The organism is Salmonella sp. SA14318 (assembly GCF_029866905.1).
Lineage (GTDB): Bacteria > Pseudomonadota > Gammaproteobacteria > Enterobacterales > Enterobacteriaceae > Salmonella > Salmonella enterica.
The window spans coordinates 230,686-288,356 of sequence record NZ_CP123282.1 but is presented as its reverse complement, the minus strand read 5'-3'; the positions used below and the strand labels follow the sequence as shown (position 1 = coordinate 288,356).

Sequence of the window (57,671 nt, the reverse complement as noted above, 5' to 3'; positions counted from 1 at the left end):
CGAAATTCATGCAGATTTTGTCTATGACGAAAAATGCTATACGCCGGTCATGAAAGCTGCGGAAAATTTAAATGGCATTATCGTTTTTTCATCCGGAGGAAAGCTGTTTAACATTGGCGGTATTTTTAGTTCCTATGTCTTCACGGCCGATCCTGTATTTAAAAAACAGATGGCAGTTGTCCTGAAAGAATTACATTTTCAGCCCACTGCGTTCGCGCATGAAGCCGCATATGCCGGATATAAATATTGCCATGACTATCGTGAAGAGGTGGTGAATCATATCCGTAAAATGCAGATTAAACTGGTTAACGGGCTCAATAACATGCCATATCCGGTAAAAGCCAATCTGCCGGAAGCCACTTATCTTGTATGGGCCGACTTTAATGATACGGGCTGGTCAGGTGATCGCATTCAGGAATTTTTAGTGCAGGATGCGGGACTCGGGTTTAACCGGGGAGATCAGTTTGGTGTTGCCGGTACCGGATTTGCCCGAATTAACTGTGGTGTTCCGGAGTCGCGTATTGATGAAGCACTGAGTCGTCTGGAAAAGGCATTCAGTAAGTATTTTTAAGGAACAGAAGTGAAAGAGATTATTTTTACAGAAAAAGCGCCGGCAGCAATTGGCTCATACCGCCAGGGTAATACGTTGGGTAACTTTATTTTTACCTCCGGACAATTGCCCATTAACGCTAACAGTGGCAAAATTGAAACCGATGATATTCAGGAACAGACTCGTCAGTCACTGCTTAATCTTCTGGCTGTGGTTAAGGCGGCAGGCGGTGACACCGATACGGTACTGAAAACGACCTGTTTTTTGAGTGATATGGCTGATTTTTCCGCGTTCAACGATGTCTATGCCAGCTTTTTTAAGGTAAATCCGCCAGCACGCAGCTGTTTTGCTGTAAAAACACTTCCTATGGGTGCCAGAGTTGAGATTGAAGCTGTGGCATTTCGTCGATAACAAAGGTGGTTGCCACTGAGGTGGCAACCAGATTAACCATGAAAAACACTTGTCTTGAACCTTATGAATTTTTGATCGATTTCCTGGCCGATTATTTTGGTGAAAATACGGAAGTTGTTCTGCACAATCTGTCTGATCTTGAGTCTTCCATACACAAAATCAGAAATGGACATATCAGCGGCCGCTCTGTCGGAGATCCCATCACCGATCTGGTAGCCCGTGCCATGAAGAACAATGACAGTGAGGTACATTACCAGTGTAATTATCTCAGCAAGACACGTGATGGCAGACGACTTAAGTGTGCCACTTTTTTTATCCGGAATAAGCAGGGAGAAATTGTTGGCGCACTGTGTCTGAATACCGTCGTTGAAGATTTAATTGCCCTGAATGATAAACTTAGTCATTTTTTAAGTATTTTTGTCGGGCAGACTGATAATAATAACGGCACTCAGCTTGATGAACATATTGGACTGACCATTCCTGAAATGGTTGATCTCAAAATTAATAATGTAATCAATATTGAAAATATTAATCCAGAGTCACTGAATGCTGAAAATAAAAGCCATATTATTTCATTACTAAATGATGAAGGCGTATTTCTGCTTAAAGGGGCAGTAACGAAAGTAGCCAAAAAGCTTAACATATCAGAACCCACTGTTTATAAATACATACAAAAATTAAAATAACACAAGAGACTAACGGATCAATCTACAGTAACGTCTAATTATACAGGCGGACATATGGAACATGCAGAAGACAAATCGATTAAAAGGCATAACCTGATTTTTTTTATTCTTCTGGCAGTTGGTGGGGGAACAATATTCAAGGCTATGTATTTGCGTGAAGTATTTTACTATCCGTGGAATGAATACTTTTCACTGACAAATACACAATCGGGTATGTTAATGAGCTGGCTCGGGTTTGTGGGCATTATATCAGGTGCTGTTTCAGGCATCATCGTTGACCGTTTCAAAAATCCTAAAAACATTCTTACCATTGCCTATCTCACAATGGCGGCCCTTGCCATCTGGCAGTCCTTCCGGCCTTCCTATCAGGCCATGTTTATTATCGTCGGATTTATGTCCTTTGTCGGTAACGGGCTGTTCCTGGTTTCCATGACAAAAATTGCCAGACTCCTCGCATCAGACAATGAACAGGGGCGGTATTTTGGATTTCTGGAGTCCGGTCGTGGAATTGCCGGCACCGTTCTGACATTATGTGCCGTGGCCATTGTTGGCCTGCATGGCTCCAGTGCTGTCAGCATTGGTTTTATTTTACGGTTTGACGCAGCCATTTACATTATTCTGGGATTCACCTCTTATTATTTATTTCCGAAAGATGTTAGTGCTATTGAAAATGCGGCACCTAAAAAAATGTCGGATCTTATTTCACTACTCAAAAGTGTAAAACTTTGGTTGGCAGCATTCATTATCAGCTGTGTTATTTTTGTTTACCAGGGCGGAGCTTATCTGGTACCATACCTCTCCGATGCCTATGGAATGACTCCCGACCAAACTGCCGTTATCGGTATGATTAGGGCATATTTTCTCGCTTTTATTATTTCGCCTTTTGCTGGCCTGCTTGCAGATAAGATTGGTTCTTCCCTGAAAGTTATGGCCAGCTTCTTTATTCTCGGCGCATTGATAACTGCATCTTTTATATTTATTCCTCATGACTCACGATTTCTGATCCTGCTTATTACTCTGGTTTTATTACTGGGAGCACTTACGTTTGGCATGCGCGGTATAATGTATGCGCAGGTAAATGAAATTCGCATACCGAAAGTGTTTACCGGGACCGCCATGGGGATATTAATCTGCATCGGATTCAGCCCGGAAGCTTATGTCCATCTTATCTTCGGATACCTTCTTGATACGTATAAAGAATTCGCATATACGCTGATGTTTGCCACTATTGCAGTTGTTCTTTTTGCTGGCGCACTGTGCAGTGGTTTGCTTTACAGGATTAATAAGAAAGTATGATTCCCCGTTGTAAACAGTGTAAATATCGACTACATACTACCAGAAGGCCCTGTCAGGGGCCTTATTCTGTATCCGATGTTGTTGGCCAGTATCCGACCTGAATGCGGTCTGCTTCAAAACCCAGCTGAGATTAATACATTCATAATGAAAATAGTTAAACATATTTCATTCTGATTATAGATATCGTCTAACAAATTTTTATCTCTAAACTTGGTTCTGTTTTGAGCCAACGCAAATCGGGAAATCACCTCAAAGTAACATCCAGAACAAGTGTTCAATCTAAAGTTATTCAGGCTCCCGAGCTGAAACCAATTTATCTGGTTTTACTGCCACGACCTTATAGCGAAAACCACCGTCCACATTCCCCATTGTTAAAACGAAATCGGTGGTCATGACATGTAAAGTGAGTGCCCCTTGTCCGGAATACTTCTGACTAAAAGATGCTATAGGCAAGATATACGGCAATCAGTCGAATGAGACCAAAAAACACATAATATCAATTAGTTAATTTTTAACGCTATCAAATCCTGCGCGCAGGCCCAGGCGCTCGACCACGCCCACTGGAAGTTATAGCCGCCCAACCAGCCGGTGACGTCCATCACTTCGCCGATAAAATAGAGACCCGGCACGCGGCGCGCTTCCATAGTCCGCGATGATAGTTCGTTTGTATCCACACCGCCCAGCGTCACTTCCGCTGTCCGATAGCCTTCGGTGCCGTTAGGCTGCACTTGCCAGGCCGTAAGCGTGTCAACCAACGCCTGCTGGTCACGAACGTTCAACTGTCTGAGCGATACATCCGGGATGTGCCCCAACTGTTGTAAACACTCCACCAGCCGTTTCGGCAGATGCATCGCCAGCGTGTTCTTCAGACTCTGGTTCGGGTGAGCGTTACGCTGTTCATTGAGAACGTCTTCCAGCGAGAGGTCCGGCAATAAATTAATGCTCACTAACTCTCCCGGTTGCCAGTAGCTGGAAATCTGTAAAACGGCGGGGCCGGACAGCCCACGATGGGTAAAAAGTAGGTTTTCCCGAAATACCGTGCCATTGCAGGCGGTAATTACGCAGGGCACAGAGACGCCAGACAGCGTCTGGAGCTGTTCTAACAGCGGCTTATGTAGCGTAAAGGGCACCAGCCCGGCGCGCGTCGGCAACACCTTGAGACCAAACTGTTCGGCGATTTTATAGCCAAACGGTGATGCGCCAAGCCCCGGCATCGACAGGCCGCCGCTGGCAATCACCAGCTTTTGCGTAGTCACCGTCTCGCCGTTCAACGCCAGTACGAAACCCGACTCATCACGCTCGACGCTCAATACCTCGCTACGCAGGCGCATCGTTACGCCGCCTTTGTCGCACTCGGCAACCAGCATATCGACAATGCGTTGGGCGGAATCATCGCAAAAAAGCTGTCCCAGCGTTTTCTCATGCCAGGCTATCCCATACCTGCCGACCAGATCGATAAAATCCCACTGGGTATAGCGGGCTAACGCTGATTTACAAAAATGGGGGTTCTGGCTCAAATACGCAGCAGGCTCAACATAAAGATTAGTAAAGTTGCAGCGCCCACCGCCGGACATGAGGATTTTACGTCCTGGCTTCTTGCCATTATCAATGAGCAGCACGCGGCTACCCGCCTGTCCTGCCTGCGCGGCGCAAAACATGCCCGCTGCGCCAGCGCCTATAATAACGGCATCAAACCTTTCCACGTCGCCTTCCTCTCTCAAATTCGGGCGGGAATTGTAAAGTTTCCTCAGTGGTCGCACCAGCGCGAAAAGCGCCTGAAAATGGTATTTATCTGAAATATATAAGATAATTCTTTAGTGATATCAAACAAAGCACGAAGTACATCAAAAAAAGTCTATATTTCACTTTGCCCGCGCCGCCAAAGTCACTGATAATGCGCCGCGTTCATGTCCTCAAAATGGCGTAACGTCCTATGCTACATTTGTTTGCTGGCCTGGATTTACATACCGGGCTTTTATTATTGCTTGCTCTGGCTTTTGTGCTGTTCTACGAAGCGATTAACGGCTTCCATGACACAGCCAATGCAGTCGCAACCGTGATTTACACCCGTGCGATGCGTTCGCAGCTGGCGGTTGTCATGGCGGCGGTGTTTAACTTTTTTGGCGTTTTGCTGGGGGGTCTCAGCGTGGCGTATGCCATTGTGCATATGCTACCGACGGATCTCCTGCTCAACATGGGTTCCGCGCACGGCCTCGCTATGGTCTTTTCCATGTTGCTGGCGGCGATTATCTGGAACCTCGGTACCTGGTATTTCGGGTTGCCGGCGTCCAGTTCCCACACGCTGATTGGCGCCATTATCGGCATCGGTTTAACCAATGCGATGATGACCGGCACGTCAGTGGTGGATGCGCTTAACATCCCGAAAGTTATCAATATTTTCGGTTCACTCATTATCTCCCCTATTGTCGGTCTGGTATTCGCCGGCGGTCTGATTTTCTTGCTGCGCCGCTACTGGAGCGGTACTAAGAAACGCGCCCGTATCCACCTGACGCCAGCCGAACGTGAAAAGAAAGACGGCAAGAAAAAGCCGCCGTTCTGGACGCGTATCGCGCTAATCCTCTCAGCTATCGGCGTGGCGTTTTCGCATGGCGCGAACGATGGTCAGAAAGGCATTGGCCTGGTCATGCTGGTGCTGATTGGCGTCGCGCCTGCGGGTTTCGTGGTCAATATGAATGCCTCCAGCTACGAAATCACCCGTACGCGCGATGCTATCAACAATGTCGAAACGTACTTTGAGCAGCGTCCTGACCTGCTGAAAGCCGTCACCGGCGTTGACCAACTGATTCCCTCTCCGGAGCCGGGCGCGACTGAACCGACTGAATTCCACTGCCATCCGGCTAACACCATTAACGCGCTTAACCGTGCGAAAGGGATGCTGGCAAACGTGGAAAGCTACGACAAGTTAAGCGTTGAACAGCGTAGTCAGTTGCGTCGCATTATGCTGTGCATTTCCGACACGACCGACAAAGTCGTGAAATTGCCTGGCGTAAGCAGCGATGACCAGCGCCTGCTGAAAAAGCTGAAGACCGATATGTTAAGCACCATTGAGTATGCGCCAGTGTGGATCATTATGGCAGTGGCGTTGGCGCTGGGTATTGGTACGATGATCGGCTGGCGTCGCGTGGCGACCACTATCGGCGAGAAAATTGGTAAAAAAGGCATGACGTATGCGCAGGGAATGTCGGCGCAGATGACGGCGGCAGTCTCTATCGGTCTTGCCAGCTACACCGGTATGCCAGTTTCTACCACCCACGTACTCTCCTCTTCAGTGGCGGGAACCATGGTCGTTGATGGCGGCGGGTTGCAGCGTAAAACCGTGACCAGCATTCTGATGGCCTGGGTATTTACGTTACCGGCGGCGATTATTCTTTCCGGCGTGCTGTACTGGCTTTCCCTGAAGATTATTTAAGCCAAATGGGCCGGATAGCGCTGTCGCTAATCCGGCCTGTCAGGATGAAACGACACAGGCCTGACAGGCCGCTACAAGCGGCGTCATCCGGAGGCTTATCTAATACGAGCGGGTCAGGAAACTGGCCCGCTTTTTTTATTCAGTGCCAAATCATGAGCGCAATCAAGCTCACCACCACCAAACCGCATAACGCGCTGGTCAGCAGAAACTGGCGGCGCACGCGTTCACAACGGCGAATAAATTCTTCATCATGATGATCGCGATAGCGCTGAGCGTAGATATACCATACCAGGCGCACCTGTTTGTTGGGCTGACCATGCGTGGTAAAGAAGCCGCCGCCATCGACATATTGATAGAGCAAAGGATCGCAACCACGAAGTACCACTAACAGTGCGCGTAGCGATGAGAAATAGCGCGCCATATTAACAATGCAAACGACACATAAAGCCCAGAATAGTGAGACGGTGCTTATCATATCTCCTCCCCGGCGACCCGCCCACGGAGTTCCTCTCCGGGACTACCGCTCCCCGATACCCTGCCAGACAATCAGTGAAAGAGTACTACGAAAGCCGTCCATATTAGCGCTCCGCATTCGAACGGCTCTTATACACATTGTAGGAGATCAGTTAATTTTTTTACCAGAAGGTTAATCACTATCAATGCAATTCCCTGAAAATTTTGTTTAACTAACTGGCAAGCAAGGCAGATTGACGGATTATCCTGGTCGCTATAATGTAAGGATAGTTATGGTAAACGGCTGAGCTAGCCCCGCGCATAGAGTTCGCAGGACGCGGGTGACGCGGCGGCATAAGAAACGCCAGTAGCTCAATGGTCATCGACAACTTATGGAAGGAGTAACACTATGGCTTATAAACACATTCTTATCGCAGTTGATCTCTCCCCGGAAAGTAAAGTTCTGGTTGAAAAAGCGGTCTCTATGGCGCGCCCCTACAACGCGAAAATCTCCCTCATCCACGTTGATGTGAACTATTCTGACCTGTACACCGGTCTGATTGACGTCAATCTGGGCGATATGCAGAAACGTATCTCCGAAGAAACCCACCACGCGCTGACCGAGCTGTCTACCAACGCTGGCTACCCTATCACTGAAACCCTGAGCGGTAGCGGCGATTTGGGCCAGGTGCTGGTTGACGCCATCAAGAAATACGATATGGATCTGGTCGTTTGCGGTCATCACCAGGACTTCTGGAGCAAACTGATGTCTTCTGCGCGCCAGCTGATCAACACCGTTCACGTTGACATGCTGATTGTGCCACTGCGCGACGAAGAAGAGTAATACTTGCCGTGCCGGCTGGCGGCTAAGACCGCATCTGGTCTATAGTCAATCAGGTTGGCCTGAACCATCAGGCAAATTCCGGCTATCAACAACAACGCCCGCTTATGTGGGCGTTTTGTTTATCCCCCCTTCTTCGCAGTACTCAGTACATCATTCCATCACACCAAACATAATTAGTGTGATCCACTAATTAGTTTGCGTATCATTTGTATAATAACCTATTGATCAGGCTAATAACCGCAGTCTATATCAGGGTAAGTCTTTTCGGCGCGTTTTGATATACGCGCTCATACGTTTCGGGATGGCATTAAAAGGCGAAGGAATATGAATACAACTGCACCTACGGGCTTGCTGCAGCAACCTCGTCCATTTTTCATGATCTTTTTTGTAGAATTATGGGAACGATTTGGCTATTACGGCGTCCAGGGCATCCTGGCGGTCTTTTTCGTTAAACAATTGGGTTTTTCTCAGGAACAGGCCTTTATTACCTTTGGCGCTTTTGCAGCGCTGGTTTATGGCCTGATCTCTATCGGCGGCTATGTTGGCGACCATCTGTTAGGGACTAAACGCACCCTGGTCCTGGGCGCGATTGTGCTGGCAATTGGCTATTTTATGACCGGCATGTCGCTATTAAATCCCGATCTGATTTTTATCGCACTGGGTACGATTGCCGTGGGCAACGGGTTATTTAAAGCCAATCCCGCCAGCCTGCTCTCTAAATGCTATCAGCCTAAAGATCCCCGGCTGGATGGCGCTTTCACCCTGTTTTATATGTCGATTAACATCGGTTCTTTGTTATCGCTATCGCTGGCGCCGGTGATTGCCGATAAATTTGGCTATGCGGTGACCTATAATCTGTGCGGCGCTGGTTTAATTGTTGCGCTTCTGGTGTACTTCGCCTGCCGTGGCATGGTGAAAAATATCGGTTCTGAACCGGATCATAAACCGCTACGTTTTCGCAATTTGCTGCTGGTACTGCTCGGCACCGTCGTCATGATTTTCCTCTGCGCCTGGCTGATGCACAACGTTAAGATTGCCAATCTGGTGCTCATCGTCCTTTCTATCGTCGTCACTATTTTCTTCTTTCGCGAAGCGTTTCGTCTGGATAAAACCGGCCGCAATAAAATGTTCGTGGCGTTTATTCTGATGATTGAAGCCGTGCTGTTTTACATTCTGTATGCGCAGATGCCTACCTCGCTGAACTTCTTTGCGATTAATAACGTGCATCATGAAATTCTTGGATTCGCCATTAACCCGGTGAGTTTTCAGGCGCTGAACCCATTCTGGGTGGTCGTCGCCAGTCCGGTACTGGCAGCGATTTACACCCGACTGGGTAGCAAAGGCAAAGATCTGACTATGCCGATGAAGTTTACGCTCGGCATGTTCCTCTGCGCGCTGGGTTTTCTGACCGCCGCCGCCGCCGGGATGTGGTTTGCCGATGCGCAAGGACTGACGTCGCCGTGGTTTATCGTGCTGGTGTATCTGTTCCAGAGTCTGGGCGAGTTGCTGATTAGCGCGCTGGGACTGGCAATGGTCGCCGCTCTGGTGCCGCAGCATCTGATGGGCTTTATTCTGGGAATGTGGTTCCTGACCCAGGCCGCCGCCTTCCTGCTCGGCGGTTATGTGGCGACCTTCACTGCCGTACCGGAAAACATCACCGATCCGTTGCAGACGCTGCCCATTTATACCGGCGTCTTTAGCAAAATTGGTCTGGTAACGCTGGCGGTCACCGTGGTGATGGCCATTATGGTGCCGTGGTTAAACCGAATGATTAATACGCCAGGTACCGAACAGTAATACTCAGTGCCGGATGCGGCTTACGCCTTATCCGGCCTACAAATAATTGAGAATCGTAGGCCCGATAAGCGCAACGCCATCGGGCAATCCGTTACTCCGTCAGAGGGGTTCCGGCATAAATATCAAACCGATGCCCTTTGGTAACGATGGCGTTGGGCGTCGCGACATCCGCCAGCGGCGGCGCATAATCGGGACGTTTGACCACCACGCGTTTGGTCGCCAACTGACGCGCCGGTTCCAGCAGTCCGTCGGCGTCGAGATCCGGCCCCACCAGCGACTGAAACACCCGCATCTCTTTCTTCACCAGCGCGCTTTTCTGCCGGTGAGGAAACATCGGATCGAGGTAGACCACCTGCGGGCGCGGCGTGATATCGGTCAACGCCGTCAGGCTGGAAGCATGAATCAACTGCAAACGCTCCTGAAGCCAGCCGCCAATATCCGCATCGGCGTAGCCGCGCGTCAGACCGTCATCGAGCAGCGCGGCGACCACCGGATTACGCTCCAGCATCCGCACACGGCAACCGACGGACGCCAGCACAAACGCATCGCGCCCCAGTCCGGCCGTGGCATCAACCACATCCGGCAGATAATCGCCTTTGATACCGACAGCTTTCGCCACCGCTTCGCCGCGCCCGCCGCCGAACTTACGTCGATGGGCCATCGCGCCGCCAACAAAATCGACGAAAATGCCGCCGAGCTTCGGTTCGTCGCGCTTGCGCAGCTCCAGATGTTGCGGCGTCATCACCAGCGCCATCGGGTTGTCTTCGTCATGCTCCAGTCCCCAGCGGGCAGCCAGAACAGATAAGGCGCCGTCTGTGGCGCCCGTTTCATCCATTAAGCAGATTTGCACGTAAAATCAGCCTTTAATCCCGTAATGCTCCAGCATCGCGTCCAGTTGTGGTTCACGGCCACGGAAGCGTTTAAAGAGTTCCATCGGCTCTTCAGAACCACCGCGAGTCAGGATGTTATCAAGGAACGACTGACCGGTCTCACGGTTGAAAATGCCTTCCTCCTCAAAGCGGGAATACGCGTCCGCCGCCAGGACGTCGGCCCACAGATAGCTGTAGTAGCCTGCCGCATAGCCGCCAGCAAAGATATGGCTGAATGCATGTGGGAAGCGGCCCCATGTCGGAGACGGCACCACGGCGACCTGTTTTTTAATTTCAAAGAGCGTCTCAAGAATTTTCGCTCCTTGCTGCGGATTAAATTCCGCATGCAGACGGAAATCAAACAGACCGAACTCCAGTTGACGCAGAATAAACAGCGCCGCCTGATAGTTTTTCGCCGCCAGCATTTTATCCAGCAGTTCCTTCGGCAACGGCTCGCCGGTTTCATAGTGGCCGGAGATAAACGCCAGCGCTTCCGGCTCCCAGCACCAGTTTTCCATAAACTGACTTGGCAGTTCGACCGCGTCCCACGGCACCCCGCTGATACCGGAGACCCCGGCGGTCTCAATGCGGGTCAGCATATGATGCAGGCCATGACCAAACTCGTGGAACAGGGTGATCACTTCGTCATGGGTAAACAGAGCGGGTTTACCGTTCACCGGACGGTTGAAATTACAGGTCAGATAAGCGACCGGCTTTTGCAATGTGCCGTCCGCTTTACGCATCTGGCCGACACAGTCGTCCATCCACGCCCCGCCGCGTTTGTGTTCACGCGCGTACAGGTCAAGGTAGAAGCTGCCGCGCAGCTCGTTATTTTCGTCATACAGTTCAAAGAAACGCACTTCCGGGTGCCAGACATCAACGTCAGTACGCTCTTTGGCAGTGATGCCGTAAATACGTTTCACCACTTCAAACAGGCCATTCACGGCTTTGTTTTCCGGGAAGTACGGACGTAGCTGCTCATCGCTGATGCTGTACAGGTGCTGTTTTTGCTTTTCACTGTAGTACGCGATATCCCACGGTTGCAGCTCCTCAACGCCAAATTCGGCTTTGGCGAAGGCGCGCAGCTGGGCCAGCTCTTTTTCCCCCTGCGGACGGGCGCGTTTCGCCAGATCGGTTAAGAAATCGAGCACCTGCTGCGGATTTTCCGCCATCTTGGTGGCCAGCGATTCATGGGCATAATTTTCGAAGCCCAGCAGTTGCGCCAGTTCATGGCGCAGCGCAAGAATTTCTTCCATCACCGGGCTGTTATCCCACTTACCGGCGTTCGGCCCCTGGTCGGAGGCGCGAGTGGAATAGGCGCGATACATCTCTTCACGCAACGCCTGGTTGTCGCAGTAGGTCATCACCGGCAGATAGCTCGGGATATCCAGAGTCAGCAGGTAACCTTCCTGCTCTTTGGCTTCCGCCTGGGCTTTAGCGGCGGCGAGCGCGCTTTCCGGCATTCCCGCCAGCTCGGCTTCGTCGGTGATGAGCTTCGTCCAGCCCATAGTGGCATCGAGCACATTATTGCTGTACTGGTTGCCCAGCTCAGACAGGCGAGTGGCGATTTCGCCGTAACGCTGCTGTTTCTCTTTCGGCAGGCCGATGCCGGACAGTTCAAAATCACGTAGCGCGTTATCAACCGCTTTCTTCTGCGCGGTATTCAGAGTGGCGTAATGATCGCCGTCGCGCAGGTCGCGGTACGCGTTGTACAGTCCTTCATGTTGCCCAACCCAGGTGCTGTATTCAGACAGCAGCGGCAGCGTCTGTTCGTAGGCTTCACGCAGCTCCGGACTATTTTTCACCGAGTTTAAGTGGCTAATTGGCGAGAAAATACGCCCCAGAACATCGTCGGCTTCCGCCAACGGCTGGCAGAGGTTTTCCCAGCTATACGGCGCGCCATGCGCCACAACGCCTTCTACCGCCGCCCGGCAATCGGCCAACGCTTTGGTGACCGCAGGCACCACATGCTCCGGTTTAATTGCAGAAAAAGGCGGCAGTGAAAAAGACGTTAGTAATGGATTGGTCATATGCGCAGTCCTGGTCTAAAAAAGAAATGAAGCGCTCTATCGCGCTTTCGCTATGGATCTAGAATGGGGGATAGTTGGGGGAATTTCAATGATGGTGGGCGCTCATTTCACCCGTGCAGCAACGCCAGCATCCGAACGTAGGCATTGCTGCTGAATCCAATTTTAACGACTGAAGATCAGTAGCTGTAGCGGCATAGTGACAATATCCAGCGCCAAAGTTACCGGCAGCAACACTCTGCCAAATTTTGCCCCGGACATACTGCGCTGATACTGATAGAACTCAACGGTGAAAGGATGGTAAAACGCTAGCTGCTGCGTAACGCTCTGATCTTTATTTTTCTGATGGATAGTCCCCTTCAGGTCCATGACGGATAGCGTGCAATTTACCGCGCCGTCTGCACAAATAAACCCATAGCCTACCGCTGTCAGTTTATCTTTCTCGTCCACCCAGGCGTAAGTCACATTGACTTCACCCGTAAACTCCTTCTTATCTGTATCAATCAGGAATTTAACACCATCCTTTACTCGCATTTTATCCCGGCGAATAGTCGCATCTTTTAACAGCGCCACCACATTATCGCCGCCCTGAGTCAACAGGTAGTCAAAATGTTCGCCAACAAACACCCAGCCCGTTTTCCCGTTGCTATCTTTACCTAAGGAAAGCGCGGTAACGGTATCCGATTTCCAGGTAGACTGATGACGATTGCCATCTTTATCGGTGGCAAGTATCAGCCCAAATGAAAGACAGCCCGACAGTGAACAGCAAACCAGTAATAAAAACAGCGTGCGAACGACACATTTTCCATAATGGAACATCAATGAATCCTTTCTTTTCTATTATTAGCGCTATCGTTTTAATCAAATAAACAAGGTAAAACCAGCACTATCATCATAATAAAAACGATTTCAGAATAAGACCCGACAGGGGTAAGTCAGTGGACGCGTCGCGGCATGATTAGCGTTAAATTCAGATAGGCTTTTCATGGGTGTTTTTCTGAAAACAGGGCCGTGGCATCAATCGCTGTCATTTTTGCGCAAACTGCCCATGTATAATATTCTCAACTTTTTCGTTTCTGGAATACAAGGATTGTATATGACCACGTTATTACAGGTTATTGTACTGATATTTATTGTTTTCTTTATTTTCCCTGGGCGAAAAATTTTCCGTCGGAGTAAGCATCTGCAAGATGGCCGTAAATTAATTTCATCTTCTTCGCTGATGCTGCGAAAATTTGGCAGTTCTCGCGGCTATAACGCGGATTACTACTTTGACATGCAGTACCTCTATGAAGTCGCGGACGGTATCACCACCGCGATACCACTCACCAGCATTATTGAGGCGAAACCGGGAACAACGAGAGTCAGTGGTCGTTCAGTCTGGTCAGTCGACTGGATAACAGCGGAAGGGCAAAGAAAACAGACGCGCTTCCTTCATAACTACACCCTATTCAATCAAAGTTTTGCCACCTTCCTTAAGACCGTGAAACAGGCCAATCCAGACGCCTGCATCACTTCGTTGACGTTATTTACGCTCTGACGCCACAGCCTACTTGTTTTTCCTCCTGACCAACGGCGATAAAAGCGCAAGAGCGGTAATCTCTACGGATCTGCGGTAAACTATCGGCTAACTTGTTTACTTCCCGGAATATCTGCATCCATGCTCAGTTATCGTCACAGCTTTCACGCTGGCAACCACGCCGACGTCCTTAAACATACCGTTCAGAGCCTGATCATCGAGTCGCTAAAAGAGAAAGAAAAACCGTTTCTCTATCTGGACACGCACGCGGGCGCAGGGCGTTATCAGTTGGGCAGCGAACATGCTGAACGTACCGGAGAGTATCTGGAAGGCATCGCCCGTATCTGGCAGCAGGACGATCTGCCCGCCGAACTGGAACCGTATATTAGCGTCGTAAAACATTTCAACCGCAGCGGGCAGTTACGCTACTATCCGGGCTCCCCGTTAATCGCCCGCCAGTTGCTGCGTGAGCAGGACAGTCTGCAACTCACGGAATTGCATCCCAGCGACTTCCCACTGTTGCGCGCGGAGTTTCAAAAAGACAACCGCGCCCGCGTGGAACGCGCTGACGGCTATCAGCAACTGAAAGCCAAATTGCCGCCGGTTTCCCGCCGCGGTCTGATCCTCATTGACCCACCTTATGAAATGAAAACCGATTACCAGGCGGTAGTCAGCGGCATCAGCGAGGGTTATAAACGTTTCGCCACCGGTACATACGCGCTATGGTATCCGGTGGTGCTCCGCCAGCAAATTAAGCGCATGATTCATGATCTGGAGGCCACCGGCATCCGTAAAATCCTGCAAATTGAGCTGGCGATCCGCCCGGACAGCGATCAGCGCGGGATGACGGCGTCCGGTATGATCGTGGTTAACCCGCCGTGGAAACTGGAGCAGCAGATGAACAACGTGCTACCGTGGCTGCACAGCAGGTTGGCGCCAAACGGTCACGGACACACTTCGGTAAGCTGGATCGTGCCGGAGTAATCACAGCCATCGGTGGAACCTTTCACCTTCAGGTATACAATCGCGAATATTTTGGCGGGTAGCGCAGAATCTATCCGTCCGACAACGAACATAAAGGAGCGGTCATGACCAAACACTATGATTACATCGCTATCGGCGGCGGCAGCGGCGGTATCGCCTCGATTAACCGCGCCGCTATGTACGGCCAGAAATGTGCGCTCATCGAAGCCAAAGAGCTGGGCGGCACCTGTGTTAACGTGGGCTGCGTGCCGAAGAAAGTGATGTGGCATGCCGCGCAGATTCGTGAAGCGATTCATCTGTATGGCCCGGACTACGGTTTTGACGCCACGATTAATCAGTTCGACTGGAGCAAGCTGATTGCCAGCCGTACCGCGTATATTGACCGCATCCATACTTCATACGACAACGTGCTGGGCAAAAATAACGTGGATGTGATTAAAGGCTTTGCCCGCTTTGTCGATGCCAAAACCATTGAAGTGAACGGCGAAACCATCACCGCCGACCATATTTTGATCGCTACCGGCGGCCGTCCGAGCCATCCGAGCATTCCAGGCGTGGAATACGGCATTGATTCCGACGGTTTCTTTGCGCTGTCTGCCTTGCCGGAGCGCGTCGCAGTGGTAGGCGCAGGTTATATCGCCGTTGAACTGGCTGGCGTTATCAACGCGCTGGGGGCGAAAACGCATCTGTTTGTCCGTAAACATGCGCCGCTGCGCAGTTTTGACCCGATGATTAGCGAAACGCTGGTTGAGGTGATGAACGCCGAAGGCCCGCAACTGCATACTCACGCCGTGCCGAAAGCGGTGGTGAAAAACGCCGACGGCAGTCTGACTCTGGAACTGGAAGATGGCCGCAGTGAAACCGTTGATTGCCTGATCTGGGCCATTGGTCGCGAACCGTCGACCGACAATATTAATCTGGCGGCAGCGGGCGTGAAAACCAATGAAAAAGGTTACATCATTGTCGATAAATTCCAGAATACCAACATTGAAGGCATTTACGCCGTTGGCGACAACACTGGCGCGGTAGAGCTAACGCCAGTCGCCGTCGCCGCCGGTCGCCGTCTCTCCGAGCGCCTGTTTAACAACAAGCCGGACGAGCATCTGGACTACAGCAACATCCCGACCGTGGTCTTTAGCCATCCGCCTATCGGCACCGTCGGGTTAAGCGAGCCGCAGGCGCGCGAGCAGTACGGCGACGAGCAGGTGAAAGTCTATAAATCATCGTTTACCGCTATGTATACCGCGGTGACGACGCATCGCCAGCCGTGCCGTATGAAGCTGGTCTGCGTCGGGCCGGAAGAAAAAATTGTGGGTATCCACGGTATCGGCTTCGGCATGGATGAAATGTTGCAGGGCTTCGCAGTGGCGCTGAAGATGGGCGCTACCAAGAAAGACTTCGATAATACCGTCGCCATCCACCCGACCGCATCGGAAGAGTTTGTGACCATGCGTTAAGATCTTGTGCGCCCATCTTCGAGGGTGGGCGCACAAGCCTGCATGATTAATACGTACTGAAATAACTCTGGATCAGTTCCGGATTACGCGTCTGAGTTAATGCCGTCATCAGCAACACTCGCGCCTTCGCCGGGTTGAGCGAGTCAGACAGCAGCCCTGGCTGCCCTTGCGCCATCGGCGCTGATTGCCGACGCGGGCCGCATTGCAGCGGTAAACACCACCGGTTTGTCGCTTTTCACGGTCAAATTAAGAGCCTATCCCAGTAGGCGTTATTGGCGCAGCCAGTTTGGACACGGACAGCGCGCAAAAACCGGAGCGTACACGTAGTACGTGAGGATTTTGAGCACTGCCCAGGACCAAAATGGCAAGTAAAATAGCCCTAATGGGATAGGCTCTAAGAAAGTAGGCGGTTTCATCGAGCGTGTCAGTGCCATGAGTAATGACCACACCGTCAACATCATCCCGCGCCAATAACGCATTCACCTTCTGTGAAAGTTTCAGGATAATATCGCTGGTCATATTTTCGCTACCAATATTCGCCACCTGCTCGCCGTCAACGCGAGCGATATTATTCATTTCCGGCACGGCATTTATTAATGTTTGCACGCCAAGTTCACCGGATTTATATCCGGCGGTTTGCGTATTATTGGCTGCCGTCCCGGCGATAGTACCGCCTGTCGCGAGAATAACAATATGCGGTAGTGACGTTGTGCTAAATACACAGTGGCTGATGAGCAGCAACACGGTGGCCATGAAAACTCTGATTTTCATTTTCTTCCTCTGAATTAAAAATAATAAGTGACGTGTGCTATAAAAAATTTAATAACAATCAGGCCAGAACCATTTTTCCTATTAACAGCCCGACAATGACCGAGACAATCACGTTAACTAATCCGGGACGCATAAAACTATGGTTAAGCACATATTTGCCGATACGCGTCGTACCGGTATCGTCAAACGCCAGCGCCGCCAGACACTGCCCCGCCACCGGAATAAAGAAATAGCCGTTAACGGCAGGCCAGGAACCGATTAATGCATAAGCGGGCAACCCTAACGCCAGCCCCAGCGGCAACAGAATTAACGTCGTTGCCGCCTGGCTGCTGACCATAGCGGACACGAAAAACATCATAATGGCGATAAGCCAGGTATGCTGTTGCAATAGAGTTTGCACTTCTGCCTTAATCAACGCGATATGACCATTCACGAACGTCTCACTCATCCAGGCCAGGCCGAAGGCGCAGACAATCGCCAGCGCGCCCGCCCGAAATACCGTACCGCTGATAATTTGATCGACCTGCGGTCGGCATAACAACACAATCAGGCAGGCAAAAGAGAGCATCGTAATCTGGATAGCGGCGGACATCGAAAGCGGTTGTAGCCCTTTCGCTGTTTCCACCATGGGCCGCAGCGCCGGAATCAGTCCTAACAGAACGATAACGATCGCGCTGGTCAGAAATAACGCCACCGACAATTTGGCGCGCGAAGTGACCACCGTATTTTTACTTTCTTTCTGCACAGGTTTAATTAACCCTTCAGCAAGCCGACGTTGATATTCCGGATCGTCTTTTAACTCTTTTCCTTTATTAAAGGTCGCTATTGCCCCCATCGCTACGCCGATTAACGTGGCGGGCACGCAAATCATCATAATGGTTGAAATAGAGACGCCCAACGGCGCCATTAAACCAATCATCGCCGCCATGGCGGCAGATATAGGACTGGCGGTGATCGCCTGTTGCGATGCGATAACGGAAATAGATAAAGGACGTTCCGGTCGAATACCAGAATCCCGTGCGACTTCAGAAATAACCGGTAACAAGCTATAAACGACATGCCCCGTTCCTGACATAAAAGTGAATATATAACAGATAAACGGCGCTAATAACGTAATGTAACGAGGGTGGCGACGCAGAATTTTTTCCGCCAGTTTGACCAGTAAATCCAGCCCGCCGGAGGCCTGTAAAGAAGCGGCCGCCAGGACAACAGAAAGAATAATCAGAATAACATCAATCGGTGGCGTAGAAGGCGTCAGGCCAAAAATAAAAACCATCACGCCGACGCCTAACCCGCCGACCATCCCTAAAAATACGCCGCCGATCCTGGCGCCTATCATCAGGGCCACAAGGATAAAACATAATTCCGTCCAAAACATACTTCCTCCTGGGTTATCTGGAGTGAGTGTCGCTTTACATTAAGGGACGTAACCTATTGTGCAAACGGTTTACCAAAACCAAATGCGCCGTAATGAGATAATACCTGCGCCGCCGATTTCCCGTCCTGCCGCATGGCGCGTAGCACGCTTTCTTTATCGGGTTCCGCCATACCCGATTGCAAAATGGAAAGCAAAAAACCGGTTAAGAAGGCGTCGCCTGCGCCCAGCGTATCGACAGGTTCGATATAAGCAGGTTGCCACTCCAGATAATCCGCGCCGGAAAAATAATAAACTTTTTCATGCCCGCAGGTGGCAATAATATGCCGACAGCCATAACGATAAAGTTTATTGAGTTTTATTTTGATTTCATCTGGCGATAACCCGCTACAGGAGACAAATCCATAATCTACCCACGGGCATACCTTTTCAAAATAGTCGTCTGTACCGCGCCCGGAAAAATCAAAAGAGAGTAAGACGGTTTGTTGTTTAATTTTCTCCAGTTCCGATTCCAGGTGGCCGTTAATACTGGAATGGACTAAGGTAAATTGTGATATATAGCGAAGATCGTCGTCAGACAGACTAAAAGGATGTTCCCGCAATACGCCGTTTTTGTTGCTGGCGACAAATTGTCGATCGCCATGCGAGAGACGGATACAGGCATACCCATTTTCGCCGGTATAATGGCGGCTGTGAGAGATGTCTATCTGTAGCTGGTGTAATACATCCTGTACGTGCTGCGCGGCGTCGTCATTGCCAAACGCCCCCATAAACGCGCTGGAGATGTCTGCTAATTTCGCATAGACAGCAAAATTTAATGCATTACCGCCGGGGTACATGATGCCGGAATGCAGGTATTTATCGACAACGTTGTCGCCAATACCCAATACGCTGATGCTCATCATTATTCCTTGTTTGTCTTTACAATAAAAAGCGTCCCTGCTTTTTTATCCATCCTGATGTAATTAATATTCCACTTTCCACATATAGCGGCGTGTCGTTAACGGATGCTGGCGCGCCTCAGCTAACGCCCGATTGTAAACGGGATAAACGTTATTAAAGAGAGAGTGGTTAAAGTAATCAATAACCGTGGTTTTAATGGTCGATAGCCCCAGCTCTTTCGCATCGACAACTTCAATCCGGCGGCCATATTTTTTCAGGAAGTTTAACGCGCGTTCATCCACCGCCCGCGTATTGCCCTCGGAAAACTGGAAGAAGAAAGGCGTATTCGCATCGGTAATTTCAAACGGCCCGTGGAAAAACTCACCGCTATGAATACAGGCGGAATGTATCCATTGCATTTCCATAAAGATACAGATGCTCTGCAGGTAGGCTGCGCCATAGCCCGCGCCGCTGGCGACGGTGTAAATGACTTTATCGTCTTTATATTCCTGCGCGAACGCCTGCGCGCGTTCCGCAACCTGCTCGCAAGCGCGCCAGACGATACGGTTGATTTTGCTGACGCCATCCTGAAAATCGTCGTAGTGCGCATACCCTTCCGTCTGCTGGAGCAGTTCGACCGCACTCAGCAGGCCTTTCATCGTTTTCTCTCCGGCAATATCTTTACCGTCGCCAAACGTGTACGTTTCCACATAGTCGCAATGCGCCACCAACGGTGAATCCATTATCCAGGTTAAACCAATGACCGGCGCGCCGTGCTGACGGGCGATTTCAGCCGCTTTAATTGTCTCTGGCGTATTACCTTTGTGGGAGGCGACAACCACAACGGCATTTTCTCCCAGCGCTACCGGCGGGTTGTTAATAAATTCTCCGCTGTTATACAGACCGACAGTCAACGCTTTCGCTTCTTTTTCTAAGAATGCTTTCGCCGGATAGAACGCCGCATAAGAACCGCCGCACGCCACGTAATAGACGTGTTTAACGCCTCCTTTCTCTGCCTGGCTGGTCACAATATTGCTAACTGTCTCTTTCATACCCATCATGCTTTCCTCTGGTTCCATCAATGATACAGGCGAGGATTCGCCATAAATGACTCATAATGTATTATTATTTTTATATGACATTTAAAGACATTTGATCAAGATGAAAACCAAAAAAAATCGGGATCCGCGATCTGGATCCCGATTCAGCCTGCTCTTCGTTAGCGTAATGCTGACATCATACGGTAAACCGTATTTTATCGCCGACAATCAACTGTTGCGAAACGCAGGAGAGTTCTCCTTTGTTATCAATCATTTCACTTTTTATCAGGATCAGCGGATAACCCTCGTTGACGCTAAGATAATGGGCGACTTCAAAGCTGGCATAAACCAGTTCGATCATCTTACGGGAGTGGGTAAACCATAAGTGGTGTTTCTCGCGTAAGCATTCATACAAAGAGTGATTATTAAGATCTTCGTCCAGCAAAAACGCAAAACGTGGGGGAAGATGTACGGTTTCCAGCGATACCGCCACATCGTCGGCATAGCGGATACGTTCAATGACGACCGCTTTTTCGCCATCGTTCATATTCAGTAACGCTTTTGTCTCATCGTCTACCGATTCAAAAACGGATTTGATGGTGCGTGACCCCGGGCGACGTCCCTGGGACTGGCATAACTCGCTGAAACTCATGATGCCGGTCATACTGCGCTGAAATTTCTCACCAGAGACAAAGGTGCCTTTGCCGGAGACACGGGTCAGCAAATTTTCACGCGTCAGCGCATCCAACGCCTTACGGACCGTGACCCTGCTCACCTGCCAGCGCGCGCTCAGTTCATTTTCCGTCGGGATCTGCTGGCCTGGTTTATACTCTCCACGCGCAATGGCCTCTTTTAAGGCGGCTTCAAGCTGCTTATAAAGCGGTTTGGCGCTTTTACTGTCGGGTTGCTCGATCATTTGTATCCATTTGTATTATCATGGTGCCATAGCTTGTATTATAACTATTTACGTTACCTTTGCTTGTGAATCCACGCCATGCGGTGACGTAGTGATACCGCTATGAAACGAATGTTCTGATTTTAGGTCTGGGGCGGGCGTCATGAAAATAGGATTTTCGCAATACTATTCAGTAAGTTATAGATTGTTTTTCTTGAGAGACAAATTGCAAAATGTGATCTATCGCACACTTTGCCACTCAGGTATCGAAGCGAATGTCTACGCTTAATAGACAGCCGGGCAACACCCGTATCTTTTACGACGCAAGCCGGAGGTCCTTGTCATTATGCTCAACCAGAAATTAAACCCCACGCCTTCTGAAGATCTGACTATTGATGTCGATCTGCTTTATGAAACAGACCCGTGCGAGTTAAAGCTGGATGAAATGATCGAGGCGGAACCGGAGCCGGAGATGATCGAGGGGCTTCCCGCCTCTGACGCCCTGACCCCTGCCGATCGGTATCTCGAACTGTTCGAGCATGTACAGTCAACAAAACTGTTTCCAGACAGTAAAACGTTCCCGGACTGCGCGCCGAAGATGGACCCGCTTGATATCCTGATCCGCTACCGTAAGGTCAGACGCCACCGTGATTTTGACTTACGCCGCTTCGTCGAGAACCATTTCTGGCTACCGGAAACCTTATCCAGCGAGTATGTCTCTAACCCCGAAAACTCGCTCAAAGAACATATTGACCAGCTTTGGCCGATACTGACGCGCGAACCGCAGGATCATATTCCGTGGTCTTCGCTGCTGGCGCTACCGCAATCCTATATCGTGCCGGGAGGCCGCTTTAGCGAAACCTATTATTGGGACTCTTATTTTACCATGCTGGGTCTGGCGGAAAGCGGGCGCGAAGATTTACTTAAATGTATGGCGGATAATTTCGCCTGGATGATTGAAAACTATGGCCATATTCCCAACGGCAACCGGACCTATTATCTGAGCCGTTCGCAGCCGCCGGTTTTCGCCCTGATGGTTGAACTGTTCGAAGAAGATGGCGTACGCGGCGCGCGGCGTTATCTCGACCATCTCAAAATGGAATACGCCTTCTGGATGGACGGCGCCGAATCGCTGGCGCTCAACCAGGCTTATCGCCACGTTGTGCGGATGCCGGACGGTTCCCTGCTGAACCGCTACTGGGACGATCGCGACACGCCGCGCGACGAGTCCTGGCTGGAAGATGTCGAAACCGCAAAACACTCCGGTCGTCCGCCCAATGAAGTCTACCGGGATTTGCGCGCCGGGGCGGCGTCCGGCTGGGACTATTCTTCACGCTGGCTACGCGATGCGGGCCGGCTTGCCAGCATACGTACGACCCAGTTTATCCCTATCGATTTGAACGCTTTTCTGTATAAACTGGAGAGCGCTATCGCCAATATTTCAGCGCTGAAAGGCGAACGTGACACCGAGGCGCTATTTCGCCAGAAAGCCAGCGATCGACGCGCCGCCGTGAACCATTATCTGTGGGATGATGAAAACGGCTGTTATCGGGACTATGACTGGCGACGCGAAGAAATGGCGCTCTTTTCCGCTGCCAGTATCGTGCCGCTGTATGTCGGTATGGCGAACCATGAGCAGGCCGACCGTCTGGCAAATGTGGTACGCAGCCGTCTGCTAACGCCCGGCGGGATTATGGCGACCGAATACGAAACCGGCGAACAGTGGGATAAACCGAACGGCTGGGCACCGCTGCAATGGATGGCGATCCAGGGCTTCAAACGGTATGGCGACGATATGCTGGGCGATGAAATCGCCCATAACTGGTTAAAAACGGTGAACCATTTTTATCAGGAGCACCATAAACTGATCGAGAAATACCATATTTCCGGCGGTACGCCCCGCGAAGGCGGCGGGGGCGAGTATCCGCTACAGGACGGGTTCGGCTGGACCAATGGCGTGGTGCGCCGCCTGATTGGCCTTTACGGAGAGCCTTAACCTGCTCCGGCCTCAGTGAATCGCATCATAAATGGCTGACTGAATTTTCAGCCATTTTTTATTGTCTGCGCTGGGCCGGGCCTGAGCGCGCAGTCGGGCCTGCTCCGTATCGTGCTGCTGGCGCGTCACAACAGCCGGAACGGTGCAAAACGTTTGCAAATAGGTTTTATGCATCGCGGTCAGCGGCGCGCCGCTCGACATGTCATGACTTAACGTTGTGATAAATCGTCGGCAGGGTTTGACCTCATCCATCAGCGCGGGATAACGCAACAACAATTGCAGCACCTCGGTATGTCCTGCCGCAAACGCCTGCTCCGTCCACGCGAGCTGCCAGTTCATTCCGCCCTGGAGGAATAGCGCCGTCACCCGCGTATCATTGCGCTCTATCGCCGCCCGCATGGTAAACGCATCCCAGGTAATCCCCATATGATTGAGCGTTTCCCGCGCGGAAGGCGCCTCGCGCGGCGGTTCATCCTGCTCCATTGCGGGAGTTTGCCCGTTATCGGAGCCTGGCGACGGCGAACTAAATAGCCAGAACGCGCCCGCCAGTATCGCCAGCGTCATGACGCCAACCGCGCCCCACAAAGCGCCGGAAATAAGTTGCTCACGCTCTTCAGGCGTACGCGGAGGCCGCTTACGCGGTGGTTCTATGCTCTCGCTAATCTCATGCTTATCTCCCCCGGCCTGCCGATCTTTAAGCCGCGCGGTTTCCCAGAACTGGCGCAATTCACGTTCATCCGCCAGCAGAAACGAAGCGGGATTCACGCGAGTACGTTTTTCGGCATAGGCGCGCTGGATGGGCCGAACGATTTGCTGATACTGAACGTTTAGCAGCATAAGCTGCGCTGAGGTGAGCGGCTGCCTGGCGATAACCTCGTTTCGCGCGAGGCGACAATCATCCAGAAACATACGCAGAGTGGTGCGCGACTCGGCGAACAGCGTTAACGCTGAGGCATCATTAAAAATTCTGACGTAATGACGGGCAAACAATTTTTTATCGACCACCATAAGCGCCAGTTCGCTGAACAACATGCCCTCCAGCGCATGTTGATCTTCTCCCTGTTTTAACCACTGGCGCAAACGGTCCGGGCCAAAATGTTGCTTGAGGTAGTGATTCAGCGACGCCCGATCCGGCCATGCGCGCGCAATAAGCGCTTTTAACGTCAGTTCTATCGCCCGAAGCTGACGCTGCGCCTCAAGATGCGCCTCCTGGTCGGGGTCTTCCAGCTCAGTTTGATACGTCAGTAGCGGCTGCTGCTGACGTAGATGTTCCAGCGAGGTGACAAAACGCAACGCGGCAAGGAGTTGATTTTCGCTCACCTCTTGCCCGCTGTCATACTGGGGAACATGCTGCTGAAGGTGACGCAGTTGCAGCATAAACTGGCTCAACTGCGCGTCATTTATCCGCAATTTTTTCGCCACCGCGCCCCAACCGCCCAGGTTAAGACGCGCCTGCTCAAGTTGTTCCATGAACCACCGGGGCTCTTTTCCCTCTGTGGTATGAATACCCAGCAGCAGCAGGATTTCTATTGATGCCTGGCGGATAATCCCCAGGCTATGTTCAAAAGGCGCGCGTGTCGCCTGCGAAGCGCTATTCGTCATTATCTTCCCTAAAAAGACGATCCCGCGACGAGATCTTCGTTTTCTTTTAATTATGTTTTTTCATAGATATAACAGATTTAGCCACATTTCAGTGACTTAATCTTAATGATTGCAAATTTATAAGAAGATCGGTTACTAACCAAAAACATCAGTTTTTCATTCTGTCAACGCGGCGTGACGCTGAACGGCATAGACCTTTTCCCTGCCTGCGTTTGGCCGTCTGACCGCTAGCCACGCGTGCAGCACACTTTATAATCGCGCTTTTTATGAGAAAGATGCCATGCCGCACATTTCATCTCGCTTTAGCTCCGCCTGCGTCGCGTTTATTAAACAGTGGCAGGGTCTGTCGCTGGAAAAGTATCGCGATCGGCAGGGTAACTGGGTGATTGGTTACGGGCATATGTTGACGCCGGATGAGACGCTGACGTTCATTACGCCCGACCAGGCGGAGGCATTCTTGCTGGATGACCTCAATAGCTGCGATATGCTGCTACAGAATTGTTTGCCGGAACTTAATGATCGGTTTCAACGCGAAACGCTTATTGCGCTGATGTTCAGCATCGGACATCAGCGTTTTTTATCATTAATCAATACGGGTGATATTTCACAGCCAGAAATAAGCGGACTGCGAATTTAACGTCGTTAATTCGATTCATTTAACATCATGGCGGCCTGGGTACGATTTTTTACATCCAGCCGCCGGTAAAGCGACTCCAGATGCGCTTTAACCGTCCCGGTACTAATATTTAACGCCCGCCCAATTTGTTTATTTGATTCTCCTGCGGCAAGCATCTGTAAAATTTCCCGCTGGCGGGCGCTTAACGCTTTTATATCACGGGACTCCAGCTCCGTTGAATTTAACCAATCCCCCGGTAAAAACATCATCCCGCGAGCGACAGCATTGAGCGCAAGGACAAAGGTTTCGGCATCAGAATCGCGTGGCACCACGGCCTGAACGTTAAATTGCATGACTTCATGCAGCCACTTTTGACTGCCATCCATCGCCGTGATAATAATCTTCACCTCCGGAAATTGCTGCGCGATTCTTTGTAACACCTCGCGGCAAAATTCAGCATCCAGGCCGCTATCCAGCATGACCAGCGCATCCGGCGCGCTTTCTATTTTTTGCCAGAGTTCTTCTGCCTGACCGACACTCTGGATACTTATTCCTGGAATGTGCTGCTGCAAACTGATTTTCATTCCATGAATAAATATTGACTGCCTGTCAAACATGATTACCTGCATTACTTTTCTCCACCTGGGTAAGATAATAGTCTCAAGATGAGGAAGGGTATTACCCGTAGGGTAAAATAAGAAGTCGCCATTTGGTATAGGCCATTTTACCGATAGTCATTGGTTGAGGAAGGGAAAGGTTATGAATATTTACAGCTTCAACATCGGGATTACAGAATTCGCTAAAATTAGCCTTTTAAAGTAAGGAATATCTTATTAGCGCGAACAGCCAAGGCTAATTTGAATATTAATTTAATGAAGAGTACGCCTGGCGCGTCACAAAGGAAATATCTGCTTTTCACCTGATGTGTTACAAAAAATAAAGTAGCACATTTTGTTAAAAAATAGCCAATCCGCCTGAAAACCGCGACGATGGGTCAATGACAATACCGTGTATGTACATACATTTCTCTCTCCCACTACACCCGCGGCTATCAGCGTGTTTTACCGCTCTCGTCCCGTTTATCGGCTTTTTGGCGCTAAAATGCCTGGCCGGAAGGCGATAAATCCGCCGCGCAACGCGATCAGACGTATTCGTCACGCGAGCAATGATTGCGAAAGGGCTTATTAGATGCTAGAAAATCAATAAAACCAGCCGCTTCAGCGTCACTGTTTCAATAAGAACAATAATAGAGCCTGATGATGGATAAAATATATGCAATGAAATTGTTTGTACGCGTGGCGGAACGGGAAAGTTTTTCCCGCGCAGCAGAGGATATCGGCCTTCCCAAAGGCAGCGTCTCACGGCAAATACAAGCGTTAGAACATCAACTGGGCATCCGCCTGCTCCACCGCACCACCCGGCGGGTACAGCTTACTCAGGACGGAATGGTTTACTACGAACGGGCAAAAGATCTGTTGAGTAACCTGGATGAACTGGAGGGTCTTTTCCAGCCTGATCCCGCCAGTATCAGTGGCAAAATACGGGTAGATATACCGCCATGTCTCGCAAACAGCCTCATCATGCCGCGCCTGTCCACTTTTTTGCATCAGTATCCCGGCATTGCGCTGGAACTTTGTAGTAGCGATCGACAGGTCGATTTACTACGGGAAGATTTCGACTGCGTGGTGCGCACAGAACCGCTACATGCGCCAGGGATACTGACGCGCCCGCTTGGCAAACTGAGAAGAGTGAACTGCGCCAGCCCACAATACCTGGCGCGCTTTGGGTATCCAGAAAACCTTGACGATCTCGCCTCACATGCGATGGTGCATTATTCATTGACCCCGGGAGTCTCTTCACCGGGTTTTGCCTTTGAAACTCCCCACGGTATGCAGTGGGTAAAAACCGGCGGAATGCTAACGGTAAACAGTACAGAGACCTGGCATACGGCCTGTCTGGCAGGATTAGGAATCATTCAGACGCCGCGCATTGCTGTACGGGAGGCGTTACGCGCCGGAACGCTCATTGAAATTTTACCGCAATATCGCGCCGCTCCACTGCCGGTGACGCTGCATTATCCCCATCGCCGTAATCTTTCCCGCCGGGTACACCTGTTTATGGTATGGCTGACGGAAACCATTAAAGAGGCCGCAGAGTAGCCGCATTTTCAGCATCCACCGGGGAGAAGCTATACTGACATATTCTATTAATGATGAAGGACTACCGACCTGATGACGCAGGAAAATGACGTAAAACGCCCTATTCAGGAACTGGAGCACGACCCGATACAAAAAATAGAAACGCAGCCGCATGACGCCCCGGAAAAAAACGAAAAGGCAAATCAGGCGTTGCATTCCGTCACCTCCCTGGTGCAAAAAATTCAGCGTCAACCGATGGTGGCCCACCTCATTCGCGCGACCGAACGTTTTAACGATCGACTGGGTAATCAGTTTGGCGCGGCTATCACCTACTTTTCGTTTCTGTCGATGATCCCGATAATGATGGTGTCCTTTGCCGCGGCAGGTTTTATCCTCGCCTCGCACCCTAATCTACTGGAAGATATTTTCAGCAAGATATTGATGAATGTGAGCGATCCTACGCTGGCGTCCACGCTTAAAAATACGATTAATACGGCGGTTCAACAGCGTACCACGGTAGGGCTGGTCGGACTGGGTATCGCGCTCTATTCCGGCGTTAACTGGATGGGCAACCTGCGGGAAGCGATTCGCGCCCAGTCACGGGACGTCTGGGAGCGCAAGCCACAGGATCAGGAGAAAATCTGGCTCAAATATCTGCGCGATTTTATCTCGCTGATTGGATTATTAATCGCTTTAATCATTACGCTGTCCATTACTTCCATCGCCGGTTCCGCCCAGCAGATGATCATCTCCGCCTTGTATCTCGACAGCATCGAATGGTTAAAACCGGCCTGGCATTTGATCGGTCTGGCCATCTCTATTTTTGCCAACTATCTGCTTTTCTTCTGGATTTTCTGGCGACTGCCTCGCCATCGTCCCCGTAAAAAAGCGTTGATTCGCGGGACATTTATCGCCGCTATCGGTTTTGAGGTGATTAAAATCATTATGACCTATACGCTGCCGTCACTGGTGAAATCGCCTTCCGGCGCGGCGTTTGGCTCCGTACTCGGTCTGATGGCCTTCTTCTACTTTTTTGCCCGTCTGACGTTATTCTGCGCGGCCTGGATAGCCACCGCCGAATACAAGGACGACCCGCGAATGCCGGGTAAAACGCAGCGCTAGTCTGCGGCTTGCTGCCGAATGGCGCGCACGGCGTCGTCATTCGGCCTACTGATGTGTAGACCCAGGCCGGGCATGTAAAGCGTACCCGGCGGTACAATCAGGCACGTCCTTCCGCCTCATCTCATTGTTTCAGCATATAAATCCAGTAATTAACTTTTATTTAACCAGAAACCAGTTTTATCCACCAATTCTAAAATTATGTGAAGCATTTCATAGACGCAAAATGGCTGGCTTAAACATTATCCCCTTTTTGCGCTTTTTTTGACCATTTTTAGCTTTTGTTACACATTGAAATATAACTTTTGCTGTGCGTAATATGGCTATTCGTTCGCTAAAAATAAGAAAATAGTATGCAAGCAACCGCCACAACACTCGACCATGAGCAGGAACATGTTCCGGTAAACTCACGCAATAAAGTCGTTATTGCCTCGCTTATCGGCACCGCGATTGAGTTCTTCGACTTCTATATTTACGCCACCGCAGCGGTGATCGTGTTCCCCCTTATCTTCTTCCCCCAGGGCGATCCCACTGCGGCAACGCTACAATCGCTCGCCACCTTCGCTATCGCGTTTGTGGCGCGTCCGATTGGCTCTGCGCTATTCGGTCACTTCGGCGACCGGGTAGGCCGCAAAGTCACGCTGGTGGCTTCGCTGCTGACGATGGGGATCTCCACGGTCATTATCGGTCTGTTACCGGGCTACGCGACGATAGGTATTTTCGCGCCGCTGCTGCTGGCGCTGGCGCGTTTCGGTCAGGGACTGGGGCTGGGCGGCGAATGGGGCGGCGCAGCGTTATTAGCGACGGAGAATGCGCCGCCGCGCAAACGCGCGCTGTATGGCTCCTTCCCGCAGTTGGGCGCGCCGATCGGCTTCTTTTTTGCCAATGGCACCTTCCTGTTGCTCTCCTGGCTGCTGACCGACGAGCAGTTTATGAGCTGGGGCTGGCGCGTGCCGTTTATCTTCTCGGCGGTGCTGGTGATTATCGGCCTGTATGTGCGCGTGTCGCTGCATGAAACGCCGGTGTTTGCGAAAGTCGCCGCAGCGAAAAAACAGGTAAAAATACCGCTGGGCACGTTGCTGACGAAGCATGTCCGCGTAACCATTCTCGGCACGTTTATCATGCTGGCGACCTACACGCTGTTCTATATCATGACCGTCTATTCCATGACTTACAGCACTGCCGCCGCGCCGGTGGGGCTTGGCTTGCCGCGCAATGAAATACTGTGGATGCTGATGATGGCGGTGATTGGTTTTGGCGTGATGGTGCCCGTCGCCGGCCTGCTGGCGGACGCATTTGGCCGTCGGAAAAGCATGGTCATCATTACCACGCTCATCATTCTCTTCGCGTTGTTCGCCTTTACCCCGCTGCTGGGTTCAGGCAATCCAGCGCTGGTATTCGTGTTCCTGTTGTTAGGCCTGAGCCTGATGGGGCTGACCTTCGGCCCAATGGGAGCGCTGCTGCCGGAGCTATTTCCGACGGAAGTGCGCTATACCGGCGCATCGTTTTCCTACAATGTGTCATCGATTCTGGGCGCTTCCGTCGCGCCGTATATTGCCGCATGGCTGCAAAGCCACTACGGGCTGGCGGCGGTAGGGGTTTACCTGGCGTCAATGGCGGCGCTGACGCTGATTGCACTGCTGTTAACCCATGAGACGCGTCATCAGGCGTTGTAATAGGGCGCCGGATGGCATCATCCGGCGCTACGTTTCACGTTACTGCTTCATCTGCGTTAAAATCGTCCGGCACTGATTGGCTTCGCCTTCAGAGGGCGAAATGAGCGCCAATAGCGCGGCGGCGGGCGTTACCAACGTCGCCAGCGCTGCCGCAACCGCGCCGCGCGCAATCAGCGGGCCGGGCTTGACGCCCGCCTGCGGATTTTTAAATGTCCCACGCACGTACAGCGGCGATCGCAGCGTAATAATACGAATCCCCTTACTTTCCGGATCAATGGTTAAATCGAGCTGTTCAGAGGCGAAGCTCGCCGTACCGGTCACGTTAATCAACGCATTTTCTGTATCAAAAGCAAAAATTTGCGGTCGCGCCACACCGTTCGTAATATTGAGATTCGCCGCCGCGCAGTTAACCCGCACTTCGTCATCGCCAAAAATCTGCCCGACAATATAGTTGCCGACGTTCAGCCCCACGATTTCCATCAGGTTGCGGCTAATCAATCCATCATTCATCAATAACTTCAGATTGCCGTTACTGTTGCCAAGCAGCGCGGCGACCGAGTTGCCCGTCCCGCGAATATCCGCATCGCCGTTCAGCTCGCCCAGCGTTTTCTGCATCAGCTCCACATCCGGCATCAGTTCTTTAAGCTTCAGCCGACGCGCCTGTATATCCGCCCGCCCCTGCATTGGCTTTTTATCCCCTTCCAGATGGATGTTGGAGACAATACTGCCGCCTGCCAGACCAAACTTCAGCGGCTGTAGACGTAAGTCGGCGTTTTTCAGGATGATATGGGTCGAAAGATCGCTAATCGGTAGACTGCCGCCATGCTCAATACGTCGGCCTTTAAACCGGACATCGGCGTCCATGACGTCCCATTTGTCGGTTTCAAAGCGATCGTAAGGCAACACTTTATCCGCCGGCTGAACATTCTTCTCGCCTTTGCGCTGTTCAGACCGTTTCGACTGCTCAGCGTCTTTCCCGGAATCCACGCCAATCAGCGGCCCAAGATCGGCCAGTCGTAACTGGCGCGATTCGACATCGCCTTCCAGTTTAGGGCGCGGTTTACCGGTGGTATAAGTGAGGGAGCCGTGGATATCACTGTCGCCAATGCGCCCGTTAAAACCGCGATAATCAAATACTGATGACTTTTCGGCGTCAATTTTCGCCACCAGTCGCCCATCGGTCTCAAACGGCGGCGTATCCGGCAGCAGCACGCCGGTTAAATCATATAAATCGCCCAGTGAATCGCCAGAGAATTTAAGCCGCAGATCGACGCCGCCCATTTTCATCGGCTCGTTCACCACGCCGCTAAAAGCCACCCGCGTATTGCCAGAGCGGAAATCGGCCTGCACAGGAAAAGGCGTACTTTCGCTGCGTAGCGCCAGCATACCGCCTATTTTGCCCGTACCGGTCAACGGTTCCCCGTTATAACGCCCCTGCGCCTTCAGGCCGAAGACATAGTCGCCCACGGTGGATTTGTCTGCTTTGCCTTTCGTTCCCGTCACTTCGCTGAACGGCAACGGTTTGCCTAACGGATCGACCAGAATAGTGATATCCGCTTTACTGACCTTATCATCGATCGCGATTCGCCCCTGGTCGAAGAGAATATTATCCAGCCGGAAGGACCAGGCGGAAGGTTTAGCATTGGGGTCCGTATTCTTGTCTTGCGCGAGGTTAAAGGTCCAGTTATTGGTTTTCTCAGACAGGCGAATAAGACGCGCGTCGGGTTTCACCAGTTTGATCCACGGCAGCCAGACGGTTTTGGTCAGGAGCGCCAGCGGAGCAAGCGTCGCCTCAACGCGTGGCAGATGCACCATCGTGACTTCCGGAATATCCGGCGGATTGCCGAGAATGACGTCTTCCGCGTGAACATGCGGCCACGGTACCCAGCTCCGCCAGCCGGTCTCCTGTTTTTGGCGTTCCCACACCACGCCTAAATCGCCGCGAATAGCGAAAGGCCGGTTCAATTCGGTAGAGACTTTCTGGTTGATGGTCGGTTTGAGGCGGTTCCAGTCAAATGTTGCGATCAACAAAATCACTATGGCGATCAACAACAAGAAAGTCCCTGTGATGGCGGCGGTTATTTTGCCTGCTTTAGTCATGTGTTATTTCCTCACTTCTTCCCTTGCCTGTCCTAAAGATAGTTCAGCCAGACGAAAAAGGAGGATGACCGCGCCTCGTAATACCACGTATTACGGGAACAGTCTGGCGTTACAGGGTCAGAATCACCTCTTCGAGCGATATCAGCGGCACGGGTCGAGAAAGAAAATAGCCCTGGGCGGCAAAGGCGGGCGAACGCTGCACATCACGCCACTCTTCCAGCGTCTCCACGCCCTCGACAATAACGCCGCGGCAGTAGCGGTTCATCAGTTGCAGCAGCAGAATGAACAGGTTGCGCCCCTCCGCGGACTGACGCAGCATGACGAATAGCTCGCGCGCCACTTTAATGTAGTCATAACGCACTTCGCTCAGCGCTGAAAAATTGGCCATGCCTGTACCAAAATCATCCAGCCACAGCGGGCCGAACTCACACATCGAGGCGAAAGAGGAGTCTTTCGGCAAACGAATATGTTCCACCAGTTCGAAACGCAGCCAGGGTAAGCGCTCCATCGCTGCCAGAATGTCCGGCTGTCGTCGCATGGCAATCAGCGTAGGGCCGTCAACATTGACCGATGCCAATAAGTGATGGCGAGTGAAAAAATCCGCTTTTTGTTCAAGCTGATGAAGTTGTTCTTTCACTACGTCAATGCGGTGTCGAACCGCTAACTCCGCGAAATAACGATCCGGGGCAATACGTCTGGAAGGGTTATCAGGATGGGTGACGACAGTGAGAAGTTCAACCGCCATCAGACGGCCATCCGTCTGGTATATCGGCTGGTAAGTATAGGCACGCTCGCATTGCAGCCAATAGCGCCGTTCCTGCAAATTCTCTATACCTGCATCAGGAACGCGTAGCTGCTGGATAACCTGCTTTATCATCTCAGTTGTCCTGTTAATGGGAGTGTGACTGTCCGGACTCGTCAAAGGTTATCGGCGTTCAGGCAGAGAACTTTACCCTCGGTCCCTGGCAAAATAAAAACAGACCCCGAAACTTGTCAAAAATACGCACTTGCTCAAAAAAATAATGGACCGATGTTTTAATATTATTGACCACTAAACATCCACAGCGCACACTAACGCTAATTTTTACAGATCAGGTTCACGACTATGTCTAAAAAGATTGCCGTGATTGGCGAATGCATGATTGAGCTGTCGCAGAAAGGCGCTGATGTTCAGCGCGGCTTCGGCGGCGACACGCTGAATACCTCCGTTTATATTGCCCGTCAGGTCGATTCTGCCGCTCTGGCCGTTCACTATGTGACGGCGCTGGGTACCGACAGTTTCAGCCAACAGATGCTGGAGGCGTGGCAGCATGAAAATGTGGATACCTCGCTAACGCAGCGGATGGAAAATCGCCTGCCAGGCCTCTATTACATCGAAACCGATGACACTGGCGAGCGTACCTTCTACTACTGGCGTAACGAAGCGGCAGCGAAATTCTGGCTGGAGAGCGAGCAGTCAGTGGCTATCTGCAAGGCGCTGGCGACCTTCGATTATCTCTACCTGAGCGGCATTAGCCTCGCGATTTTAAGCCCGACCAGCCGTGATAAGCTGCTGTCTTTATTGCGTGAATGTCGGGCCAACGGCGGGAAAGTCATTTTTGATAATAACTATCGCCCGCGTTTATGGACAAGTCGCGAAGAAACGCAGCAGGTCTATCAAAAGATGCTGGAATGTACTGATATCGCCTTCCTGACACTGGACGATGAAGACGCGCTATGGGGTCAGCAACCCGTGGAAGAGGTCATTGCCCGCACCCATGCGGCAGGCGTGCAGGAAGTGGTGGTAAAACGCGGGGCGGACTCTTGCCTGGTCTCGATTCAGGGCGAGGCGCTCATTGACGTTCCGGCAGTCAAACTGCCGAAAGAGAAAGTGATAGACACCACTGCCGCAGGCGACTCCTTCAGCGCCGGTTATCTGGCCGTTCGTTTGACGGGCGGCAGCGCGACGGATGCCGCGAAGCGCGGACACCTGACGGCCAGCACGGTGATTCAGTACCGTGGGGCCATTATTCCGCACGACGCGATGCCGCAGTAAGTCATTCGCTCTTGCCCGGTGGCGCTGCGCTTACCGGGCCGGCAGGCGGCAGCTTACTGTGCCGCCGGTGTCTCCGTCACTTCCGGATGCGCCTCATCTGCTTCAACAGCGGCGGCAGTAGTCGGGACCATGATTTCATCCCACGTCGCCTTTAACGCCTTCATATTAAATTCCGGCTCGCCTTGCGGTTGCAGCAAAATTAATGCCATCTCCTGCGATAGCTGCTGACGTAGATTCTGATTGAGCATATCGACGGTCAGGCTGTTGAGGAAATTCTGGCGCAGCTTCTGATACTGCTCCGGCGCGATATCCACCACTTGATTCTGCAGCGAGCGCATTCGCTGTCCAGTCAAAATGTCAGTATCGGTACGCGCGTAGGTCGCGAACAGCTTTTGCAATTCGAGATTTTTCTGCGCCACCAGCGCAGTAAACTCCTCTTCCGACAAACCTTTGTCGCGTACTTTCGCCAGTTCATTCGCCACCAGGCTCAAATTGGTATTGAGCTTATCATTAGGTGATTCAATGTTGATGGCGCACTGCGCGCGCAGAAACAGAACCCGGCAGTCAAACCCCAGACCAATATCTTTCGCGTTATTTTTAGTAAGCTCTTGCTGGATATGCCAGAACAGCGCTTCGCGCGCCAGATCCGCCTGCCAGTAGCGCAACAGCGCCGCCGACTCGCGAATCGGTTGCCACGGCGTATCCCACATAATGGAGAGACGATCCTGGCGCACCGCATCGGTCATAATGCTCACTGATTCCGCCCGCAGCGGCGAAAGCGTCGGCACCGGGGCGGGCGTTTCGCGTTTACCTTTCAGCGTACCGAACGTTTTATTGATCTGCTCGGCGACGGAGCGCGCATCAATGTTGCCGACAACAATCAGCGTCATGGCATCCGGGGTGTACCATTTTTCATAGAAAGCCTGAATTTTGGCTGCGTCTACCGGCTGCTTTAACGGTTCCGCGGGATCGTGCCCCAATAACGCCGACCCTTTCAGCCGATAACGCCACCAGCCCTCTTTAGTATCTGCTGGCCACGTCGCAACCATATCTTCGCTGCTTAACGCATGATTCACCGTCTCTGGCGTAATGGTTAATTTACCGGAGACGTTAGCCAGATAGGTCAGCGCTTCTTTCAGCAGATCGTTACGGTTATTGGGTAAACTGAGGTTATAGAGCGTGGAATCATAAGAAACAATAACGGGCGGCATGGGACGTTTCGGATCAAACCCTTGCTGCCATAAAGAACGTGCCTGTACGGCATCCAGACCACCGCTTTGCGTCAGCGCGATACGGGGAATCGCATGGCTGAACCCGCTCTGTTGCGTACTTTCGGTGAGCGAACCGGTATTAACCTGTAGACGAACTTCAATACGATCGCTGGGGCGCTGAGGCGTAGCCAACACTTGCCACTGTAACCCATTAGCCAGCGTCCCCTGTTGCCATGCCGGATCGGGCTGGAGCGCATCTGCCTGCACATAGCCGGCAGAGGCCAACATCAACAGACTGCCCGCTAAGAGTCGAATTTTTGTGCCCTGCATGTGAACCCCTGATCAACAATCCTGGTAATAAAAAGACAGCCCCGGCAGGGATGCCTGAATATGACGTAAAAACACTTCGTGTTAGACCGCGAGAACCTAAAAATGTCACGGAAGAAGTGAAATAATCCCTAAGCATCATGCTGTATGCTTTGGGCGCAGGGGTCAATTATGCGCAAACACCCGCAGTCCTGGAAGGGACTACGGGCATAAGTGGCGAGATTAGGAGGAAATTTCGTGCGTTTTGCCATCCGGCGCACGATTATTAAGCACATCGTCCAGCTTTTGGTGATCTAACTCTTTCACCCATTTGGCAACCACCACCGTCGCCACGCCGTTACCCACCAGGTTAGTCAGCGCGCGCGCTTCGGACATAAAGCGGTCGATACCGAGGATTAACGCCAGTCCCGCAACCGGTAAATGGCCTACGGCGGAGATAGTGGCCGCCAGCACGATAAAGCCGCTTCCGGTCACGCCCGCAGCGCCTTTTGACGAGAGCAGCAGCACGACCAGCAGCGTTATCTGGTGGAAGATATCCATATGGCTGTTGGTCGCCTGGGCGATAAACACCGCCGCCATCGTCAGGTAGATAGAGGTGCCATCGAGGTTGAACGAATACCCCGTCGGGATCACCAGCCCCACCACCGACTTACGGCACCCCAGTTTTTCCATCTTATCGAGCATACGCGGCAACGCTGACTCGGAAGAGGAGGTGCCGAGCACAATGAGTAATTCTTCCCGGATATAGCGAATAAATTTAAAAATGCTAAAGCCCGTTACCCGTGCAATCGTCCCCAGCACCACCACCACGAAGAGAATACAGGTGATATAGAAGCAGATAATGAGCTGCCCCAGTTGCACCAGAGAACCGACGCCGTATTTACCGATGGTGAAGGCCATCGCGCCGAATGCGCCAATCGGCGCCAGGCGCATGATCATATTGATGATGCCGAAAATGACCTGCGAAAAACTCTCAATCACATTGAAAATGAGCTGGCCTTTGCTGCCCAAACGGTGCAGCGCAAAACCAAACAACACCGCAAACAGTAAGACCTGCAGAATGTTGCCGCTGGCAAACGCGCCGATCACGCTGCCCGGTATGACATCCATCAGGAAGGCAATAATGCCCTGCTCCTTGGCTTGTGCGGCATAAACGGCCACCGCCTGCGCATCCAGCGTTGCCGGATCGACGTTCATCCCGGCGCCAGGTTGCACAACGTTGACGATGATAAGACCGATAATCAGCGCAATCGTACTGACAATTTCAAAGTAAAGCAGCGCGACCGCGCCGGTACGGCCCACCGCTTTCATGCTTTCCATGCCTGCGATGCCCGTCACGACAGTACAGAAAATGACAGGAGCGATGATCATCTTAATGAGCTTAACGAACGCGTCGCCAAGCGGTTTCATTTGTGCGCCCAGTTCAGGATAGTAATGGCCAAGGAGAATACCAATGGCGATTGCTGTCAGGACCTGAAAATAAAGACTTTTGAACAGAGAGGTTTTCATAGGGTGTCCTTGAAGTAAAAACCACAGGTCTTGTAAGGTTATGAGTAACCTGCGGCCTTAAAATAACACCCACACAACATGACAGAAATGCGCCAGGATCATAATTGAAACAAAAATGTTAAAAAGTTTGAGCTGGCTCGCACAAGCGCGACCTTTTTTAACTTTTGTAATCAGGATTTTCGTGCGACAGATACCGTTCTTCAAAGATATCCGCGGGAACGGGCCGAGCAAACAGGAAGCCTTGCGCGACGTTGACTCCCGCCTGTTCCAGCCACGCGCGTTGCGCCTCGTTCTCCACGCCCTCGGCAATCAATTGTAAATTAAGACTGCGGGCCATCAGAATAATCGCCGTCACCATACTGTGATCATCTGGTAACCCATCGACAAACATTTTATCAATTTTAAGGATATCGACCGGTAGCGACTTCATATGCTGTAACTGGCGCAGCCCCGCGTAACCCATGCCAAAATCATCCAGTGCGATACGCACGCCAGCATTACGTAACGGACGTAAGATAGCGACGGCAGCGTGCGGATCGTCGATACGGCGGCTTTCAGTGACCTCAAGAATCAGCGTACCTGGTTGAATACGATAGCGGTTTAACAATTCCAGCAGCTCCGACACCATGCCAGGGTGCATGAGCTGTAACGCGGAAAGATTGACGGAGAGCGGCAATGTCACGCCGCGCTCCTGCCAGGCGGCAAGCTGGCGACAGGACTCTTCCAGCACCCAATGGCCCACCGTGACCATCAGGCCGCAGGATTCAATGCGCTCAATCAGCCCCTCCGGTAATTCCCAGCTACCGTCCGGCTGTTGCATACGTAACAAGGCTTCGGCGCTTAATACGTTGCCGCTGCGCATCTCGACCTGCGGCTGCAGCCAAATGGCAAACTGATGGTTATCCAGCGCGGTAAGGATATCGCTCTCTTCGGTAAGGCGCTGTTGAGCGGCCTCCATCTGCGCCGGGTCAAAGAACTGGATCTGATTTTTACCTTTTCGGCGCGCGGTAAAGGCGGCGGAGACGGCGCGACCATAGAGCTCTTCGGCGGTCAGATCGCCATAATACATCGCAATGCCAATACTGCAGCTTGGGCGCAGTTGAATACCCTGGATGGGCAGTCGTTCATTAATGATAGTGAGTATTTGCTGACCTAATGTAATGGCGTGCCACGGCTCTTTAACGCCGTGGGCGATAATGGCGAAGTCATACCCGCTGACCTGCGTAAGCACCATGCGCGGCGCCAGCACCGACTTCAGCTTCTCAACCAGCGTCAGTAATAGAATCTCCCGCTGCGTTTCTTGCAGCACGCCTGCCGTGTCACGCAACGTTTCGCACGTCACGATGATAAGCGCGGTGGTCTGTTGGCGGGTGATAACCTGTTCCAGCAGCGCCATTAAAAAGGCTTTATTGGGCAACTCGGAAACCGGAAAACGCATCGCGTTGTCCGTTTGCTCCTCGCGTTGACGCTGCATAAGCTGCTGGTTGAGGTTATAGCTGCGCACCAGCATTCCAATTTCATCATCCTGATGCAGACGCGGCAACGCCAGCTGATGTCCGATCAGCTCCTGCTGCGGAATGTCGTTCAGCTCGCGGGCGATTTTGCGCAGCGGATGCACAATCAGGCGGTTTACGCACCAGGCGATGGCCACCGTCAGGATCAGCGATAAAAGTAAGTAAATGGTCACTAACGTAGAGAGCGCGCTCATGACGAACTTGTACATACGGTACGAATCCGCCTGCAATACAAGGTAGGCCAGCGGTTGCGGATTGGCAGGACGCTCCAGCGAATAAACCGGCAAAGAAATTTGTACCGGCAGTTCGAAGAGACGCGTCACCATAACCGGGACGGGGCGTTCAGGAATGAAGCGCTTACGCAACGCCTGGAACTGATTCGGCAATACCACATCGGCGCGACTCACCACGCCCGCAGGTTTAATACTTTCCAGAATGGTTTCCGCGCCGGGGAGATCCGCTTTTAAAATCGCGGAAGAAAGAGGTTCCCGAACAGATCGCGCGATGCTTTCCAGTTGCGTAGCCGTGTTGTAGCGGTTCTGCTGTACTAGATGGAACAACAAAACGGTGCAAAAGACAAAAACAAACACCATGACAACGGCCGCAACCATTGCCATCTGTTTAATTGTTAACGAGCGGCTGACGCGCAAATTGACTCTCCCTGGATATCCCGGACTGCCGCCTGAGTATACCCGATTGCAGCGGCATTAAGAGAGGCTGTATCTGAAAAGGACTTTTCTGAATAACGGTTAATGATAGCGTCTGATGGCGCTGCGCTTCTCAGGCCTACGACGCCTGTCAATTCGTAGGCCTGACGCAATGATTACCAGTCAGCGTAAGGCACCAGAGGCTGCGGCGGTAAATCCATATCCCCCTGCCAGCCCGCCGCGGAATAACGGACATACAGCAGCAGATGACTGGGGGTATAATCTTTCGCCTGCTGAATATCGACAGCCGTACCCACAAACCAGTTGGCAGTAACACGGCGTTCAATGAGCGCCCGCGCGGTATAGCCAAATCCCTGGCTGCTGCCGCCGCCGTTGGTCTGGTCACGCGCATCCTCCTGATAATCCGCCGGAATCAAATTCATCAGCGGATAACGCGGCATGGTACGGTTGCGGGAGTGCGACCAGGATACCGAGCCGCCTAGCTCCCACGACCAGTTTTCCGTACGCTGCCGCCACATCACCGGCACCGCAAACGACAGGTATTCCTGCGGGCTATAATAACCGCCCTGACCCAGTGAATAACCGCTCAAATCTTTGTCGTAATGCCAGATCATGTTATTCAGCCCGACGGTAACGCGGCGGTTATTCTCGTTAATCACCTTATAGTAATAACCGGTCATCCAGCGCACGCGCCAGTTATCTTCCACATTTTTACCGCTCAACTGGTCGCCGCTGAGCGACGCCCAGACACCGTTTGCTTCGCCTTTATCATAGCTGAGACTGACGCCGCCGCCGTTGGCCCGCACGCCGCCCCATTTGGTGCCGGTATTGCTGCTGGCGTCCTTTTGCCCGCCAAACGCCAGCAGCGAGCTGGAGATCGGGCGACGATGCGCGTTCAGGGTATAACCCAACGGCCCGATATCGTCGCTATAGCTGACGCCGCCGACCACATCAACGACATTAAAGCCCATCGGCGTCGTGCCGATATCCCAGCGCCAGGTCTCATTCTGCCAGCCGACCGCCACGCTCGCGCCCGTATCGGCCTGGCTACGATGTCCGCTGCATTTCTCCAGCGTACAGGTACCCCAGTTATTATCGTATTTTCCGTCCGCATCCGTAGAGAAACGGCCAACATCCATATTCACCATATCAGTACGAAAGAACGCCCGTCCGTCCGACCAGGGCGCATCCACCTGAAGCATCGTGGTATGCGCCTTCAGATCGGAGTAGCCGCCAGTCCCACTCGACCCCCAATAATCGTGCGCCAACGTGACATTGAGATCCTGCTGACGGTACAACTCCGCCGCATCGCTACGCACGCCGCGTTTTAGCCAGTCATCTTTTTCATCATTGCGCGTCAGGCGGGTAAAGGTATCGTTATCCTGGGGACGAACCGGCGTAATCGCTGCGGCGACCATTGCGTCTTTGTAGGTCTCCAGCGCCCGCTGCGGCTCGCCCGTTTGCGCCTGAAAAGCGGCGGCGTCACGCAATACCATCGCGCTTTCCATTGATGGCGGCTGTGCTTTTGCCTGCGGCGTAATGCGGTTAAAGGTCCGCGCCGCCGCCGTAATATCGCCAAGCTGGAGCTGCGCCAGCGCGACGCGGCGCTGCATGTTAATAGAGGTGATTTGCGACGCAGGCAGCGCCGCCAGTTGAGCGCGCGCCGCAGCGTTATCGCCCTGTGCGATGTCGATTTCCACCCGCCCCAGCATGGCATCGACATTACCCGGTTCACGCGCCAGAACGGCGTCATAAGCGGCGCGGGCCGCCGCATTATCGCCACGCTGCTGCGCCCAGTCCGCCAACGTTAACGCAATGCGCGTAGAGGGCGGCTGCTGACGTAACAACGCTTCCGCTTCGCGTTCTTTGCCGCTATCGCGCAAGCGGTTAGCGCTTTCCAGCACCTGGTTACTTTGCAATCGGCCCGCCAGTTCCTGAATATTGCTGTTCCACTGGCTGGTCGGCAGGGTATTGAGATGCGCCAGCGCCGCCCGGTCCCGATCGCTGCCGGAAAGATAAAGCCCATAAGCATAGACCTGTTCCGGATCGTTTGGCTTCTGCTGCGCCAGAGAGCGCATTTGCGCATCGGCCTGGGCGTGCTGCCCGGCCTGCCACAGATCGCGTGACAGTCGGTACGTCACCCACACGCTCCCCGGATCTAATGCCAGCCGACGACGGTGCAGTTCTGCGGCCTGCGCCCATTTGCCCTCGCTTTCCAGCGTTTCCGCCTGCTGCGCCAGACGGTCATTTTCCAGACTGCGTTCGATATCGTCGATACTGCGCCGCTGGCTGGCGGAAAGAGAAGCGATAAACGCGGCGGCTTTTTGCGGCGACTGCTGGCGATAAAGATTCGCCAGCCCGCGTACAGCATTGGTATTACCGCTATCCATACGCAGCGTCTGCTGATAATAACGTTCGGCGGCGGCATTATCTTTGCGCGCCATCGCCACATCCCCCAGCCCCAGTACCGCGTAGCTGTCGGTGTTATCCACCGCTCGCGCCTGCTGATAGAAACGCTCCGCCTGGGCCAGATTATTCGCTTTTAAGGCCGCGTCGCCCTGCTGAATTAACAGCCAGTAGCGATTGACCTTCAGCAGACTCTCCCACTTATCGCGGCTGCTGCTGTGCGGCGCCATCGCCAGCGCCTTTTCAAACTGCGCGACGGCGCGGGCGCGATCGCCACGCTGTGAGTATGCCTGCCCCAGCGCGCCGACCGCCTCGCTGTCGTCCTGCCGGGCGCTCACCGCCTGCTGCAATTGCGCAATAGCGTTGCCGCCTTCTCCGGCATTAACCGCCGCGATGCCCTGCGAGCGCGCGCGGAACGCCGGATCGGCTAACTGTTTTTGCTGCTCGCTAAGCTGGGCGCGGGCGGCAGACACGCTATCGCCTTCGCTAAACTGCGTCAGATAGTCTTGCAACGCTTTTACGCTGGCGTCGCTCACCGGGAGATCTTTTATCTGCTGGTACCAGATGGCGGAGGCCGCGCTGCGTCCCGTACTGGATTTCGCCATCTGTTTTAGCACCGCAAATCCCTCATCGCGCCGCCCGCTGGCGAACAACAGTTGCGCCAGCGCATTTTGCAGAGCGTTATTACCCGGACTGACGGCATTGATTTTCTGTAGCTGATTAATCGCTTCGTGACGGCGGGCGGGCAATTTCGCTACGGTCGTCCAGTATTCGACCGCCAGTTCGCCCTCCGGCGGATAACCTTTAAACAGCTTGTCGTAACTGGCGATCGCTTGTTCAGTATGGCCGGTCGTCGCCAGTAAACGCGCCTCCTGCAAAGACTGGCGTCCTTGCGGCGTGGAGAGCAGCATCGCGGTGCGGGAAGATTGATACGCCGTCGACTCCGGCGCCAGTTGCGCCAGCCGGTCAAGTAGCTTCTGCGCCCCGTCGCTATCCCCCTGGCGCAACAGATAGCGGAAACGGGCGGCGATAACCTGTGGATCATTGGGGTCGATCAGCTCCAGGCGATAGAGCGACTGACGGACTAAGTCCTCACGGTGCGTGGCCTCGCCCAGCCGAACCTGCTCCAGCAACTGTTGCTGCGCGGAGGTCGCTGCGCCGGCAAGCGGTGTTAGCGCCATACCAAGCGATAACCCCAACAATGCCCGAGAAACGCCCCTTTTGCCAGGTAAGGCGTTTCGACCGCCAGCCGGCAAAAAAGCGTGCATGAGACTTAACGTGAACTTACGCATTCCTGGCCCCAGTCAGGTAATAATTCACCTTTGACGGTGAAGCGAAAACGGTGCTGATCCCAGCCTTGTCCAAAGAGAGTCAGCACATAGTTGTAATAGGCATCGCTGCCAGGAAAATGGTCTGCGACCCGCTGTCGCTGCACGGCCTGGGCGTCGCGATTTTGCAGGAAAGGCAGTAAAGCGGCGGAAAACCCGACCGGCCCCGTCCCTTGCGCGTTCCCGCTGACGACATCCACTTTCTCCGGTGGAACGCCGTTTTTCATCGTTAACGTCGCCATCGGTTTAAATCGCGCCAGTAAACGCGCTTTTTGCGGATCGCCATCATGCATCATTCCCGCCCATAAATAGACGCGAATCGCATCGTAGCTACTGATCAGCGTCTTTTCCGCTTTCAACTGCCAGCCTTGCTTGCTTTCATAACGCACCCAGTCCGGCGAGAAACCTTTCGGCGCGGTTTCCAGCAAAAGCCGCAAATTGGTTTCCCGTAGCGTCGACCACGGCGCGCCAAAACGGCTAAAGTATTGCGCCAACTGCGGCGGCAGATAGCTTGGGTTAAAACGCCAGCTATTCGCCTCGGCAAAGCCGATTTTGCCAGGTAGCAGCATTGAGCCCAGCCCCGGCACATTCACGACCTCTTCGCGGGCGATGCGTTTTAGCAACGCCGTGCCCACCTCGGTATAACGCGTCTCTTTCCACAGACGACCGGCCTCCAGCAGCGACCATGCCATCCAGATATCGCCGTCGGACGCGGAGTTGCTGTCCAGCACCGACCAGGTGTCGGGATCTTTTTGTCCCCACAGCCAGGCGGGCAGATGTTCACGCAGCGATCCCTGCGCCAGATTGTTTTGCGTCCAGTTAAACAGTTGCGCGAACGCCGGTCGATCGTTCGCCGCCAGGGCAAAGAACATGGCGTAGCTTTGCCCTTCGGAGGTGGTAATTTTTCGCGCATCGCCCGGATCGATAACGCGTCCCTGCTGGCTAATGTAATCTTTCTTGAACTGTTCCCACGCAGGCCAGCTACAGGCTGCCTGCGCATTTATTGCCGTCAGCATGACGATCATCGTTATCCATCCGCGCAGCATAGTCATCATGCGTTACTCATGGTCAGGGTCGAGACGACGGCGACTGAGAATACGTAGCAGACGCCACAATACCCACGCCAGTAATACCACACTGAGGGCCGCCAGTACCGCCAGCAGCACCGGGTGATTCGCCAGCGCATACCACAGCCGCTCAAACCACGGCAGATGTCCGACGTAATAGATATCGCCAACGCGCAGACTGTGAACGCCGGACTCGCGGATCACCGCCACGGAACCAAACATCGCGGCGCGTTTACCGCTGTCGTTCACGGCGTCGTTCAGTAGCTGGTAGCCGCGCGGGCTGTCAGCCAGCAGAGCAATCACGCTGCGCTGATCATTAAACGGCGACTGGAAGCCCACCACCGCCGCCATCGGGCCGCTGGCGGTGACGGTGGACTGCGCATCCGCCGCGCGATCGGCCTCATCCGGCATAATCGACGGGAAAGCGGTCTGCCGCATCGGGGTTTTTACCCAGCTTTGTGTCGCCTGCACCAACAGATCGATACGCTTATCGTCTTTTAGCTTGCCCGGAATAGCGCCAATAATCAGCAGATCGGCGTCTTTGTCGGCTATCTGAGCGCTATCATCGGTGATGGTCAGATTAATTGCCGGGAAACCGGTCTGCCCGCCAATGGCGCCGACCGTATTCAGCAGCGTTTCCATTTGCGCTTCGGTTGGGGTCTTCGGCATCACCGCCAGCGTGTCAGACAGGTCGGCCATTCGGCTGAACGGGAAACCCGCATTGGCGAACGCGCGTAAATCCGGCATCGCGATAAAGTGGTAATATTTCGAAAAATCGATAGTGGAGTCATCCCCTATCACCACATGATTCGGTACCGGCTGGAAGGTAATACAGTTGTCCACCGACCCGCCCGGCATCGGATTCATGTAGCGGAAGTCAAAACGTAGTTGGTTCATCGCCCCCAGTTTGAGCGCCGGAATAGACACATCCGTTTTACCATCCAGCAGTCCCTGAAGTACCGGCAAGCGCAACAGGAGTCGATTAGTTTCCTGCGTGCTGTTAAGGCTAAAGGCTTGCAGGAACTGGTTATTCAGACTGATATCCAGCCGTGAACTGTCTTTGGTCGGCGGCGAGGTATAACGGTAGTTGAGATCCATATCAATACCGTTGCTACGCAGCAAATAGAGGTCCGGCGGCAGATTCAAAGAAACGTTGATGGGCGCCGGCTCCAGCCCACTCGACTGGAGCTGCTCTTCATAGGTTTTCAGCTCGCCAAAAGTGACCGGGCGATCGGTACGCACCCAGTTCGGCGCATCATACGGTTTGCGCGCCAGCAGCGGTTTTACATCGTTGACCACCACGCTGGAACCACGGAAGAGAATATTCCCTTGCGCGATACCTTTTGCCGCTTGCAACAGGTCTTTATCATCACGGCCAAACACGACCAGCAACTTCACATACGGATTATCCGGATGGCTCATCATCTCGATAACCGGCGCGTTAACCGCAGGATGATCGCGCAGGAAATCGGGGCGTCGATCGTTGGTGGCGAACACGATCGCATTGCGATCCGGCAGGTGATTATACAACACCGGGAAACGCTGACCGCGCCAGCCCGCCCGCGATCCAAACCAGGACGCGACAATAGAAGCCGCCTGCTGCTGCGCCAGATCCGGCATGTCAGCAAACACTATCGGCAACGTCACCGGACGGTTATCCCGAGGGTCGAAAAACGGCACCGGGAAGTGGGACAGATCGTTATTCACCGCCAGCATGTTATAGGTCAGATCCAGGGCGCTATTTCGCCCGATGTCTAACCACAGAGTACTGCTGGCCGGGTTTTCACACACGTCGCGATAGTGGCCGACAAACTCCAGCCGCACCCGGTTAAAATCGGTGATAAATAGCGGATTGATAGGTACCTGCGCCAGCGTCTTTTTCCCCAACTGCTCTTTTGTCACCGGCAGTACGCCCATCAGTTCATCATTGAGATAAACCTTGAGCTGCGACTGAACCGGCAGGAGCGACGGCGAGGGCGTATATTCCAGATTCAGCACCGCTTTCGACGCCACTTCATCGCTGCGCATACCAAATTCAATGCCGCCGTTAGGGTTAACGCCACGCAGCGCCATACTACCCGGCGGCGGCGCGATTTGCGCAAAGGTCAGCTTGACCTCGCGCGAAGGCGCGGTCTGCGCCACGACGGGCGCCTCAGTTGCGGGCGACGGCGCAGGCTCGGTGGGTTCAGCATTTATCAATGGCGGCGTAGCAGGCGCCGCCGCCGTCATGAAAGCAGGAAACGCGCTTAATCCTATTACCGCCGCACACATCCAGGACAATTTTCTTTTCATCGCATTATCATCATTGTTGAGCCTGAGCCATAACCCGATCCGACGGCTGTATCGCCGCTTGCCGCTCCGGGCGACGCGGAATAAACGATACAATCCAGGCAATTAACGCCGTCAACGATCGGAAAATTACTTTTACTGAAGGCGGCGCGAATTCCGCGAGGTGGCGATATCCGCGGAAGCCCAGCTTCAGAATATCCAGCAAGCTTTCCAGCGGTTTATCTTCCGGGAAGCTATCTTGCCAAAGCGCCCACGTATCGGCGCGCGCGAAGGTACACTGCACAAAATCAATATGTTGTTTGGTGGTGAGCGGCATCAGTTGTAGTCCGACCTCATTGCCCGTTACGCGCACCACCTGCGTTGGAAAGACATATTCCTGCTGCCCGCGTTTAAGCAACAGATTCACTTTCTGCCCTTCCAGCACCTGCGCCTGACCATTGATCTTGATGCCTAACCCGCCGTCGGAGAAGTCATGTACGGTACAGGAGAACAAATGTCCATCTTCGCGGGCGATGGCCCCCGGCATGGCAATCTCGACCCGATGCGCGCGCCTGACCTGTTTACTCTCTACCGAAACCGCAACCGCGCCGCCGAGAATGACCAGGTTGTAGAAGACCCACACCAGGCTAACGATGACGGTCAGCGTTTCATTTTCCGGCCCGTAATAGTATCGCCATACGCCCGCCGCCACGCCGAGCAGGTTAAGCAAGACAAGGAAGATATACGGACGCGAGATTACCCAGTCGACGTACTTCTCTTCCACCAGCCCGCCTTTCGCCGTGACGTTAAATTTCCCTTTGTGCGGATTGATCAACGCGACCAGAGTCGGCGGTGCGATATACCATGCCAGTACCGTTTCATAGATTTCACTCCAGAAAGAGTGACGATACTTGCCCTGAATCTTCGAGTTAGTCAGGCTGGCGTGGACCATGTGCGGTATCACAAATAGCGCAATCATCAACGCAGGCGCATAAATGATATAGGCGTGCAGCAGCAGAAAAGCCAGCGGCGCGGTCAGAAAGATCAGGCGCGGAATGCCGGACAAGAAATGGAACATCGCGTTGAGGTAGCACAGCCGCTGCGCCAGTTTTAAGCCTTTACCAAACAGAGGGTTATCGAGGCGGAAAATTTGCACCATGCCCCGCGCCCAACGAATACGCTGCCCGATATGCGCCGACAGGCTTTCCGTCGCCAGCCCCGCCGCCTGCGGAATGCGCATATACGCTGAGGTATAACCTCGCCGGTGCAGCCGGAGCGAAGTATGCGCATCTTCCGTCACCGTCTCAACGGCGATACCGCCAATCTCATCCAGCGGCTTACGGCGAATCACCGCGCACGATCCGCAAAAGAAAGTGGCGTCCCACATATCGTTACCGTCCTGTACCAGTCCGTAAAACAGCGTGCCTTCGTTAGGCGTTTTACGAAAACGTCCCAGGTTGCGCTCAAACGGGTCCGGGGAGAAGAAATGATGCGGCGTCTGCATCATCGCCAGCTGTTTTTCTTTCAGGAACCAGCCCATTGTCATTTGCAGAAACGAGCGTGTCGGCACATGGTCGCAATCGAAGATCGCCACAAACTCGCCTTTCGCGTGTTTTAGCGCATTGTTGATGTTGCCGGCTTTGGCGTGTTCATGCGTGGCGCGGGCAATGTAATGCACGCCAACATGTCGGGCAAACTGACGAAATGATTCACGCCCGCCGTCATCAAGGATCCAGATATTCAGCTTGTCCTTCGGCCAGTCAATGCCAAGCGAAGCGTAAATGGTATTTTTGACCACATTAAGGTCTTCGTTATAGGTCGGTACAAAAATATCCACCGTCGGCCACTGCGACATTTCTTTCGGCAACGGCACCGGTTGACGATTTAACGGCCACACCACCTGGAAGTACCCCAGCACCAGCACAATCCAGGCGTAGGTTTCCGCAAACAACAGAATCAGTCCGCACACCAGACTGACCGGGTCGTCCCAATTTAGCGTCGAGGTATAGCGCCACCAGATATAACGACAGGAGACCGTTAGCGACAGCACGATGAGCATCAGCGCGGAAAAGCGTCCCGGCATACGTCGTACCAACAGCGCAACGCCCCACAGCAACAGCAGAAAGATAAATTGCGATAGCGGGTTAAATGGCTGCGTAATACAGATCAGCGCCAGTATCAGTGAAAAGGTCACGATAACGCCCAGAATAAAACGCCGGGCGCCGTTGCTAAGATGTCCCAGCTCTTTTTCCTTTTCCAGGTGCGTTGTCTTTTGGCGCACCCGTTCCGGTAAGGTATCCATCCATTGATGGTAACGTCCACGAACGTCCTTCAGGCGCGCAAATGACCGCCAGCGCGGTTCATGACGTTCTTTAGTCGACGAGATCATCACCAGCCAGAGGGTCTGAATGAGGTAGCGGGCCGGGTCCAGCGGGCGCGGGCGGGCGGCGTTAATATGCGGATAAAGCGCTTTATGCCCGTCGCGAATACGCTGCCAGCGCGGATGCTCAAGCGGAAACACTATCCACGCCAGAATCGTCCACAGGCAGCCGAGCGCTGCGCTAAACGGCGACGCGCCGTGGCGGCGGTAACCCTGATAGCGCTCGCTCAAACGCGCGCTAACCGGCGGGATAAGCAGCCACCGGGAAAGGGCGCTCATCGCAGGCTCCCGGCGGACGTTTTGTCACCCGCATCATGCAGCAGGCACCAGTTCGCCAGCGTTAACACCTCTTCGGCGGCTAACGAATCGCTGCGATATTCGCCTAACGGCTGTTTCGACGCCATGCACTCCGCCATCGCCTCATCGCGATGGATCACAATGGGCAGCAACCGGCGCTGGCTTTGCAGCCAGACCTGGTACAGATCGTCCTGTAACTGACTGCCAATGCGTAAGTCATTGATCAGAATATGCGCTCCGGCAGGCAACGCCTGCTGATGAAGGCGAATATGGCAGTTAGCGTCAACCTGGGCTATCGCCAGCGTATGGTCGCAGAGGCTCACCAGCTGCCGTGTCAGCGGTGACGCGCCGTAGGGCAAGTCCAGTAAAATCCAGCTATAACGCCCGCTCGCTTTCAGCGCCTGGATAGCCGATCCGATCTCTCCCAGCGTCTCCTGCCAGGCCTGCGGATTTTCCCGCTCTTGCGCGGTAAGCTGTCCAAACGGCAGTAGATCAAGCTGTGAGGTATAACGTAATCCGGCATCGCGCCAGTCCTGGCCGTCCAGCAACGATCGCGCCCAACCGCCCTGATGGACGAAGTCGACGTTAAACGACATGCGCAGCAGGTTATCGGGGCTGGCGTCAATCACCAGGACATTTTCCCCTAAGATTTGTAACGCCCAGGCGAGTGCTGCGGTGAGAGATGTGGTTCCCACCCCGCCGCGCACGCCCTGCAGTCCCAGAATCGCCATTCATGGCTTCCTTAATGAATGTGGTTGCGCAAATTCAGCCAGGAGTGGCCATCTTTTAATCGCCGCCGCCAACTGTTCGCGTTGGGAAATATCGGTATAATCTATTTCGGGTAGTGAAAACGCCTGGCTTAATGCCAGAAAATCATTTTGAAAAGTGTAGCCCAACGTTGGATCGGACTGAGCGCCAGGTTCATTGTTATACATTCTGGTTGCTCCTTTTTAAATATTTCTCACTGGCAGCATTACGCCCCGTCGTCAATACGGGAGAACGCGCATTTTTCATCTTTCCGTGACATCATTTATAATGTGTAAAAATGCAAAGCGCAGAGTTACAGGGCATCCTGCCGGACAAATTGATTCACATGCTAAATCTGATGCGTTTTAATTTCAATGTTAGGTTTATTTCTGTGCTTTCGCTAGTAAACTGATAAACAGTTAAAATAGTGACATGAGGGACACTGTGGACCCCGTATTTTCTCTCGGCATCTCATCATTATGGGATGAACTGCGCCATATGCCAACCGGCGGCGTCTGGTGGGTTAACGCCGATCGCCAGCAAGATGCCATCAGCCTGGTGAATCAAACGATTGCGTCACAAACGGAGAATGCAAATGTCGCCGTCATCGGCATGGAAGGCGATCCTGGCAAAGTAATCAAATTAGATGAATCTCACGGTCCGGAGAAAATCCGCTTATTTACCATGCCGGATTCAGAAAAAGGGCTATACTCTTTGCCCCACGATTTGCTTTGTTCTGTTAACCCGACGCATTACTTTTTCATTCTTATTTGTGCAAATAACACGTGGCGGAATATAACGTCAGAAAGCCTGCATAAATGGCTGGAAAAAATGAATAAATGGACTCGTTTTCATCACTGTTCATTGTTGGTTATTAACCCTTGTAATAATAGCGATAAACAGTCCTCGTTGTTGATGGGCGAGTATCGCTCACTTTTCGGCCTCGCCAGTTTACGTTTTCAGGGCGACCAACATTTGTTCGATATTGCCTTCTGGTGTAACGAAAAAGGCGTCAGCGCCCGACAGCAGTTATTGCTGTGTCAGCAGGACGAACGCTGGACGCTATCCCATCAGGAGGAGACGGCAATTCAGCCGCGTAGCGACGAAAAACGCATTCTTAGCCACGTCGCCGTCCTTGAAGGCGCGCCGCCGCTCTCGGAACACTGGACGCTTTTCGACAATAACGAAGCGCTATTCAACGACGCGCGCACGGCGCAGGCCGCGACAATTATTTTTTCGCTTACACAGAACAACCAAATCGAGCCGCTTGCTCGTCGCATTCATACTTTGCGGCGCCAGCGGGGAAGCGCGCTGAAAATTGTCGTGCGCGAAAATATCGCCAGTTTGCGCGCCACCGATGAGCGCCTGCTGCTGGGCTGCGGCGCGAATATGATCATTCCCTGGAACGCCCCGCTTTCACGCTGCCTGACGCTTATTGAAAGCGTGCAGGGACAGCAGTTCAGCCGTTACGTACCGGAAGACATCACCACGCTACTGTCAATGACGCAGCCGTTGAAACTGCGCGGTTTTCAGCCGTGGGATATCTTCTGCGATGCCATCCATACGATGATGAGCAACACCCTGCTCCCCGCCGACGGGAAAGGCGTTCTGGTCGCGCTGCGCCCGGTGCCGGGCATTCGGGTTGAGCAGGCGTTAACATTATGTCGGCCAAACCGAACCGGCGATATTATGACCATCGGCGGCAACCGCCTGGTGCTGTTTTTATCATTCTGCCGGGTCAACGATCTGGATACCGCGTTAAACCATATTTTCCCTTTGCCGACGGGCGATATTTTCTCTAATCGTATGGTCTGGTTCGAAGATAAACAAATCAGCGCCGAGCTGGTGCAGATGCGCTTATTGTCGCCGGAACTGTGGGGAACGCCGCTACCGCTGGCAAAACGCGCCGACCCGGTAATAAATGCCGAACACGATGGCCGCATCTGGCGTCGTATTCCTGAACCCCTGCGATTGCTCGACGACACCGCGGAGCGTGCATCATGATGACCATCAGCGATATCGTGCAAATTATTCTTTTTTGCGCGCTGATTTTCTTTCCGCTGGGGTATCTGGCGCGTCATTCGCTACGCCGTATCAGTGATACAACCCGGCTGCTATTTGCCAAACCTCGTTATGTAAAACCAGCCGGAACTCTGCGCCGCGCTACGAAAGTCAAGGCAGACAAAAAATGACTCAGCATACTCAAACTCCATCAATGCCTTCTCCGCTCTGGCAATACTGGCGCGGTCTTTCCGGCTGGAACTTCTATTTTCTGGTCAAGTTTGGCCTGCTGTGGGCAGGCTATCTGAATTTTCATCCTTTACTGAATCTGGTATTCATGGCGTTTCTGCTCATGCCAATACCAAAGTATCGCCTTCACCGATTGCGCCACTGGATTGCCATTCCCGTCGGCTTCGCGCTGTTCTGGCATGATACCTGGCTGCCCGGCCCGCAAAGCATTATGAGCCAGGGGACGCAGGTGGCGGAATTCAGCTCCGGTTATCTGCTCGATCTGATCGCCCGTTTTATTAACTGGCAAATGATCGGCGCCATCTTCGTACTGCTGGTTGCCTGGCTATTTTTATCACAGTGGATTCGGGTCACGGTGTTTGTGGTCGCCATCATGGTATGGCTGAATGTCCTGACATTAACCGGCCCGGTTTTTACGCTGTGGCCGGCAGGCCAGCCAACCGATACGGTGACGACGACTGGCGGTAATGCAGCCGCTACCGTCGCGACAGCGGGCGATAAGCCGGTCATCGGCGATATGCCTGCGCAAACCGCGCCGCCGACGACCGCGAATCTGAACGCCTGGTTGAACACCTTCTATGCCGCGGAAGAAAAGCGGAAAACGACGTTCCCGGCGCAGCTTCCGCCTGATGCGCAGCCGTTCGACCTATTGGTCATCAATATTTGTTCGCTCTCCTGGTCGGATGTCGAAGCGGCAGGCTTGATGTCACATCCGCTATGGTCGCACTTTGACATTTTGTTTAAACACTTTAATTCCGGCACGTCTTACAGCGGCCCGGCGGCCATTCGTCTGCTGCGCGCCAGCTGTGGTCAACCTTCGCATACCCGACTTTATCAACCAGCCAATAACGAATGTTATCTGTTTGATAATCTGGCGAAACTGGGCTTTACTCAGCATCTGATGATGGATCATAACGGTGAATTTGGCGGCTTCCTGAAAGAAGTTCGCGAAAACGGCGGTATGCAGAGCGAACTGATGAACCAGTCCGGCCTGCCAACCGCCCTGCTGTCATTCGACGGCTCGCCGGTATATGACGATCTGGCGGTCCTGAACCGCTGGTTGACAGGGGAAGAACGTGAAGCCAATTCCCGCTCCGCGACTTTCTTTAACCTGCTGCCGCTGCACGATGGCAACCACTTCCCCGGCGTCAGCAAAACGGCGGATTATAAAATCCGCGCGCAGAAACTGTTCGATGAACTGGACGCCTTCTTCACCGAACTGGAGAAATCCGGGCGTAAGGTGATGGTAGTCGTCGTACCGGAGCACGGCGGCGCGCTGAAGGGCGACAGAATGCAGATCTCAGGCCTGCGCGATATTCCCAGCCCCTCCATCACCAACGTCCCGGCGGGCGTGAAATTTTTTGGCATGAAAGCCCCGCATGAGGGCGCGCCGATTGATATTAATCAGCCGAGCAGCTACCTGGCGATTTCCGAGCTGGTCGTACGCGCCGTGGACGGTAAGCTCTTTACCGAAGACAGTGTGAACTGGAACAAGCTGACCAGCAATCTGCCGCAAACCGCGCCGGTTTCAGAAAACGCTAATGCGGTGGTGATTCAGTACCAGGGTAAGCCCTACGTTCGTCTGAATGGCGGCGACTGGGTGCCTTACCCGCAGTAAACCGAAAAAGGCCGCAAGGTTTCCCCTGCGGCCTGGTTCGGGCGCATGTTGCCATTACGGCGGACAAACGCTCAAAACGCGTTACTTCCTGTCACGTAGCCAGTTGACGATCACACTGGCGATAATGCCAGCAATGATCGGTGCCGCCAGATCGTGCCAGAAGGCCACGCCCAACTGCGTAAGCGTCATATAGCCGCCTTGTTGCAATGGCAACCGTTCGCGGCTATCCTTGATGTGTTGAGGTTCAAGTTAGCCCCCGTCAGGTTGCCAGGTTTATACCAGTCAACGTGCGGGGGTTTTCTCTATCCAGCAACCTATGCCGCCGGGGATCAAGCCCCCGCAACATTGCGCCTCACCGGGTAAACCCGGCTTGCTGCTGATATTACGGCAAAATCCCCGTCCCGGCACGGCGCTAACGTGCAATCTGCGTGACGCTTCGCAGACGATTACTTTTATTTGCCAGAATACATTCAGCATTTCTGAGGCTGGCAGTCAGCCGCTCAATTCTGTAAATTATGCCTCCTCGCGGCCAGTCCCGGTGATACCGAAACCCTCGTTCAGCATCCTGCGTCTATGACATATTCGCCTGTTGCGCCAGAGGAATGGCTAAAAGCAGGTATTACCGACGAACTTATCCGTCTTTCAGCGGGACCTGAAGATCCCGACGATATTATTCATGACCTTGAACGCGCCAGCAGAAAAGCAGCATTCTGACGATTGCTCGGCGAACCGCTGTCACCGGTTTGCCGCATCGGGTATCAAGGCACTATAGCCTGGTTATAGGCAGCATTCTTTATGAGAGAGCTGCGTATATTTTGGGCAGGGGGCTCTATGCAGGACGACACATTACCATTAAATAACAGTAACGCTACGACCACACCGCTTTCAACGAGATTACCGTTTACAAAATATGATTTTGGCTGGGTGCTCTTGTGTATCGGAATGGCGATCGGCGCCGGTACCGTCTTAATGCCAGTGCAAATCGGTCTCAAGGGGATCTGGGTATTTATTACCGCTTTTATCATCGCCTATCCCGCTACCTATATTGTGCAGGATATTTATCTAAAAACGTTATCTGAAAGCGAAACCTGTGACGATTATACGGATATTATCAGTCACTATCTTGGCAAAAACTGGGGCGTTTTTCTCGGTGTAATCTATTTTCTTATGATTATCCACGGGGTGTTTATTTACTCCCTGTCGGTGGTGTTTGATAGCGCCTCCTATATCAAAACCTTCGGCCTTACTGAGGCCGATCTTTCACAGTCTATTATCTATAAAGTCGCGATTTTCGCCGTGCTGGTGGCGATTGCCTCCGGCGGGGAAAAGTTATTATTTAAAATTTCCGGACCGATGGTGGTGGTAAAAGTCGGGATCATTCTGATATTCGGTTTCGCGATGATCCCACACTGGAATCTTGATAATATTTCCGCCTTTCCCGCCGCATCGGTTTTCTTTCGCGACGTGCTGCTCACTATCCCATTTTGCTTCTTTTCTGCGGTCTTCATTCAGGTGCTAAACCCAATGAATATCGCCTATCGTAAGCGCGAACCTGACCGTGTGCTGGCCACCCGGATGGCGATTCGCACGCATCGCATTAGCTATATTACGCTGATTGCCATTATTCTCTTTTTCTCGTTCTCGTTTACCTTTTCGATTAGCCATGAAGAGGCGGTATCAGCGTTCGAGCAGAATATTTCCGCCCTTGCGCTGGCAGCTCAGGTAATCCCTGGCCATATCATCCACATTACCTCTACCATCCTCAATATTTTTGCCGTACTTACCGCGTTCTTTGGTATTTATTTAGGTTTTCACGAAGCGCTTAAAGGTATTGTGCTGAATGTATTGAGTCGTATTATGGATGTCAAAAACGTCAACCCACTGTTACTGACATCTGGTATCTGTGTCTTTATCGTGGTTACTCTGGTTATCTGGGTTTCGTTTCGCGTCTCAGTATTGGTCTTTTTCCAGTTAGGCAGTCCGCTTTATGGCATTGTCGCGTGTATTATTCCCTTTTTCCTGATTTATAAAGTAGCGCAACTGGAAAAATTACGCGGCCTGAAAACCTGGCTTATTCTGTTATATGGAATATTGTTGTGCCTGTCGCCGTTATTAAAATTGATTGAATAAGTCGTACCGGAGAGCCATGCCCGGTGGCGCTACGCTTACCAGGCCTACAGGTACGGTGTAGGCTTGATAAGGCGCAGCCGCCATCCGGCATAAAACGCAATTAACTCAACGGTTTCTGCGGGTTTTCATCCTGATCGACGGCAAAGCAGGCCACCAACTGGCCGTCGTACTCTTTAAGCTGCGGCTGTAACTGCGTGCAGGGTCCGAAGCGACGGCTGCAGCGGGCGTTGAAGGCGCAGCCCGGCGGCGGGTTCAGCGGGCTCGGTAACTCGCCGGTCAGCTTAATCCGCTCACGGCGATCGTCCGGATTCAGCCGCGGCGTGGCGGAGAGCAACGCCTGGGTATAGGGATGACGTGGATTGTTGAAGATCTGGTCTTTCGTGCCCTTCTCCACGCAGCGGCCTAAGTACATGACCATCACTTCATCGGCAATGTGTTCCACCACCGACAGGTCGTGCGAGATAAAGACATAAGACAGCCCCATATCCTGTTGCAAATCCATCATCAGGTTCAGCACCTGGGCGCGCACCGACACGTCGAGCGCGGAGACCGGTTCGTCGGCAATCACTACGTCCGGATCAAGCATCAGACCGCGGGCGATAGCGATACGCTGACGCTGGCCGCCGGAGAACATATGCGGATAGCGGTCGTAGTGCTCGGTTTTCAGCCCCACCTTCGCCATCATCGCCAGCGCTTTTTCACGACGCTGCGCTTTACTCAGGCTGGTATTGATCAGCAACGGCTCTTCCAGAATTTGCCCCACTTTCTTGCGTGGGTTCAGGGAACCGTAGGGGTTCTGAAACACAATCTGAATTTTCTGCCGCCGCAGTTTCTGCGCGTGCGGATCGTGTTTGAGCAGATCCTGCCCCTGGTAATAAAGCTCGCCGCCGGTTGGCGTTTCAATCATCGTCAGCAGGCGACCCAGTGTGGATTTTCCACAACCGGACTCCCCCACTACGGCCAGCGTTTTACCGCGTTCGAGATTAAACGACACGCCGTCCAGCGCTTTTACCAGCCGTTCCGGAGAAAAGATCCCCTTCTTCACCGGATAGTGTTTTTTCAGGTCGATAGCCCGCAACAGCGGCTGTTGCAAGGTGGCCTCATGCGTACTCATAGTGTGGGCCTCCCGGCATCATCGAGTGGGTAATGACATTTTGACTGACGTCCATCGTCCAGTTGGTTGAGAGCAGGTTCTTCCGCACGACATCTGTCCGTGGCGTAGGGGCAGCGCGGGTTAAGCAGACAACCCGTCGGTCGGTCATATTTCCCCGGCACCACGCCCGGCAGCGACGCCAGACGCGCTTTATCTTGCGCAAACTCCGGTAACGCACGTAGCAATGCCTGGGTATACGGATGACGCGGCGCGCGGAAAATATCCTGCGC

At 52.8% G+C, this 57,671-nt stretch carries 47 protein-coding genes and 2 pseudogenes (2 of these 49 only partly in view); 21 read left to right on the top strand and 28 right to left on the bottom strand.

Annotation, left to right across the window (positions count from 1 at the left end):
* The 4 genes in view from QEN32_RS01320 to QEN32_RS01305 are tightly spaced (at most 54 nt apart) and all read left to right on the top strand, a layout consistent with a single transcriptional unit that may run on beyond the window.
* Window positions 1-571 carry the 3' portion of an aminotransferase class I/II-fold pyridoxal phosphate-dependent enzyme gene (locus QEN32_RS01320; protein ID WP_071054190.1) on the top strand. It extends 596 nt beyond the left edge of the window, so 571 of the gene's 1,167 nt are visible here — the last part of the coding sequence; its start codon lies off the left edge, out of view; the stop codon is at window positions 569-571.
* Window positions 572-580: 9 nt separating this feature from the next.
* A complete protein-coding gene (locus QEN32_RS01315) occupies window positions 581-961 on the top strand; it encodes a RidA family protein (RefSeq protein ID WP_265322200.1) in 381 nt (126 codons plus the stop codon).
* 20 nt (window positions 962-981) lie between these two features.
* Window positions 982-1,647 (top strand): PAS domain-containing protein, encoded by a 666-nt coding sequence (locus tag QEN32_RS01310; RefSeq protein ID WP_237121978.1) that lies wholly within the window; start codon window positions 982-984, stop codon window positions 1,645-1,647.
* Between the two features lie 54 nt (window positions 1,648-1,701).
* Window positions 1,702-2,943 (top strand): MFS transporter, encoded by a 1,242-nt coding sequence (locus QEN32_RS01305; protein ID WP_061383369.1) that lies wholly within the window; start codon window positions 1,702-1,704, stop codon window positions 2,941-2,943.
* A 500-nt stretch (window positions 2,944-3,443) separates the two neighbouring features.
* Here the strand turns inward: QEN32_RS01305 and QEN32_RS01300 are convergent, their stop codons facing one another.
* Window positions 3,444-4,646: an NAD(P)/FAD-dependent oxidoreductase gene (locus QEN32_RS01300; RefSeq protein WP_265322199.1), complete on the bottom strand. Its 1,203-nt coding sequence runs from the start codon at window positions 4,644-4,646 to the stop codon at window positions 3,444-3,446.
* A gap of 230 nt (window positions 4,647-4,876) precedes the next feature.
* On the opposite strand from QEN32_RS01300, the gene pitA reads away from it, so the two are divergent.
* Window positions 4,877-6,373 carry an inorganic phosphate transporter PitA gene (gene pitA, locus QEN32_RS01295; RefSeq protein ID WP_000902764.1) on the top strand — a complete coding sequence of 499 codons (1,497 nt, stop codon included), beginning with the start codon at window positions 4,877-4,879 and terminating at the stop codon, window positions 6,371-6,373.
* 139 nt (window positions 6,374-6,512) lie between these two features.
* Here the strand turns inward: pitA and uspB are convergent, their stop codons facing one another.
* A complete protein-coding gene (uspB, locus tag QEN32_RS01290; protein ID WP_000626193.1) occupies window positions 6,513-6,848 on the bottom strand; it encodes a universal stress protein UspB in 336 nt (111 codons plus the stop codon).
* A gap of 387 nt (window positions 6,849-7,235) precedes the next feature.
* On the opposite strand from uspB, the gene uspA reads away from it, so the two are divergent.
* Window positions 7,236-7,670: a universal stress protein UspA gene (uspA, locus tag QEN32_RS01285; protein WP_000323565.1), complete on the top strand. Its 435-nt coding sequence runs from the start codon at window positions 7,236-7,238 to the stop codon at window positions 7,668-7,670.
* Between the two features lie 324 nt (window positions 7,671-7,994).
* Window positions 7,995-9,467, top strand: a complete 1,473-nt coding sequence (gene dtpB / locus QEN32_RS01280) for a dipeptide/tripeptide permease DtpB (protein ID WP_001098275.1) — start codon at window positions 7,995-7,997, stop codon at window positions 9,465-9,467.
* 91 nt (window positions 9,468-9,558) lie between these two features.
* On the opposite strand, the gene rsmJ is transcribed toward dtpB, so the two are convergent.
* The 3 genes from rsmJ to QEN32_RS01265 all read right to left on the bottom strand — a co-directional run bounded on the left by rsmJ (window position 9,559) and on the right by QEN32_RS01265 (window position 13,182).
* A complete protein-coding gene (rsmJ, locus tag QEN32_RS01275; protein ID WP_001165134.1) occupies window positions 9,559-10,317 on the bottom strand; it encodes a 16S rRNA (guanine(1516)-N(2))-methyltransferase RsmJ in 759 nt (252 codons plus the stop codon).
* Window positions 10,318-10,323: 6 nt separating this feature from the next.
* Entirely contained in the window at window positions 10,324-12,366 is a 2,043-nt protein-coding gene (gene prlC, locus QEN32_RS01270) for an oligopeptidase A (protein ID WP_000184178.1), read from the bottom strand.
* Window positions 12,367-12,528: 162 nt separating this feature from the next.
* Entirely contained in the window at window positions 12,529-13,182 is a 654-nt protein-coding gene (locus QEN32_RS01265) for a hypothetical protein (RefSeq protein WP_080189703.1), read from the bottom strand.
* A 277-nt stretch (window positions 13,183-13,459) separates the two neighbouring features.
* On the opposite strand from QEN32_RS01265, the gene QEN32_RS01260 reads away from it, so the two are divergent.
* The 3 genes from QEN32_RS01260 to gorA all read left to right on the top strand — a co-directional run bounded on the left by QEN32_RS01260 (window position 13,460) and on the right by gorA (window position 16,323).
* On the top strand, window positions 13,460-13,903 hold the full coding sequence (locus tag QEN32_RS01260; protein WP_000209570.1) for a hypothetical protein: 444 nt from the start codon (window positions 13,460-13,462) through the stop codon (window positions 13,901-13,903).
* 120 nt (window positions 13,904-14,023) lie between these two features.
* The gene (locus QEN32_RS01255; protein WP_000954233.1) at window positions 14,024-14,866 is read left to right on the top strand and encodes a 23S rRNA (adenine(2030)-N(6))-methyltransferase RlmJ; all 843 of its coding nucleotides are present in this window, start codon (window positions 14,024-14,026) and stop codon (window positions 14,864-14,866) included.
* A gap of 104 nt (window positions 14,867-14,970) precedes the next feature.
* On the top strand, window positions 14,971-16,323 hold the full coding sequence (gene gorA / locus QEN32_RS01250; protein WP_000160768.1) for a glutathione-disulfide reductase: 1,353 nt from the start codon (window positions 14,971-14,973) through the stop codon (window positions 16,321-16,323).
* Window positions 16,324-16,369: 46 nt separating this feature from the next.
* Here the strand turns inward: gorA and QEN32_RS01245 are convergent, their stop codons facing one another.
* The 7 genes and pseudogenes from QEN32_RS01245 to QEN32_RS01215 all read right to left on the bottom strand — a co-directional run bounded on the left by QEN32_RS01245 (window position 16,370) and on the right by QEN32_RS01215 (window position 21,307).
* On the bottom strand, window positions 16,370-16,474 hold the full coding sequence (locus QEN32_RS01245) for an asparginase (RefSeq protein ID WP_276588210.1): 105 nt from the start codon (window positions 16,472-16,474) through the stop codon (window positions 16,370-16,372).
* Window positions 16,467-16,526 carry a hypothetical protein gene (locus QEN32_RS01240; RefSeq protein ID WP_265322225.1) on the bottom strand — a complete coding sequence of 20 codons (60 nt, stop codon included), beginning with the start codon at window positions 16,524-16,526 and terminating at the stop codon, window positions 16,467-16,469. Before QEN32_RS01240 ends, QEN32_RS01245 begins: the two co-directional genes overlap by 8 nt.
* Window positions 16,527-16,719: 193 nt before the next feature.
* Window positions 16,720-17,094: pseudogene (gene fraE / locus QEN32_RS01235) on the bottom strand (fructose-asparagine asparaginase); the annotation flags it as partial.
* A gap of 58 nt (window positions 17,095-17,152) precedes the next feature.
* A complete protein-coding gene (locus QEN32_RS01230) occupies window positions 17,153-18,472 on the bottom strand; it encodes an anaerobic C4-dicarboxylate transporter family protein (protein ID WP_265322197.1) in 1,320 nt (439 codons plus the stop codon).
* 53 nt (window positions 18,473-18,525) lie between these two features.
* The gene (gene fraD / locus QEN32_RS01225) at window positions 18,526-19,371 is read right to left on the bottom strand and encodes a fructose-aspartate kinase (RefSeq protein ID WP_265322224.1); all 846 of its coding nucleotides are present in this window, start codon (window positions 19,369-19,371) and stop codon (window positions 18,526-18,528) included.
* A gap of 63 nt (window positions 19,372-19,434) precedes the next feature.
* Window positions 19,435-20,412 (bottom strand): 6-phosphofructose-aspartate deglycase, encoded by a 978-nt coding sequence (gene fraB, locus QEN32_RS01220; RefSeq protein ID WP_010989080.1) that lies wholly within the window; start codon window positions 20,410-20,412, stop codon window positions 19,435-19,437.
* 175 nt (window positions 20,413-20,587) lie between these two features.
* On the bottom strand, window positions 20,588-21,307 hold the full coding sequence (locus QEN32_RS01215; protein ID WP_023224158.1) for a GntR family transcriptional regulator: 720 nt from the start codon (window positions 21,305-21,307) through the stop codon (window positions 20,588-20,590).
* A gap of 325 nt (window positions 21,308-21,632) precedes the next feature.
* Here QEN32_RS01215 and QEN32_RS01210 point away from each other — a divergent pair, with 325 nt between their 5' ends.
* Window positions 21,633-23,282, top strand: a complete 1,650-nt coding sequence (locus QEN32_RS01210) for an alpha,alpha-trehalase (protein WP_000934257.1) — start codon at window positions 21,633-21,635, stop codon at window positions 23,280-23,282.
* A 12-nt stretch (window positions 23,283-23,294) separates the two neighbouring features.
* Here QEN32_RS01210 and QEN32_RS01205 read toward each other — a convergent pair whose 3' ends face one another.
* Window positions 23,295-24,884 carry an STY4199 family HEPN domain-containing protein gene (locus QEN32_RS01205; protein WP_265322196.1) on the bottom strand — a complete coding sequence of 530 codons (1,590 nt, stop codon included), beginning with the start codon at window positions 24,882-24,884 and terminating at the stop codon, window positions 23,295-23,297.
* Between the two features lie 280 nt (window positions 24,885-25,164).
* On the opposite strand from QEN32_RS01205, the gene QEN32_RS01200 reads away from it, so the two are divergent.
* Entirely contained in the window at window positions 25,165-25,521 is a 357-nt protein-coding gene (locus QEN32_RS01200) for a lysozyme (RefSeq protein ID WP_023216705.1), read from the top strand.
* A 5-nt stretch (window positions 25,522-25,526) separates the two neighbouring features.
* On the opposite strand, the gene QEN32_RS01195 is transcribed toward QEN32_RS01200, so the two are convergent.
* Complete coding sequence (locus QEN32_RS01195) at window positions 25,527-26,129, bottom strand: response regulator transcription factor (protein ID WP_001196081.1); 603 nt, start codon at window positions 26,127-26,129, stop codon at window positions 25,527-25,529.
* A 630-nt stretch (window positions 26,130-26,759) separates the two neighbouring features.
* Between QEN32_RS01195 and QEN32_RS01190 the strand changes: the two genes are divergently transcribed.
* The 3 genes from QEN32_RS01190 (at window position 26,760) to QEN32_RS01180 (ending at window position 30,433) form a co-directional block, all read left to right on the top strand.
* The gene (locus tag QEN32_RS01190; RefSeq protein ID WP_265322223.1) at window positions 26,760-27,659 is read left to right on the top strand and encodes a LysR family transcriptional regulator; all 900 of its coding nucleotides are present in this window, start codon (window positions 26,760-26,762) and stop codon (window positions 27,657-27,659) included.
* 72 nt (window positions 27,660-27,731) lie between these two features.
* Window positions 27,732-28,760, top strand: a complete 1,029-nt coding sequence (yhjD, locus tag QEN32_RS01185) for an inner membrane protein YhjD (RefSeq protein ID WP_000191230.1) — start codon at window positions 27,732-27,734, stop codon at window positions 28,758-28,760.
* Window positions 28,761-29,110: 350 nt separating this feature from the next.
* The gene (locus QEN32_RS01180) at window positions 29,111-30,433 is read left to right on the top strand and encodes an MFS transporter (RefSeq protein ID WP_001148981.1); all 1,323 of its coding nucleotides are present in this window, start codon (window positions 29,111-29,113) and stop codon (window positions 30,431-30,433) included.
* Between the two features lie 39 nt (window positions 30,434-30,472).
* Here QEN32_RS01180 and QEN32_RS01175 read toward each other — a convergent pair whose 3' ends face one another.
* A complete protein-coding gene (locus QEN32_RS01175; RefSeq protein WP_000158681.1) occupies window positions 30,473-32,533 on the bottom strand; it encodes an AsmA family protein in 2,061 nt (686 codons plus the stop codon).
* 109 nt (window positions 32,534-32,642) lie between these two features.
* Window positions 32,643-33,410 (bottom strand): cyclic-guanylate-specific phosphodiesterase, encoded by a 768-nt coding sequence (gene pdeH, locus QEN32_RS01170; RefSeq protein ID WP_000595623.1) that lies wholly within the window; start codon window positions 33,408-33,410, stop codon window positions 32,643-32,645.
* 228 nt (window positions 33,411-33,638) lie between these two features.
* On the opposite strand from pdeH, the gene QEN32_RS01165 reads away from it, so the two are divergent.
* A complete protein-coding gene (locus QEN32_RS01165; protein ID WP_265322195.1) occupies window positions 33,639-34,568 on the top strand; it encodes a sugar kinase in 930 nt (309 codons plus the stop codon).
* 53 nt (window positions 34,569-34,621) lie between these two features.
* On the opposite strand, the gene QEN32_RS01160 is transcribed toward QEN32_RS01165, so the two are convergent.
* From QEN32_RS01160 to bcsR, 9 genes are all read right to left on the bottom strand, one after another.
* Window positions 34,622-36,109, bottom strand: coding sequence for a pitrilysin family protein (locus QEN32_RS01160; RefSeq protein ID WP_023233346.1), 1,488 nt, complete (start codon window positions 36,107-36,109; stop codon window positions 34,622-34,624).
* 219 nt (window positions 36,110-36,328) lie between these two features.
* Window positions 36,329-37,615 carry a C4-dicarboxylate transporter DctC gene (gene dctA / locus QEN32_RS01155; RefSeq protein WP_000858228.1) on the bottom strand — a complete coding sequence of 429 codons (1,287 nt, stop codon included), beginning with the start codon at window positions 37,613-37,615 and terminating at the stop codon, window positions 36,329-36,331.
* A 157-nt stretch (window positions 37,616-37,772) separates the two neighbouring features.
* Window positions 37,773-39,779, bottom strand: coding sequence for a biofilm formation regulator HmsP (gene hmsP / locus QEN32_RS01150; RefSeq protein WP_001266362.1), 2,007 nt, complete (start codon window positions 39,777-39,779; stop codon window positions 37,773-37,775).
* Between the two features lie 173 nt (window positions 39,780-39,952).
* Complete coding sequence (bcsC, locus tag QEN32_RS01145) at window positions 39,953-43,495, bottom strand: cellulose synthase complex outer membrane protein BcsC (protein WP_017441624.1); 3,543 nt, start codon at window positions 43,493-43,495, stop codon at window positions 39,953-39,955.
* Entirely contained in the window at window positions 43,477-44,586 is a 1,110-nt protein-coding gene (gene bcsZ, locus QEN32_RS01140; protein WP_000988802.1) for a cellulose synthase complex periplasmic endoglucanase BcsZ, read from the bottom strand. The genes bcsC and bcsZ overlap by 19 nt, the downstream gene beginning before the upstream one ends.
* A gap of 3 nt (window positions 44,587-44,589) precedes the next feature.
* Window positions 44,590-46,890 carry a cellulose biosynthesis cyclic di-GMP-binding regulatory protein BcsB gene (gene bcsB, locus QEN32_RS01135; protein WP_000823812.1) on the bottom strand — a complete coding sequence of 767 codons (2,301 nt, stop codon included), beginning with the start codon at window positions 46,888-46,890 and terminating at the stop codon, window positions 44,590-44,592.
* 10 nt (window positions 46,891-46,900) lie between these two features.
* Window positions 46,901-49,525 carry a UDP-forming cellulose synthase catalytic subunit gene (gene bcsA, locus QEN32_RS01130; RefSeq protein ID WP_001275342.1) on the bottom strand — a complete coding sequence of 875 codons (2,625 nt, stop codon included), beginning with the start codon at window positions 49,523-49,525 and terminating at the stop codon, window positions 46,901-46,903.
* A complete protein-coding gene (bcsQ, locus tag QEN32_RS01125) occupies window positions 49,522-50,274 on the bottom strand; it encodes a cellulose biosynthesis protein BcsQ (protein ID WP_000996118.1) in 753 nt (250 codons plus the stop codon). Before bcsQ ends, bcsA begins: the two co-directional genes overlap by 4 nt.
* Window positions 50,275-50,478, bottom strand: a complete 204-nt coding sequence (gene bcsR / locus QEN32_RS01120; protein ID WP_000282616.1) for a cellulose biosynthesis protein BcsR — start codon at window positions 50,476-50,478, stop codon at window positions 50,275-50,277.
* Window positions 50,479-50,722: 244 nt separating this feature from the next.
* Here bcsR and bcsE point away from each other — a divergent pair, with 244 nt between their 5' ends.
* From bcsE to bcsG, 3 genes are read left to right on the top strand one after another with little or no spacing between them, the layout of a single operon-like run.
* Window positions 50,723-52,294 carry a cellulose biosynthesis c-di-GMP-binding protein BcsE gene (gene bcsE / locus QEN32_RS01115; RefSeq protein WP_001205767.1) on the top strand — a complete coding sequence of 524 codons (1,572 nt, stop codon included), beginning with the start codon at window positions 50,723-50,725 and terminating at the stop codon, window positions 52,292-52,294.
* On the top strand, window positions 52,291-52,482 hold the full coding sequence (gene bcsF / locus QEN32_RS01110) for a cellulose biosynthesis protein BcsF (protein WP_000988321.1): 192 nt from the start codon (window positions 52,291-52,293) through the stop codon (window positions 52,480-52,482). The genes bcsE and bcsF overlap by 4 nt, the downstream gene beginning before the upstream one ends.
* Window positions 52,479-54,158 carry a cellulose biosynthesis protein BcsG gene (gene bcsG / locus QEN32_RS01105; RefSeq protein WP_000192026.1) on the top strand — a complete coding sequence of 560 codons (1,680 nt, stop codon included), beginning with the start codon at window positions 52,479-52,481 and terminating at the stop codon, window positions 54,156-54,158. Before bcsF ends, bcsG begins: the two co-directional genes overlap by 4 nt.
* A gap of 81 nt (window positions 54,159-54,239) precedes the next feature.
* Here bcsG and QEN32_RS01100 read toward each other — a convergent pair whose 3' ends face one another.
* Window positions 54,240-54,347 carry a type I toxin-antitoxin system toxin Ldr family protein gene (locus tag QEN32_RS01100; RefSeq protein ID WP_001537650.1) on the bottom strand — a complete coding sequence of 36 codons (108 nt, stop codon included), beginning with the start codon at window positions 54,345-54,347 and terminating at the stop codon, window positions 54,240-54,242.
* A gap of 372 nt (window positions 54,348-54,719) precedes the next feature.
* On the opposite strand from QEN32_RS01100, the pseudogene QEN32_RS01095 reads away from it, so the two are divergent.
* A pseudogene (locus tag QEN32_RS01095) lies at window positions 54,720-54,872 on the top strand (PLP-dependent transferase); the annotation flags it as partial.
* 117 nt (window positions 54,873-54,989) lie between these two features.
* Window positions 54,990-56,288, top strand: a complete 1,299-nt coding sequence (locus QEN32_RS01090; protein WP_001150175.1) for an aromatic amino acid transport family protein — start codon at window positions 54,990-54,992, stop codon at window positions 56,286-56,288.
* A gap of 100 nt (window positions 56,289-56,388) precedes the next feature.
* On the opposite strand, the gene dppF is transcribed toward QEN32_RS01090, so the two are convergent.
* Window positions 56,389-57,402: a dipeptide ABC transporter ATP-binding subunit DppF gene (dppF, locus tag QEN32_RS01085; RefSeq protein ID WP_000103558.1), complete on the bottom strand. Its 1,014-nt coding sequence runs from the start codon at window positions 57,400-57,402 to the stop codon at window positions 56,389-56,391.
* Window positions 57,399-57,671, bottom strand: partial view of a dipeptide ABC transporter ATP-binding protein gene (dppD, locus tag QEN32_RS01080; RefSeq protein WP_001196509.1) — the 3' portion only. 711 nt of this gene lie beyond the right edge of the window; 273 of the gene's 984 nt are visible here — the last part of the coding sequence; its start codon lies off the right edge, out of view — the gene reads right to left on this strand; its stop codon occupies window positions 57,399-57,401. The genes dppF and dppD overlap by 4 nt, the downstream gene beginning before the upstream one ends.

Bases quoted from the DNA above. Each gene is read 5' to 3' on its own strand.
- QEN32_RS01305 (WP_061383369.1), top strand. From the start codon at position 1,702: ATGGAACATGCAGAAGACAAATCGATTAAAAGGCATAACCTGATTTTT.
- pitA (WP_000902764.1), top strand. From the start codon at position 4,877: ATGCTACATTTGTTTGCTGGCCTGGATTTACATACCGGGCTTTTATTA.
- uspB (WP_000626193.1), bottom strand. From the start codon at position 6,848: ATGATAAGCACCGTCTCACTATTCTGGGCTTTATGTGTCGTTTGCATT.
- uspA (WP_000323565.1), top strand. From the start codon at position 7,236: ATGGCTTATAAACACATTCTTATCGCAGTTGATCTCTCCCCGGAAAGT.
- dtpB (WP_001098275.1), top strand. From the start codon at position 7,995: ATGAATACAACTGCACCTACGGGCTTGCTGCAGCAACCTCGTCCATTT.
- prlC (WP_000184178.1), bottom strand. From the start codon at position 12,366: ATGACCAATCCATTACTAACGTCTTTTTCACTGCCGCCTTTTTCTGCA.
- QEN32_RS01265 (WP_080189703.1), bottom strand. From the start codon at position 13,182: ATGTTCCATTATGGAAAATGTGTCGTTCGCACGCTGTTTTTATTACTG.
- QEN32_RS01260 (WP_000209570.1), top strand. From the start codon at position 13,460: ATGACCACGTTATTACAGGTTATTGTACTGATATTTATTGTTTTCTTT.
- QEN32_RS01255 (WP_000954233.1), top strand. From the start codon at position 14,024: ATGCTCAGTTATCGTCACAGCTTTCACGCTGGCAACCACGCCGACGTC.
- gorA (WP_000160768.1), top strand. From the start codon at position 14,971: ATGACCAAACACTATGATTACATCGCTATCGGCGGCGGCAGCGGCGGT.
- QEN32_RS01230 (WP_265322197.1), bottom strand. From the start codon at position 18,472: ATGTTTTGGACGGAATTATGTTTTATCCTTGTGGCCCTGATGATAGGC.
- fraD (WP_265322224.1), bottom strand. From the start codon at position 19,371: ATGAGCATCAGCGTATTGGGTATTGGCGACAACGTTGTCGATAAATAC.
- fraB (WP_010989080.1), bottom strand. From the start codon at position 20,412: ATGATGGGTATGAAAGAGACAGTTAGCAATATTGTGACCAGCCAGGCA.
- QEN32_RS01215 (WP_023224158.1), bottom strand. From the start codon at position 21,307: ATGATCGAGCAACCCGACAGTAAAAGCGCCAAACCGCTTTATAAGCAG.
- QEN32_RS01210 (WP_000934257.1), top strand. From the start codon at position 21,633: ATGCTCAACCAGAAATTAAACCCCACGCCTTCTGAAGATCTGACTATT.
- QEN32_RS01205 (WP_265322196.1), bottom strand. From the start codon at position 24,884: ATGACGAATAGCGCTTCGCAGGCGACACGCGCGCCTTTTGAACATAGC.
- QEN32_RS01200 (WP_023216705.1), top strand. From the start codon at position 25,165: ATGCCGCACATTTCATCTCGCTTTAGCTCCGCCTGCGTCGCGTTTATT.
- QEN32_RS01195 (WP_001196081.1), bottom strand. From the start codon at position 26,129: ATGCAGGTAATCATGTTTGACAGGCAGTCAATATTTATTCATGGAATG.
- QEN32_RS01190 (WP_265322223.1), top strand. From the start codon at position 26,760: ATGGATAAAATATATGCAATGAAATTGTTTGTACGCGTGGCGGAACGG.
- yhjD (WP_000191230.1), top strand. From the start codon at position 27,732: ATGACGCAGGAAAATGACGTAAAACGCCCTATTCAGGAACTGGAGCAC.
- QEN32_RS01180 (WP_001148981.1), top strand. From the start codon at position 29,111: ATGCAAGCAACCGCCACAACACTCGACCATGAGCAGGAACATGTTCCG.
- QEN32_RS01175 (WP_000158681.1), bottom strand. From the start codon at position 32,533: ATGACTAAAGCAGGCAAAATAACCGCCGCCATCACAGGGACTTTCTTG.
- pdeH (WP_000595623.1), bottom strand. From the start codon at position 33,410: ATGATAAAGCAGGTTATCCAGCAGCTACGCGTTCCTGATGCAGGTATA.
- QEN32_RS01165 (WP_265322195.1), top strand. From the start codon at position 33,639: ATGTCTAAAAAGATTGCCGTGATTGGCGAATGCATGATTGAGCTGTCG.
- QEN32_RS01160 (WP_023233346.1), bottom strand. From the start codon at position 36,109: ATGCAGGGCACAAAAATTCGACTCTTAGCGGGCAGTCTGTTGATGTTG.
- dctA (WP_000858228.1), bottom strand. From the start codon at position 37,615: ATGAAAACCTCTCTGTTCAAAAGTCTTTATTTTCAGGTCCTGACAGCA.
- bcsC (WP_017441624.1), bottom strand. From the start codon at position 43,495: ATGCGTAAGTTCACGTTAAGTCTCATGCACGCTTTTTTGCCGGCTGGC.
- bcsZ (WP_000988802.1), bottom strand. From the start codon at position 44,586: ATGATGACTATGCTGCGCGGATGGATAACGATGATCGTCATGCTGACG.
- bcsB (WP_000823812.1), bottom strand. From the start codon at position 46,890: ATGAAAAGAAAATTGTCCTGGATGTGTGCGGCGGTAATAGGATTAAGC.
- bcsA (WP_001275342.1), bottom strand. From the start codon at position 49,525: ATGAGCGCCCTTTCCCGGTGGCTGCTTATCCCGCCGGTTAGCGCGCGT.
- bcsQ (WP_000996118.1), bottom strand. From the start codon at position 50,274: ATGGCGATTCTGGGACTGCAGGGCGTGCGCGGCGGGGTGGGAACCACA.
- bcsR (WP_000282616.1), bottom strand. From the start codon at position 50,478: ATGTATAACAATGAACCTGGCGCTCAGTCCGATCCAACGTTGGGCTAC.
- bcsE (WP_001205767.1), top strand. From the start codon at position 50,723: ATGAGGGACACTGTGGACCCCGTATTTTCTCTCGGCATCTCATCATTA.
- bcsF (WP_000988321.1), top strand. From the start codon at position 52,291: ATGATGACCATCAGCGATATCGTGCAAATTATTCTTTTTTGCGCGCTG.
- bcsG (WP_000192026.1), top strand. From the start codon at position 52,479: ATGACTCAGCATACTCAAACTCCATCAATGCCTTCTCCGCTCTGGCAA.
- QEN32_RS01100 (WP_001537650.1), bottom strand. From the start codon at position 54,347: ATGACGCTTACGCAGTTGGGCGTGGCCTTCTGGCACGATCTGGCGGCA.
- QEN32_RS01090 (WP_001150175.1), top strand. From the start codon at position 54,990: ATGCAGGACGACACATTACCATTAAATAACAGTAACGCTACGACCACA.
- dppF (WP_000103558.1), bottom strand. From the start codon at position 57,402: ATGAGTACGCATGAGGCCACCTTGCAACAGCCGCTGTTGCGGGCTATC.